This window comes from Dyadobacter flavalbus (genome assembly GCF_006149045.1).
GTDB lineage: Bacteria > Bacteroidota > Bacteroidia > Cytophagales > Spirosomataceae > Dyadobacter > Dyadobacter flavalbus.
Window position 1 is genome coordinate 57,672 of sequence record NZ_VBSN01000069.1, and the last position, 57,671, is coordinate 115,342.

Below are 57,671 nucleotides of genomic sequence, written 5' to 3' on the forward strand. Positions count from 1 at the left end.
GTAAAAGGTATTAACATTGTGGCTACCGAAGCTGAAATGGCTAAAAACTGGGATGTGCAGTTTACAAACTGGTGCCGGCCTCCTGCCATGATCCAATTGCTGGATGTATTTCACCAGGGAAAAAAACTTTCAAAATCCAGTACGGAATTCCTGATGAAAATCATGACGGAGACACCGACGGGCCTGAACCGTATCAAAGGATTGCTTCCGGAAAATACAAAAGTCGCTCATAAAACAGGTTCTTCCGGCACGAACGACAAAGGCATTAGCGCCGCCTTCAATGATGCGGGAATTGTTACCATGCCAAATGGAAAATCGATTGCCATTGTCGCCTTCGTTTCCAACACGCCTGCGGATGAGAAAACACGTGATATGGTCATTGCGCAGATCAGCCGGGCTGCATGGGATTATTATTCCAGATAACTCAGAAGTAATATATTTAAACGCCAACTTTTCCGAACAGCATTGCAGATCAGGGTTGAAAATATAGGGAAGAAATTTATCAGGGAATGGATTGTCCGCAATGCAAGTTTTGAGCTGGAAGCAGGACAGAAATATACTTTTGTCGGGCCGAATGGCAGCGGAAAATCTACTTTGCTTCAGTTGCTGACGGGCATGGTGCCGGTTACCGAAGGAAAAATACGTTACGTAAATGCGGATGGCAGGGAAATCGAGGAAGACAACTGGTATAAACAGCTGGTTATTGCCGCGCCTTACCTGGAACTGATCGAAGAATTTACGCTTCGTGAACTGCTCGATTTCCACAAAAAGTTCAAACCTTTTAAAAACGGCATTTCATCGGGCGATTTTGAGGATTTTATACAGCTTACACATGCAAGCAATAAAATAATCCGTCATTTTTCATCGGGTATGAAGCAAAGGGTAAAGCTGGGTCTTGCTTTTCTGTCGGATGTTCCGGTGATTTTTCTGGATGAGCCCACGACAAATCTGGACGTTCAGGGAATAAAATGGTATCTGGAACACGTAATAGAGCATACCCGCGATCAATTGGTTTTGCTGGGTTCCAATGTAGAACAGGAATACGAATTCTGTGAAAATATCATTTCAGTTTCTGCGTTCAAATAGAAATTACAAGTCGGGCTATGCAGAAAAATCTACTTTCAATCCTCTTTTTTTTTCTGATTTCTTTCCTGTCGTTGCAAAATACACTTGCCGGTGACATGCATTTCATTGAAAACCGCGGCCAGTGGGAGCCGGAGGTTTTGTACCGCGCCGAAATTCCGGGCGGGTTTCTTTTTCTGAAAAACAAATCGCTGGTTTATGTATTGTACGATGCCGCCAGGGTTTCGGCCATGCATGGAAAAAAAGCAACGGATTCCCAAAACATTCGCAACAATGCCGCAGCCGGCCATATTATTCCTGCGCACGGCGTGGAAGTGGCCTTTCAGAATGCTTCCGAAAACATCAGTTACAAACCGGAAAGAGAAACACGCATTCATTATAATTATTTTCTCGGAAAAGAGGAAAGCAAATGGGCAGGAAATGTAAAAGCCTTTGAAGAAGTAACTTACAAAAATGTTTATACCGGAATTGACCTGCGTATTTACATGCATCAGTTCAAGCTTAAATATGAATTCATCGTTCAGCCGAATGCCGATCCTGCTCAGATCAAGCTGAAATACAACGGAGCCGAACATATTTCGCTGAATGAAACCGGCCAGATTGTTGTGAAAACTTCAGTCGGCCAGTTTAAGGAAGCGGAGCCTTATACGTTCCAGACCAGTAACGGAAAACAAACGGAGGTGCCTTCCCATTTTGCGGTAACTCCAGATAAAAGCATTCACTTCGTGCTGCCCAAAGGTTATGATAAAACCAAAAAACTGACGATTGATCCCGAACTGATATTTTCAACATATTCCGGGTCCGTTGCCGACAACTGGGGCCATACTGCAACGTATGATGAGGAAGGTAACCTTTATTCCGGCGGAACCGTCTTTGGTACAAATTTCCCGGCAACGCTCGGCGCTTTTCAGGTAAAGTTCGAAGGTTTGGTGGATGTTTCCATTCTGAAATTTACGCCGGACGGAAGTCAGCTTGTTTATGCTACATTTCTGGGCGGAAACAGTACCGATATTCCAAGCAGCCTGATTGTCAACAGCAAAAACGAACTGCTTGTTTTAGGGCTTACTTCCTCAAATAACTTTCCCGTCCGCAGTTCCGCTTTTCAGGCAACATACGGCGGCGGCTCGTCGGTCGTACCTATTTCCGGCCTCGATCTGCCGAATGGAAGTGATATTTTTGTGTCCAAGCTCAGTGCAAGCGGAGCGCAGCTGGCGGCATCTACGTTTCTGGGCGGAAAAGGCAATGACGGCGTAAGCAACCCAACCAATTTCACGATCAGAAATTACGGCGACAGTTTCAGAGGTGAAATCGTGCTGGACAAATCGGACAATGTTCTGGTGGCATCGTCTACAAATTCGCAGGATTTTCCATTGAAAAACCCGGTACAGAACAAGCTGGCGGGAAATCAGGACGGCGTTGTTTTCAAGCTGTCACCTGAGCTGAACAATCTTTTATGGAGCACTTACATCGGAGGTGACAAGGAAGATGCCGCTTATTCAATCAAATCTGCCGTAAATGGTGATATCTACGTCACAGGAAATTCGCAAAGCAGCACGCTTCCGACCAGTTCCACTTCCTTTCAGCAGAAACTAAGCGGCACTGAAGACGCTTTCATTGCCAGATTTGCAAATGACAAGCTGGCTGGAATGACATATCTGGGAACGGCTAATGCAGATGCCGCTTATCTTATCGACCTGGATGCAAGCAGCAATGTTTATGTTTATGGTTTGACAAACGGAGCATATCCGGTGAGTCAGGGTGTTTACAGCAATGAAAAAAGCGGGCAGTTCATTCACGCGCTGGATGCGGCATTGTCCAAAACGGTTTTTTCAACCGTAATCGGGTCGGGTCGGGGTACGCCCGATATTTCCCCGACGGCATTTCTGGTGAGCGAATGCGGGAATATTTACATAGCCGGCTGGGGCGGAAACGTCAATTCGGATACGGATTTCAATCCGGCGAGCAGTACGAACAACCTTAAAGTAACGGACGACGCCATCAAATCCACAACCAACGGAAACAACTTTTACATTGCCATTCTGGAACAGGGCGCCAAGTCGCTTTTGTACGCCACTTATTTCGGAAGCTCCACGCGTACAGGTTTTATTCAGGGCGATCATGTGGACGGCGGTACGAGCCGGTTTGACAAAAACGGAACCATTTATCACGCAACCTGTGCCTGTGGCGGAACGCATTTTCCTGTAACGCCGCAAGCCTGGTCCAAAACGAACAACAGTGAAAACTGCAACAATGCAGCTTTTAAAATCGATATTGACAGGTTAAAAGCAGACTTTGACGTTTATTCAGGAAGTACCAAAGATGTTGTCCGCGGATGTGCACCGCTGGAACTTACGTTTATCAACACAAGCGAAGGCGGCGTGGATTATATCTGGGACGTCGGTGAAAGCACCATTTCCCGCGAAGAAGATCAGGCGGAATATACTTTTAAAAATCCGGGTGAATACACCGTTACTTTAAAAGCTTATAACCGTCTAAGCTGCAAGCGCATGGATGTAGCGCAGAAAAAAATCATTGTGGAAACGCTGAATACCAAAGTAATGGCGGACACAGCAGTTTGTGAAAATTCGTCGGTCAAGCTTTTTGCAGCCGGCGGAACGCAGTACAAATGGTCGCCTGCTGCCGGAATGGACAATGCGGCAAGCGCAACGCCGACCGTTAATGTGAAGGAAAATACCGAATTTTTGGTGGAAATCAGCAATGCAAGTGGCTGTAAGGTAACTGAAAAAGTGAAAGTGGCCGTGGAAAAGAAATCCGATTTTATGGATATGCCGGATACTGAAGTGTGTGCGGGCTCTACGGTGGTGTTAACCGTTTCCGGAGATGCAAAACAATATCGCTGGTTGCCAACCGAAGGTTTGCCGGAGACTATCGGGCAAACGGTAACGGTGAAGCCCGAAAAGACAACAACTTACACGATTGAGGGCATTTATGCAGACGGTTGCAGGCCATTGAGGGAAATTACTGTTAAAGTAGACAGAAGCTTTGAGCCCGCTTTTGAAATAGCGCAGTCGGGAGGTGCATGCAATGCGCCTTTTTCTTACTCCATGATCAATAATACCAAAAACGCACAAAAGTATGAATGGGATCTGGGCGCAGGCAATGTGTCGGGCGAAGCTGACATAAAGGAATATGTTTATGAGACACCGGGAGATTATACTGTTACCTTGACAGCTTACAATGCGGCCGGCTGTGCACTTTCGCTGTCAAAAACGGTGACGGCTGCTCCGGCATTCACGCTCAGCAATGTCATTACCCCAAACGGTGACGGCAAAAATGATTTCTTTATTGTTCCGGTTCCGGCTTCGTCGCTGGAAGTTTTTAACCGCTGGGGAAAATCCGTTTTCAAAGCGGCGGATTACAAAAATGACTGGGGAAAAGGCATTGCAAACGGTACTTATTTCTATATAGTGGACACGCCGCAGGGAAATCACTGCAAAGGCTGGGTTGAGGTTTTGGAATAAAAAATTTTTAACTTAAATTGGTCATTGTCAACATAATATTGATTCTATGAAAAAGCTGATCCTGTTTTTACTGGGAATAACCGCCATGTGTACGGCTCACGCGCAAAACGCAGGGCATTTTGGAAAAGAGATAAATGAGAGCAAAGCCATTGAAGCAAGTGCATTGCCTGAAAAAATGGGTAATAAAACAGAAATGGAAGCCAAAGTCAGCGGCACAGTGGAATCCGTATGTCAGGTAAAAGGCTGCTGGATGAAGGTCAAAATGGCCGATGGCGAAACCATGCGCGTGATGTTCAAGGATTATGCTTTTTTTGTTCCGAAAGATATAGCCGGCAAGACCGTTGTGTTTGAAGGCGAGGCACAAAAGAAAACCGTTCCTGTCGAACATTTGCAGCATTATGCAAAAGATGCAGGCAAAAGTCAGGAAGAAATTGCCAAAATCACTGAACCGAAAGAAGAACTCACATTTATTGCGGATGGCGTCATTGTGAAATAATCGGATTTTACAAAGTAAGAAGTAATCGGATGGGCACTTTTGTATAGCAAAAGTGTCCGTTTTTATTTATGAAATCTGCATTTACCTGTTTTCTGTTTGTCCTGCTTTTTACTTCCCGGTTATCGTTTGCCCAAACCGGCAAATTCAGATGGTGGAATCCGGAGACCGCGACTTTTCCCGTCATTGAAGGTCAGGCGTGGCCGGAAGAACTGAAAAGCCCTTATGACCGGCTTCCTGCACGCGCAGAAAAGCAGGTTCGGGAACCAGTTTGGGACCTTGCCGGAATGCCCTCAGGTTTAATGCTCCGCTTTCGTGCCAATTCAGCTGAAATCAGGGTCCGTTATGTGGTCAGCGGACAGCATGCTTTGCAGCACATGCCCGCCACCGGCGTCAGCGGCGTGGATCTTTATGCTTTGTCAAATGATGGCGACTGGCTTTGGTGTGCAGCAAAATATGCATTCGGCGATACGATTGCCTTTGATTTCAAAAATCTGAATCCCAACGATAACTATCATAAAAAAGGACGTGAGTACAGGCTTTTTCTGCCATTGTATAACAAGATAAAATGGCTGGAAATAGGAACGCCGGAAGGAACTGAATTTACGCCGCTGGCAGTAAGGCCTGACAAGCCGGTTGTTGTTTACGGAACTTCTATCGCGCAGGGCGCCTGTGCTTCCCGGCCGGGAATGGCCTGGACATCGATCCTTGGAAGAAAGCTGGATCGTCCGCTGATTAACCTTGCTTTTTCCGGAAACGGAATGCTTGAAAATGAATTGATCAGCATGATTTCGGAAATAGATGCCAAAATGTATGTACTCGATTGCCTTCCGAATATGACCATCCGTCCGAATGATCCGGATAGTGATCTGACGATTGAAGAAGTTTACAGACGGATTCTTGCTTCGGTGCGTACTTTGCGTGAAAAACGGCCGGGCGTTCCGATTGTCCTTGCCGCGCATGCCGGCTATACGGATGGAGATATCAATCCGCAGAGCAAACATTTTTACACAGAAGTAAACGAAACGCTGGAAAAGGCTTATGCCGCATTGAAGTCGGAAGGAATAAAGGAGCTTTACATGATCCCGAAAGAAGATTTTAAACAGGATACGGAAACGATGGTTGATGGAACGCACCCGAATGACCTTGGCATGATGCGTTATGCCGAAGGTTACGAAAAGCACATCCGTACCATTCTTCATGAACAAACCGACGCGTTTTCAACGACAAAGCCATTAACGCAAATGCGGGAACTGTATAATTATGACTGGGAAGCAAGGCACCGTGAAATCCTTGAACTGAATAAAAAATCTGCACCAACGAATATAATCATCGGCAATTCCATTACGCATTTCTGGGGCGGCATGCCCAAAGGTCCGCGTGCCGTAGGCGAAGATTCCTGGATGGATACGTTTGGCAAAAATGCAAGAAATCTGGGTTATGGCTGGGACCGGATTGAAAATGTTCTGTGGCGGGTTCATCATGGCGAGCTGGACGGCAATCCGATCAACCGGATTTTTGTCAATATCGGAACGAACAACCTTCATCTGAATACGGATAATGAAATTGTAGAAGGCTGGCGGTTGCTGATTGAGGCGATCAAATACCGGCAGCCCCAGGCGCAGATTACAATGCTGGGCATTTATCCGAGACGCGCGCAGGAAGCAAGAGTGGAAAACCTGAACAAAAAACTGGCATTGCTGACCGGTGAAACCAATGTGAATTATCTGGATCCCGGAAAAGTATTTTTGCAAAAAGACGGCAAGATTGACGAAACCCTGTTTTCAGACGGGCTGCATCCGAATGCAAAAGGCTATTCGGTTCTTGGAAAAGCAATCAAGCCGTTTGTAAAGTGAATTTTATAAAACAATCCCTAAACCGAAAAGAATCACAAACAGCAGCGTGGAAAGTGCCATTTGTTTTAAATAGGGATCCAGTTCGCTGGCTTTCTGCAGTCTGGAAACGGCAAGGCCATTTTTGATAAAAAGCGGAAAACTGAGCAGGAAAAACAGACTTGTATATCCTGAAAAGTTCTGGATTGTATAAATCAAAACACACAGCATACCGGTAATGAGAATGCACCAATGATAGCGGATTGCTTTTTCCCTGCCAAGTCTGACCGGAATGGAATTCTTGCCCGTGGCCCTGTCCGATTCTATGTCGCGAATGTTATTGATGTTCAGAACGCCAACTGCAAAAAGTCCGCAGCTCGTTGCGGGAAGCAGTAAACTCCAGTCCCAGACATGCGTATGCAAATAACTGCTGCCCAAAACGCCGACCCATCCGAAAAAGATCAGTACGGAAAGGTCGCCGAGTCCGACGTAGCCATACGGTCTTTTGCCTGCGGTGTAAGTAATGGCAGCAATAATACACGCAATCCCGATGCCCAGAAATACCCAGAATTCGTTTGCTGAGGCATCGCGTAAAGCAATTGTCAACAGCGAAATGCCCGAAATCAACGCAAGTACCGAAAAAACAATAATTGCTTTCAGCATAGCGGAAGCCGGAATGTGGCCGGAATGAACGGCCCGGCGCGGGCCTTCACGCAAGTCTGTATCCTTGCCGTTCACTGCATCGCCGTAATCATTGGCGAAGTTGGAAAGCACCTGAAGAAGAATGGTTGTCAGAATGCTTAAAGCTGCAACAGGCCAGCTGAAATTACCTTTGGAAGCTGCCAGAAAGCAACCCATTAATATGCAGGAAAGCGCAAGAGGCAAAGTGCGCGGGCGTGCCGCTTCAATCCAGGGATTCATTTTATATCAATTTGATTTACATCACGCCTGAGCTTTCATTTCTGCCCAGTCAATGATTTTTTCTGCAAGCTGCAAACCTTCTGAAGAAATGGCTGCACTCAGATTTCCATCATAACTCATGGAAAGATGCAGTGTGTCGTAAGCTGCCAGAAATGCAGATAATATTTTTTTGTCTACTGCAGAAAGTTCCTTCTGATACCATTCGACACTTTTCCTGCCTTTTTTCTTTTCTCCTAAAATACTGTCCAGTGCGACCAGGACGCCGGTATAAGCAGTATGTCCGGCCATTTTTACATATTTACGGTCCGTGTAATAGCCATCCTCTTTAAGCGCTTTGTCACGCAGGATTTCCCTGGCGTTGGAAAGGTATCTTTTGGCTTCTGCAATTTCATTGATTTTCATAGTGTGCTGTTATGTTTTCAGTTTTAAATATCTGAATTAGCGAAACCGGAACAAGTTGTTTATTCCGGCTTCGCTGAGTATTGAATTTCAAATCATCAGATTCCGACAGCTTTCAGAAATTCAGGATCGGTCGGTAAGATTTTGGATGCAAAGAAGTTTGTTAGCTCACCTTTTTCATTGACAACATACTTGCAGAAATTCCAGGTCGGAACTTTGTCGTTCCAGCCGTTCAGGTCTTTTGTTGTAAGCCATTTGTAAATAGGCGCCTGGTCTTCGCCAAGAACAGAAACTTTTTCAAACATCGGGAATGTAACGCCGTATGTTTTGGAGCAGAAAGTAGCGATTTCTTCACTTGTTCCCGGCTCCTGACCGCCAAAGTTGTTGGCCGGAAAACCCAGAACGACAACTTTGTCGCCATGTTCCTTGTTGAATTTTTCCCAGTCGGCGTACTGTTTGGTATAGCCGCATTTGGAAGCAACATTCAGGATAACCACTTTTTTTCCTTTGTATTTGCTCAAATCCACCGTTTCATCGCCAACAAGCGATTTTACTTTGAAGTCGTACAATGAAAGTTTCGCAGTTACATGTTCCGCAGGTCTTTTGGCAATTTCGGATTTGTCAGCAAAAATACCGCTGAATAAAGAGGCAATCATAATAAAAAGCGATTTTACGAGGTCCATGATAAGAATTGGTTATTGTTAGATTTTAATTGTTTGACTGTATAATATACGTAATTTTTAACAAAACGATTCATCCTTTTTTTACAAATAACCCTGCTTACCAACAGCTACATACGTTCCGGTACTTCTATGCCCAATAACCCCAAAGCTTTGCGAATCGTTTCCGAAACCACCTTTGATAATGCAACCCTGAATTGTACGGCTTCGGGATCAGGATCGGAGAAAATGGAAACCTCGGCATAAAACTGGTTGTAGACTTTCGCCAGTTCAAATGCATAAAGCGAAATGACCGAAGGAGCAAAATCATTTGCAGCGCTCAGCACCCTTGCAGGATATTGCGACAACATGAAAATCAGCTCTTTTTCAGCTTTGTGCATTTCATATTTTGATGACGGCAGCTTGCTTTCAATTCCCGACTGCTCCGCCTTTCGCATGATCGAACGGATCCGTGCATAAGTATACTGGATAAACGGCCCGGTATGGCCCTGAAAATCAATGGATTCTTCCGGGTTGAAAAGCATTCTTTTTTTAGGGTCCACTTTCAGCAGAAAGTACTTTAACGCGCCCAGTGCAAGCTGGTTGTAAAGCTGATTGGCTTCCTTGCTTTCAAAATCATCAATTTTTCCAAGTTCCTGCGTGCGGTCGGAAGCCGTTTGTATCATTTGAGAAATCAGGTCGTCGGCATCGACAACGGTTCCTTCGCGCGATTTCATTTTACCGGAAGGCAAATCGACCATTCCGTAACTGATATGATAACAGCCTTCGGCATACTGGCGGCCAAGCCGTTTCAGGATGGCAAAAAGTACCTTGAAATGATAATCCTGCTCATTGCCTACAACCCATAAATAGCGATTGTTATGGTAATCATTGTTTTTCAGTTCCGTAGTTCCGAGGTCCTGCGTAATGTAAACGGAAGTTCCGTCACCGCGCAGAACCAGTTTTTCATCCAGCCCTTCTTCTGCAAGGTCAATCCAGACCGAATTATCGCTTTTGCGGTAAAAAACATTTTTTTCAATGCCTTCTTCAATAATGTCTTTTCCTAACAAGTACGTATTGGATTCATAGTACGTTTTGTCAAACCCCACGCCGATCTTGTTGTACGTCTCACTGAAACCTTCATACACCCAGCTATTCATTTTTTGCCAAAGGGCAACCGTTTCCGGATCGCCGTTTTCCCATGAAAGCAACAGTTGCTGCGCTTCCAGCATCCACGGCGCTTTTTTGGCAGCTTCATCTTCGGGCATGCCCTGCGCAACAAGTTCACGGATCTGCGATTTGTACTCGATATCAAATTTTACATAATACTTTCCCGCAAGGTGATCGCCTTTGATGCCGCTGGATTCCGGCGTTTCGCCGTTGCCCAGCTCGCGGTAAGCCAGCATGGATTTGCAGATGTGAATGCCGCGGTCGTTGACCAGACAGGTTTTTACCACATCATAGCCGCTTGCTTCCAGTATTTTCGACAAGGAATCACCAAGGAAATTATTCCTCAAATGTCCCAGGTGCAGAGGTTTATTGGTGTTTGGAGAAGAAAATTCCACCATAACAGACTGGCCGTTAGCAGAAAATGTACCAAATGCCGTATCGCTGATGATCTGGTCAAACAGGTTCAGCCAGGTGCTGTCTTTGAGGTTAATGTTCAGAAAACCCTGGACAACATTGAAGTCATCTACAACTAAGCTGTTGTCTTTAAGGTAGTTGCCGATTATCTGCCCGATTTCTGCCGGTGCTTTGCGTGCGGATTTGGCTAGCGGAAAAGTAACAAAAGTATAAAATCCTTCAAATTCTTTTTTTGTAGGTTGTAAAATGATGTCTTCAGCGGAAATATCAAAATGCTGTTGGATTGCTTTTTGAATGTCTTGCTTTAAAATGGCTTCAATTGACATGAAAAATAGGGTCAAGCAGGAGAGCAGATTCTGTTAAAGAATGATATTTCTCCAGGTTTTTATTTGATTGAAATTATTTACAAAATAAATAGCAATGTTATTCTTTTTGATGCAAAATTAGAGTAATTATTGATCAGACTCACACCCCGGACAAAGAAGTTATGAATATCCACCCATTATATCCGACGCGGATTTACATGATCCTGCTGCTAGGCCTGATTCCGCTATGCGGCGCGTGGGCGCAGCTGCATCAATCGGACCGCCTGGAAATCAAAACAAGTTCTGCTACCCCCGAGGAATTTGAAGTATTCAGTCTGGGCGAGCGCGGAATATTATCCGTTGTGCGGGGAAATGAATATTCCAACAGCCGCAATGAACAATGGCAGTTTGTAAAGTATGATACCACGCTGAAAGTACTCTGGCGTACAACTTACAAGCTGGATTTCAGATATATACCGGTGATGGCCTACAAAGGTGCAGAAAGCGGTTACTGGCTGTTTGCCGAGCCGGATACAGATCGTTTTCTGTTTATGCAGCTCAATTTCAGCGATGGTTCCGTTGATACTTACAAAGGAAACCTGCTGGCCGGCGTAGATGTACAGCATTTTAAAGTGATGGGAAGCAAAGCGCTTGTTTCCGGTTATTACCGCTCACGCCCGATTGTGATTGTGCATTCCTTTTTTGATCATACCACGCGTGTTTTGCCTGGATTGTTTGAAAAAAATACAGAACTGAATAACGTAGATATCAATGAAGTGGACGGGTATATCAATGTAATTACGTATGCTTACCGTAAAAAAAACTGTGTTTTTGAGATCAAAACTTATAATTACGACGGAAAACTGCTTAAAAAGACGTCACTGAGCGATCCGCGGTATAGCTTTATTTCCGGTCAGATCGTTCCGCTGAACCCGGACGATTCTTATCTGATCGGCAATTATTCCGTTGGCTGCACGCAATACTCCCAAGGTCTTTTTGTAACGCATATTGAAGACGACGAACCTCAGGAACCGCAGTTTATAGAATTTTCCCAGCTTCAGAATTTCTTTAATTACATGAAACCGAAACGCAAGCAGAAAATGCTGGAACGGATTGGCAAAAGAGAAAGCCTGGGCAAAGAAAACCGTTTCAGGTACCGATTGCTTGTGCATGAACTGATCCAGACTGAAAATGAAATCGTGCTCGTTGCGGAAGTTTATTATCCGAATCAGCGGTCATCCAATCCGGTTATTGCAGGCGGACTTTCGCGGCCCTATTTTTCGCGCTCGCTCGAAGGTTACCGTTACACGCACGCCATTGTATGCGGTTTTGACCTGAACGGTAAACTGATCTGGGACAACTGCATCACCATCAAAGATCTTACCAGTTATGATCTTCAGGAAATGGTCCAGATCACACCCGTTGACGATTATTTTGTGCTTGCCTATCCGCAGGATGGTGAAATCCACACTGAAGTAATCAGCCGTAACACGGTAGTTGTGAAGAACGAAAAGTTCAAGATTGCGCCCAAGTCTGAAAAAGAAAAGGTTCTTAACAGCGAAGATGCTTATCTTTCTCCGTGGTACGGACAGTATTTTCTGGCTTACGGCATGCAGCGGCTGGGAACTTCATCCGTTGGTCAGGGAAGAGAAGTTTTCTATATTGACAAGCTTACGTACAAAACAGAAGACATCGGCAAAGCAACCAAAGCAGAAGCATCACGGCCGTAAGTTTCGGTTCAGTCAACCATCCAGATCTGGTCGGAATGGAAGCCCTGCTCTTTCCATTCCACCTGTACGCGCTGACTTTCAACCGTGCTTACATTCATGCCTACATAATCCGGATCAATAGGCAATTCCCGGTTATAGCGTCTGTCGATAAGCACCATGAGCTCAACCATTTTGGGGCGCCCGAATGCAGTCATGGCATCCAATGCAGCCCTGACCATTCGTCCGCTGGCCAGCACGTCGTCGATCAGGATTACTCTTTTGCCTTCAATCAGAAAAGGTACATTGGTCTTGTTCGGCAGCAGCGGCGATTCACGGCGGCGGAAATCGTCCCGGTAAAAAGTAGCGTCCAGATAACCAAGCGGAATATCTTTTCCTGTACGTTCACGTAATTCTGCAATGATCCTTTCTGCAAAATAAATTCCTCTCGGCTGCAGACCCATTACAACTGAATTGGAAAAATCCTGGTGATTTTCAATAAGTTGCTGACATAACCGGCTGGTCATGATTTCAAGTAATGGGCTGTTCAGTATTAATCGTTTTTGGGGCATGATATAATTTCCCTGAATTTTAGCCTAAATTAAGTGCTCAAAAATGAAATCAAAAACTTTTACCAAATGAAATATCTTATTGCCGGGTTGGGAAATATTGGTCCGGAATACGCATTTACCAGACATAATATCGGTTTTATGGTTCTGGACAGGCTGGCAGCACAGCATGATTTCAAGTTTTCCTTTGAACGTCTGGCTTTTGTCGCGGAATGGAAGCATAAAGGGCGGCAGATCTATTTTATAAAACCGACCACTTTCATGAACCTGAGCGGAAAAGCAATCCGCTATTACATGGATCAGTACAAAATACCGACTGAAAATTTGCTTGTTATTGTAGATGAACTGCAGCTACCGTTTGGAACACTGCGGATTAAACCCAAAGGAAGCCATGGCGGGCATAACGGTCTCAGGAATATCGAAGAATTGCTTTCAACCACAGAGTATCCGCGGCTGCGATTCGGAATCGGCAATAATTTTCCGCGCGGCAGGCAAGTAGATTATGTACTCAAACCATTTTCCAATGAAGAGATGCCGGAACTCCCGGTGTTTTTGGACAATGCGGGAGACATGGTTTTATCATTTTGTACTTTGGGGATACAGGCAACAATGAATAATTATAATCAATGATTGGATTATTTAAAGGAAATATAAATATTTCAAGATTGAGGTTTATTCTGCAAAATACTGGAATTGCCAAATATTAAATATTATCATAATTGTTAATGAGTATAATATTGTATATTTATAACTAATAAAAATATAATATTCCAAATAAAATTCTGTTGAAGCGATTTGAATGAATTTGTAATTTCAAAATTAATACGGACATTTGTATTGTAGTTGATGTAAATCGGAATTGAATAAATCCGGGAAGCGAACCGAATCAAACTAATGCTTGGTGAAAGTTAAAACTACAAAGCTGCGGAATGCAGTATTTACATTAAGTGATTAGAAGCGCCGACAGTAAATAATTAATGGCATACTTCTAATATATTTGACGTATTTATTCGTGCAGGTACGATTTTTTTGTAATATTGAAAATAAGGAGTATTATTGAGTAACAGGTTACTTTATAATATAAAATTCAGAAGTCAAGGGAAACTGAGATTTTCAGGTTCTGAATATGACAAACCGGAATTTTAAATTCAGAAGAAATTATAAAGAGTTGATTAATCTGAATTCGATTATTTGAAAACGAATTTATTTAACAACTTTTAGGTTATATAAAGATAAGAAAAGGTTAAGGGTTTAGGAATAGTCAGTATAAAGCCGTCTCAGTGAGATGGCTTTATCTTTTTACAGGCTCTGCCCAGACTTCCACGCGGCGGTTGGATTTTTTCTGAGTTTCTGACTGATTTACTCTGTTCGGCTGCGCCGGTCCGTAACCGGCTCCTTCAATCCGGTTTTCAGGAATTCCTTTTCCCGTCAGATATGTTTTAACCGTTTCAACACGTTTTCTGGATAAATCCAGATTCTTTTCGAAATTGCCGGTATTGTCTGTATGGCCTTTCAGAATGATCTTCAGGTCCGGCCTTCTTTGAAAGTAGGAGACAATGGAGTCAATTTCGGAAAGCGCTTCATCTTCCAGAACTTCCGTACTTTGTGTAAAATATAAAGTTCTCAGTGGAGCGTCATAGGTTTCGGCGGAAAGGCTGATCAGCGATTTCACTTCTTCGTAGCGGTTGGTCGTTTTAACCGCAATGCTCCGGGACTGGAAACCGTCTGCCTGTGCCGATATTTTATAAGACTCAAATGGCGTAAGTTCGAATTTGTAAATACCGTTTACCGTTTTAGCCAGTGCCACCAGCGAATCGTTTACACTTTTTCTGACAGTTACCTCGGCATCATTAACCGGTTTCAGGTTTTTGCCGTCGTAAACACGGCCGGTGACATTCACAAGATTGCTGTTGCTTCTGACAGGTTTTTCCGGTGCGGATGTGACTACTTCCGGCTTTTCATTTTCCGATTTTGCAGTTTCCCTGTAATCTTTACTGATCGTCTGATAACTTTTCCGGATAAAAACCGGCGTCATTACGCGGTCATAAACACGGATGAGCGCAATGGAGCCGGCACTCGATTCATGGTTTGCGACCAGATCATCCTGAAAAAAGTTGAGCACCTGATCATTGTCCAGCATTCCTTCGGTACCCGGGTCCTTGAATTCCAGCTTGGACTGGCCGTTAATATACATTTTAATGATCTTGGTTTCAAAATCACGCGAATAGACGTAATGTACATACTGATTCGCTTTTACCGGCGCTTTTTCACCAATTGCAAAATCGTAAAAGTTCAGTTTTCCATCATATATATAACTGCCATAATCGCTTTTTCTGTTCTTGAAGTCCAGAACACGTTTCCAGCTGTCGAGCTCGTCCAGCTTGAAATAAATCTCAACCGTAAATGATTTGTTCAGAAATCCTTTTGCTTCGGAGTTGTTGAACTGAAGGCCGCTGTTTTTTTCAAACCGGTAAGTGGTCCGGCTCAGGTCTTCTGAACCCGGGATTTTTTCTTTTATAAACTGGCCTGCCTGCCCGAGCGGTTTCAGCGCCGGTCCGGCATTTTCAATGGGAAGAAGGGCATTGTTAAAATCATATGTCCACTGACTTTGGGAAAAAGAAGGAAAATACAATCCTGTAAAAAGAATCGTCAGGATGTAAGTTGCATTTTTTTTGCTAATCATGCCCAAAAATATAAAAAGTGAAGGCGGAAGCCGAAATGCATCACGTATTTTTGGCGCATAATAATTAGAAGTGTGAAAAATATTGCAACCGGAATTCTATTTTCCATATTATGGTCTTCTGCTTCTGTGGCTACCAAATTTGGTGTACAATCTGCTGCTCCGCTGATCCTGGCCAACATCCGGTTTTTTATAGCCGGCATTCTGCTGCTTTCCTTTTCCTATTTGTTCGGAAAAGACAAATCCTATCGTTTGCCCGACAAAAATGAATGGAAACAGCTGGCACTTTTCGGATTTTTAAATACAACGCTTTATCTGGGCCTCTACGTGTATGCCATGAAATATACCGCAGCCGGAATCGGCAGCCTTGCCGTCTCGGTAAACCCGCTGATTATCGTTTTATTATCTGCCTGGTGGCTGAAAAGACGGCCGGGAACCAATGAATGGCTCGGAATTATCCTTGGAATGGCTGGTGTCGGCATTGCCACTTACCCGCTTCTGGCGGATAGCTACACGACGTTGGGCGGCATTGCGTTGCTTCTGGTCAGTATGGTTGCCGTTTCTGCGGCAAGTGTTTATTATGCGACTGTAAAGTGGACACTGCCCAATCTGCTCATTAACGGATGGCAGGTTTTTCTGGGCGGAATTTTCCTGCTTCCGGCCACACTTTTATTCACTGACTTTTCAGCAACTGCATGGGATCAGCGCTTCTGGTTTTCTGTGTTATGGCTTAGCCTTGCCGTTTCAATTGTTGGTTTGATATGCTGGTTTTACTTGTTGCGAATTGATACGGTCCGTGCTTCTTTATGGCTGTTTCTATGTCCGCTGTTCGGATTCTTTTTTGCATGGTGGCTGATGTCCGAACCCGTAACGATTTATACAATAGCAGGAACAGTGCTCGTGATAGCCGGCCTGTATGCAGGACAACGGACCAAATTAATGCGCAATAAGGAAAGCTGATCAGGAATTTCAGTCAACCAGGATTTCGCCCCGCAGGTAAAGTTTTGCCTGGCCGCCGATGAGGACGCGTTCTCCGTCCAGCTCGCACTTAAGGTATCCGCCGCGTTTGGAAAGCTGTTTGGCAGTCAGTCTGTGCTTCGAAAGTTTTTCCGCCCAGTACGGAATCAGCGTTGTGTGCGCCGAGCCTGTTACGGGATCTTCGTCAATTCCGGATTGCGGCGCAAAAAATCTTGATACGAAATCGACATCGTTGCCGGCGGCAGTAACAATGATTCCTCTCGCCGGAATGGTGGAAAGAACAATAATATCAAAATCCAGATTACGCACAGCTTCTTCAGATTCCAAAACAACCAGATAATCACTTTTTCCTTTGTAAACTTCCAGCATGGTGGTCGAATTAAGACTTTCCATCAGAGCAGGAGGCGGAACGGCAATCTGGAAATGATCTACGGGAAAGTTCAGCGTGAGCCAGTCCTCTTTGCATTCAACGATCAGTTCGCCGGACCGTGAGCTGAAACGGATAACCTGTCCTTCGTAGCCTTGTATATTAAAAATCACATAAGCAGTTGCAAGCGTGGCATGGCCGCAAAGATCGACTTCTACGGCCGGTGTAAACCAGCGGATATGGAATCCCGTTTCTGTCGGTACATAGAAGGCCGTTTCGGCCAGATTATTCTCGGCAGCAATATGAAGCATTGATTCATCCGATAGCCATTCGGTTAATGGAACAACTGCTGCGGGGTTTCCACAAAAAAGCTTGTCAGTAAAGGCGTCAATCTGATATATTGGAAGTTTCATGTAAATCTCAAATCGGGGTTAGCAATACCAAGGTATTAAAAATATTTTCTATTAAATTAAGTTGTCTATGGAAAATTCCAATATTCCTGTTCAAATCAGAACAAACTAGGTGCATTTTGGTAATTCATAGAAACAGATTATTCTCTGTTTTACGAACGGTATTCAATTTCTTTCAAACTGGTGAAAATCATTTGCAATGCTATATGCTTCTGTTTATAAAGTTATAAATGTAAGAATATCTTTGTAAAATATATTTACATTTCAAGATTCACTAATTTTATAAATGACTACTTTACTTCTGTGAACTTCAGTTTCCGGAACTTCATGGCATTTTCAATAAGCCTGATCTGAACGGCAAGTATGCCGGCTTCTGCTTCAGTATCAATCTTTTCCGGATCATCGGTAGGCTTGTGATAGTCGTCATGGCCGCCGGTATGAAAAAATAGAACAGGAATTTGTTTTGCATAAAAAGATCCGTGGTCGGAGCCTCCGCTTCCGGCACGATCTGTAAAAAATTTGACATTGCCTGTTACGTCCTTGAAAACAGCCGGCCATTCTTCGCTTGTGCCATAGCCTCCGATGCCCACACCGCGGTTCGGGTCGTACCGACCGATCATATCCATATTGGACATAAAGTTGATTTTATCCAGTGGAATCGTAGGATTGTTTACAAAATGCCGTGAACCCAGCAAACCAAGTTCTTCGGCTCCAAAGGCGATAAACAGGAAATTACACGATTCCTTCACATCATTTCTAGAAAAATGCCTGGCCAGTTCGAGCAGGCCGGCCACACCGGAAGCATTGTCATCGGCACCATTATGGATTTGTCCTTCTGGGTTTTCCGCTTTCGAGCTTCCCTGTCTGCCCAGTCCGAGATGGTCAAAATGTGCACCGATGACAATGGTATATTCAGCTCCGTTGTCCAGAAAACCGATAATATTTCTTGTTTGCCGGATGCTGTCCGGAACCGTCACACGCCTTACTTTTGCTATAAAAGGCTGATAAAACCCGTTGGTGCCCTTTGGCTGAAGTCCGTACTTTTTGAACTGGTTTTTTACGTATTCCGATGCTTTGTCATTTTCCCGGCTGCCTGTTCCCCGGCCTTTCATTTTGTCGGAAGCAAGTTTTTGAATATGCCGGGCTATGTTTTCAGGAGAAGGTTCTGTGCTTTGGGAAAGAGAAATGTGGGCAATAAACAACAGAAGAAATACAATCGGATAATTTTTCATTGAAACCTGGAATCGTTGGCCGGCAAAGATAAAAAGCTCAGTTTTGGTTCAAAATAGTAATTGCGCTTTTATTTGCATTTTCAGGCACCGGCACTTAATATTGCACCATCAAGTCAATTGCTTCACTTTTATCAGCGGTTGATTTATAAAGAAGAGGCGAGAGAATGGGCTCAACGAACCTCTGGCAACCTGCTACCATTTTGGAGAAAGGTGCTAATTCCCACCTAAGTTATTAGGAGATATAAACTCAATTCGTGTGAACTTACTGTTAGAAATTTCCGTAAGCCGGATGGCTTTATTCTCGCATCTACAATTGAAAATCAATTTTTCAGTTGCTCAGGCTGCTTTTCATGCCATTTATGGAACGCAGCACATTTAATTTTGAATTAACCTTTGTGCTTTGGCACTTATGCAAGCGGAACAAAAGATCTTTAAATATCCATATCCCTATTTTCTGGAAATAGGAGGCGAATTGCCAGGCTTTGAACTGACTTATACAACTTACGGCGAAAGAAATGCAGACGACAGCAATATTGTATGGGTTTGTCATGCACTGACAGGAAGCTCCAACGTTGCCGAATGGTGGGACGGGCTGGTAGGAGAGGACAAATACTTTGATCCTGCAAAATACTTTATCATCTGCGTCAACGTAATCGGGTCTGCATATGGCTCAACGGGGCCGCTTTCCATCAATCCGAAAACGCGTGAACCTTACTACCGCAATTTCCCGACTGTTACCGTTCGCGATGTGGTCGGTGCGATGGAATTGCTGAGGCAGGAACTGGAAATTCGTAAGATCAAAATCTGCATCGGCGGTTCGCTGGGCGGCCAGCAGGCGCTGGAATGGGCCGTGGAAGTGCCGGACCTTTGTGAAGAACTGATCCTGATTGCCTCCAATGCGCTGCATTCTCCGTGGGGAATTGCTTTTAATGAATCGCAGCGGATGGCCATTGCCGCCGATCCTACTTACGCAGAAGATCATGAAGATGCGGGCAGTATGGGCATGCGCGCTGCAAGGTCCATTGCATTGTTGTCTTACCGGAATTACGACACGTATAATTTTACCCAGGCACGCGACAATCCGGACCAGATTGATGATTTCCGGGCATCTTCGTATCAGCAGTATCAGGGAGATAAATTTGTGAAACGCTTCAATGCATTTTCCTACTGGGTGCTTTCCAAAATTATGGATTCGCATAATGTAGGCCGAAACCGCGGCGGAATCGTGCATGCACTGGGTCTGGTAAAAGCCAAAACGCTGGTTCTGGGAATCAAATCCGATCTTCTTTTTCCATTGTCCGAACAGCAGTTCCTTGCAAGACATATTCCCGATGCCGTTTTTCAGGAAATAGATTCTTTGTACGGGCACGACGGATTCCTGATTGAATACAAGCAGCTCACACAGGTTATCCGCGCATGGCAGGAAACAAACGGGCAGCTTCAGACAGCAAGAATCGGATAAAAATACAAGGTTATACGTTTGGTATGCGTTTTGTAGAAAAACACAAAATTTCACTTAATGCATACTGTAAATGTTCAAGTTCGGAGCCAGATTGATCTTTGCCCTTATCGTCGTTCTGATAACCTTATTTAATTATTTCAGCAAAACGCAGGTGAATCCTGTTACGGGTAAAAAGCAGCGCGTGAGCATGTCACCGGCAGAAGAAGTGCAGCTTGGCCTGCAATCCGCGCCGCAGATGGCAGCTGAATTTGGCGGGCTTTACAATGACCCCGAAGTGCAGAACAGTGTAAAAGCAATCGGGCAGAAACTCGTTCTGGCAACCGATGCCGGCAAATCTCCTTATAAATTTGATTTTCACGTTCTGGCTGACCCCAATACCGTGAATGCTTTTGCCGTTCCCGGCGGACAGATTTTCATTACAATGGGCCTGCTTAAAAAGCTGAAATCCGAAGATCAGGTCGCCGGTGTTCTGGGCCACGAAATGGGACATGTTATCGGCAGGCATTCTGCCGAGCAAATGGCAAAAACGGATCTTTTACGCGGACTGGCCGGTGCAGCAGGCGTTGCAGGCGGCGATTATACCACGGCCCAGACCGCACAATATGTAGCCAATCTTGTTAATCTGAGTTACGGACGCGATGATGAACTGGAATCCGACGATTTTGGCGTAAAGTACATGATGGATGCCGGCTACAATCCCGAAGCATTGCTGGATGTAATGAAGGTTCTGGAAGAAGCGTCAGGCGGAAACCGCTCTGCTGAATTCATGAGCACGCACCCGAGCCCGGCCAACAGAGCCGGGCGCATCAAGGCCGCTATTGAAAAATACAGGCAGAATAATAACTAAGTAAGGGTTTAGGAATATTCAGTCCGAAATCTTAATTCTGCTTTGTCAGGCCAAGCAGCAGTTCAGGCTCGTTGGTGGTGATAAAATCAACGTCTTTTTCCAGAAACCATTTCATAGTCGCTTCGTCGTTTACAGTCCACACATTTGTGATCAGTTTTTGCTGGCGCATGGCAGCAATGTAATCTTCTTTTCTTTTGTAAACACTGAAATGATAATCAATTCCGTCCAGGCCGGCGGCAGCAATTTCCTCAGGCGTTTTGTCACCGTTCAGGTATTCCACATGCGCTTTGGGCGCAAGTTCTTTTACTTTTTTGCAAACGTCGAAGTCAAAGGCAATGTAGTCTGTTATTTTCTCCACTTTAAGCTTTTTTACCATTTCGACGCATTTTGTCGCCAGCGCAAGTGAACGCTCTTTGCCAAGCGAAGAAGTTTTAATTTCCAGAATAAGTCTCGTCTTTTTCTGTTTGGAACCGGCTTTCAGATAGGCTTCAAGCGTCGGAAGACTTTCGCCGTTTTCCAGTTTGATCTTGGAAAGCTCGGCAGAAGTGGTTTTTTCAAGATGCGTCCCTTTGATCTCATGATCGTGCAATACATAAAGAACTGAATCCGCCGACATATGCACGTCAAATTCACTGCCGTAACATCCGAGCTTGATGGCATGTTCCAGCGCAGCAATGGAGTTTTCCGTGGCTCCGGTATTTTTCCATGCACCGCGGTGCGCAATGACTTTGTTTTTATTCTGAGACATACTTTCAAAATTGATCAGGCAAAGTAAGCCAACTGCAAGCGTTAAAATATAGTTCTTCATTTTAGAATGATTGGATTTTTATAAAAAGACAGTTTACGCCGGTTTTTACCGCATGCTGTCTTTTCCATTGAAAGCCGGAAATTACAGCAAGTTTGAGTAAACGGTATTAGCCGAATGTTAAATTTTCAAGAAACGGGTTTTTCATTTTTAAAGCCGGCTGAGAACCGTACGCTGTGCAATTCTGCATTTTAAATGCTAACTTCCTGCTATGGAACAGGGTGATGTCAAGATTTTAAAGAAAAAACCGATTTATCCGGTCAGTGTGGAATTAAGAAAATACCTGCGTTTTTATCAGCGGGACGCCAAGTTGCCGGTCGGTTATCAGGATCTGCTTGGCTTTTACGAATCGTTTCCGGTGATGGATAAAAACGGGAAAGATACGTTGTGGGAAAGCCCGATGTATCCGCCGCATGAAATGGAACGGCTGCATAATGGTTTGAAAAAAGCGTATGCCATGCTGAAGGCTTCGGGCAATCTGCGCATTGTCGAGCATAAATATATTGACCGCATTGATTACTGCAAGTTTGGCAATTCCAACCCTTTCCGGATCAAGATTGTAAACAGGCTGAATGATATTTACGATTATTTCTACGTGAAAAGAGCCGATGCTTCGCGCATTTACGGTCTTGAACTCGAAGAGATTTTTTCGCCCAATCAGGTTAATTACCTTGTTGACGGCGACAGCCTGATCGAAGAACATATTGCCGGCATTCCGGGTGATGAATTTGCCAAATCACGTCTGCGACATACCGATTACAATCCGATCCGCATTGCAAAAGAATTTGTAAAGTTCAACGAACGCTGCATGATTACGCTGCTGGGTGATATGCGAGCGTATAATTTCGTGATGCAGATCACGCCCGATTTCGACGATTTCCAGTTCCGTCTACGCGCCATTGATTTTGACCAGCAGTTTTACGAGGGAAACTTGAAAGTGTACATGCCGCAGTTTTTCAAGGAAAATCGTCCGTATGTGGAACTGGCTATGGAATATCTGACGGACAAAACGGTTCTGCAGTATCAGCAGGAAGAACAGTCGTCGATTATGTATCAGGCAAGAAGCGAGAAGCACCGTTTGAAGGAATTGCGTGATGTTTCCAAAAAAGACAATATTTCCACAATGGAAAATATTCATCAGCTTCGGGAAGGGCTTTTCAGGCATTATGCTGATAGCCATTACCATACGTGTGAAAGCATGACGGACATTATCGAACTCAATATCAAAAACGTGATCCGTCAGGTGAATGCGTGAAAATTGGACTTTCCTGAAAGATTAATCCTACCTTTGCAGAACCATTCAGCGGACAAAAGCTGTTACTTCTTTAATTTAAATCAATCAAATCGGAAGGCATTCAACCTTCGCAGATTACAGAAATGAGCAAACACGGACGAATTCTCGTCGCCATGAGTGGCGGCATCGACAGCTCGCTGGCAGCTGTTATGTTACATGAACAAGGTTATGAAGTCATTGGCATGACGATGAAAACCTGGGATTACGCCAGCAGCGGAGGTACCAAAAAAGAAACCGGCTGCTGCTCGCTTGATTCGATCAACGATGCCCGGAACATTGCCGTTGAACTGGGGTTTCCACATTACATTCTGGATATCAGAACCGAGTTCGGTGATTATGTCATTGATCATTTTACAGGCGAATACCTCGAAGGACGTACGCCGAATCCGTGTGTGCTGTGCAACACGCACATTAAATGGGACGCGCTCCTGAAACGTGCGGACCGGCTGGACTGTGAATTTATCGCAACCGGACATTATGCCAATATGCAGTTTAACGACGGCCGTTATTATGTTTCAAAAGGAATTGACAGCTGGAAAGACCAGAGCTATGTGCTTTGGGGCGTTTCACAGGAAAGCCTTTCAAGAACCAAATTGCCGTTAGGTTATCTGCATAAATCGGAAATCAGGGAAATGGCGCGGGAAAGAGGGTTTATTGATCTGGTCAACAAGTCGGAAAGCTATGAAATCTGCTTTGTGCCGGATAACGATTACCGCGGGTTTCTAAAAAGAAGAATTCCCGGTCTTGAACAGGAAGTTGCAGGCGGCAATTTCGTTTTTGAGGACGGAACGGTTGTAGGCAAGCATGAAGGTTACCCGTTTTATACAGTCGGTCAGCGCAAAGGACTTGGCATTGCGTTGGGAAAACCGGCTTTTGTTACCGAAATCCGTAAAGAAACAAATGAAGTGGTTCTGGGCGATTTGCCGGACTTGTTCCGCGACGGCATGTACGTAAGCAAGCTGAATTTGCAAAAATACGCATCCATTGAAAAACCGCTTGAAACAATAACCAAAGTAAGATACAAACACGACGGAACGCCGGCTTTAATTGAACAAACAGAGCCGGACAGAATTGTAGCGCGTTTTCATGACGGCGTAAACGGCATTGCACCCGGCCAGGCAGCCGTATTTTATGAAGGCGACGATGTAGTCGGCGGAGGCTGGATTATGAAGAGTTTCCGGCAGTAAAGCCGTAAAACAATATTAAAAATTAAAGTTCCGGAACAGTGAGTATTGCTCAGCTGTTTCGGAGCTTTTTGTTCTTCTTAAATAAAAAAACACCTGACGTGCTTGGATGAGTTGCAATCCAAGCACGTCAGGTGTTATGTACAAAATTATAAAATCTACTTGATTCTTTGCCTTACTGCTTCATAGAGTACGATTGAACTGGCCACGGAAACATTCAGCGATTCCACTTGCCCGATTAACGGGATTCTTGCGCCGCTGTCGGCAAGCTGTATAAATTCCTTTGAAATCCCGTCTTCTTCAGAACCCATGATGATGACAGTCGGAATGGAAAAATCAATATCGTAAAGGGATTTATCTGTTTTTTCGGTACAGGCGATAATCTGCAGACCGCTGTTTCTTAAATACATCAAAGTTTCGTACAGGTTCGGCTCACGGCAAACGGGCAGAAAGTTTAAGGCACCGGAAGACGTTTTCATCGCATCCGCATTGATCTGTGCGCCGCCTTTCATCGGAACAATAAGCGCCTGTACGCCCGCACATTCGGCTGTTCGCGCAATGGCTCCGAAGTTTCTTACATCCGTTACCCTGTCAAGCAGCAGCAAAAGCGGTGTTTTTCCATCTTCGTAAACCTGCGTCAACACGTTATGCAGCGGCATGTACTGAATAGGCGATACAAACGCAATGACGCCCTGATGATTTTTACGCGTTACACGATTCAGTTTTTCGACCGGCACGCGCTGAAAAGGAACGCCCATTTCCTTGGCCAGTTTCTCGATTTCAGCTAATCCGAATTCGCGCTGAATGAACAGGCGTTCTATTTCCTTGCCCGAACGCAGGGTTTCAAGTACAGATTGCGTACCAAAAACCATATCGGCCTGGGACTGTCTTGGGGCGGGTTTTCTTACCGTATACTTCCGTTTCTCCATGCTTCTACTACTGGATACCAAATAGGCTGGTATTCGGCATAGCGAACCAGTTCATAATGATCATCCACAAATTGATTGTTTTTGCGATTAAATGTAAAATTGACGTTCTGGGCATTTCCCCGCTGGTCATACGTCCAGACTTCCCGGTCTTTACTGCGCTGAACTTTGTCAGGCGATCCCAGAACAATGTAAATCATTCCCTTATCTGTTTTCCAGCCCTCTTTATAAGTTGTAAAAAGCTGATTGGCTTCTTCCACGCGCCTGTAAAATGACCGGATGGACTGTTGTGCAAGCGGCGCATTTCCATTCATCAGTGTAAGCCAGTATTTATCCAGCGCTTTTTTGTAATCTTCCGCCTTCTTAATTTCATTGATTTCATTGTTGGTGCTCATGTAGAGCAGCGGGCCAAGCAGCAGTTGCGGCTGTGTCAGTTTAGGAAACCGCTCATTTACAACCAGCAGGCCAAGTCCTTCCGATTGCGTCGTGTCGGAAAAGATATTGTAAAGTCCTTCTTTGGAAAATTGCAGCGTTTCGTTGGAGTTGATCGTGAAAGTACTGTCGACTTCCAGCGATCTGCTGACGTTCTTTGGCGCCACGTTCATGGGCGAACCGGCCGCTTCGAAATCGTGGTTATAATAATATACATGCAGCTTTTCGCCATTGCCTTCTGCTTTCTTCAATGTAAAAGGCTCATTGATGTTCACATAATGGCGTTGCAATGGCTGCTGACTTGCAGCCGTATAAACACCATATGTAACATTTACATCCTGCTTTTTGAAACGGATCGTAAGGTCGTTCAATACTTTTTTCAGTGTTCCGGCCTGACTGATTTCGCTCAGCAGAACGCCGTAATCCTTGTTCGGGCTTTTGATATCGTAAGCAATTACAATCTTGTCGCCCACTCGGGAAACATTGGATGAATCAAGCTTTACGTTTCCATAACCCAGGCGTTCTCTTGTTCCGTAATCGGAATAGATTACGTAGTTCAGGTTGTATAATTTTGTGAATTCCTCCGCAGCCATCGGGTTTTTTCCCTTATAGGCATCCACATACAAGAAAACTTTGGTCTGCGTTGTATCCTTTAAAAGATATTTGCTCTGAATGGAAATAAGCGAAAGTTCTTCATTTACCGGGGCAGACTGCTGCGACGGCCGTACCTGTGCTTCGGGCAGTTGCTTCGCAGTCTTGTTCGACGAAGCGCACCCGGCCATGACCATAACCGTCAATATATAAATGCAAAGGCTAAATCTGGTTCTCATATACGTGTTTTCATCATTTGAGAAATAACGAATGAACAGGTAAAATTACCCAATAAAACGGTAAGAAAATTTTTATTCCGGATTCTTGCTGTCCCGACCTGCACTTTTTGTCTGAGATTCAATGGCATCCATTGATCGTCAGTTACTTCTTTCAAAAAATTGAATTGGCCTGCAGAAAGGATTTCGCCTCCATCCAGCGTAATGACTTCTCCCGTCATGTATGCCGAATAATCCGACATCAGATAGGCAGCCAGATTGGCAAGTTCCTGATGATTACCGACACGTTGAAGCGGAATGCGGTTTTCAAAAGAGAATTTTTTGGCAAGTTCTTCCGGAAAAAGCCGGTCCCAGGCGCCTTTCGTCGGAAATGGCCCCGGTGCGATGGCGTTAAGACGGATGCCGTGCGATGCCCATTCAAAAGCCAGCGATTTCGTCATGGCAAGTACGCCGGCCTTTGCCATGGCCGATGGAACGACCCAGCCTGAACCTGTCCAGGCATAAGTCGTGGAAATATTTAGTACGGTTCCTTTGATATTATTTTCGATCCAGTATTTGCCAAGTGCCAGCGTAAAATAGTAAGTCCCGCGCAAAACAATATCCACAACCGTATCCACTGCTTTGTAGGAAAGCTTTTCCGTCGGACTTATAAAATTCCCGGCTGAATTATTGACCAGCCCGTCCACACGGCCGAATTTTTCAATGGATTTTGCTATGACATTTTCAATCTGTCCGGTCTCGCGAACATCGCACGCAATGGCAAGCACATTTCCGCCGATGGTTTCAATCAGTTCGTTCGCAGTTTTTTCAAGCACTTCCAGGCGCCGGCTGCATATCACAATGTTTGCACCGAGTTTCAGGAAATAAGCAGCCATGGATCTGCCCAGTCCCGTTCCGCCGCCGGTTACAACAATCGTTTTGTTTTCCAATGCTCCGTCGCGAAGCATTCCGTCGGTAAAAGCCATTGGATTGGGTTTTAATGGATACAGTATTGCAGTAAAGATAAAATTTTATTGCAATTGTTATATTTCTGATTCGGCTTAATTGCAGGTTGTCCGTTTTTCATCCGGCAAATACATGCAAATCGGAAGCAGTAAAAACCGGTTTATTGCTGTGCAAGCAAGTAAAGTACAGCCATACGAACGGCGACTCCGTTTTCCACCTGATCCAGAATAATGGAATGCTGTGAGTCGGCTGCATCCGAAGACAGTTCCACGCCGCGGTTGATCGGGCCGGGGTGCATCAGCACAATTTCCTTGTTCAGGTCGTCCAGCATGGCTTTGTTTATTCCGTAATAAAGCGAATACTCGCGCAGCGAAGGAAAATACTTGATCTGCTGCCTTTCAAGCTGAATGCGAAGCACATTGGCCACATCGCACCAGGCCAGCGCTTCTTTTACATTGTGGCTGATTTTTACACCCAGTTCGCCCAAATGCTTCGGGATCAGCGTGGAAGGTCCGCAAACCATAATTTCCGCTCCGAGTTTCTGAAGGCAGAAAATATTGGACAATGCAACTCTGGAATGCGTGATATCGCCGATGATGGCAATTTTTTTTCCGGTCAGATCGCCCAGTTTTTCACGCATGGAAAATGCATCCAGCAATGCCTGCGTCGGGTGCTCGTGCGTACCGTCACCGGCGTTCACCACATTGGCAGGAATCCGGGTGGAAAGATAATGCGGTGCACCCGGACTGCTGTGGCGCATCACGATCATGTCCACTTTCATCGCCAAAATGTTATTGACGGTATCGAGCAGCGTTTCGCCTTTGGTAACGGAGCTGCCGGAAGCTGAAAAATTGACGACATCTGCCGAAAGTCTTTTCTCCGCCAGCTCGAAAGAAAGCCGTGTACGGGTCGAATTTTCAAAAAAAACGTTGGCAATCGTAATGTCTCTGAGTGAAGGAACTTTCTTGATAGGCCGGTTGATGACTTCCTTAAACTGAGTCGCTGTATCTAGTATGGTTTGAATGTCATTCTCGTTCAGGTTTTTAATTCCAAGTAAGTGCCGGACCGAAAGTTTTGTCATTGCTGGTGTTCTGGAAAGTTTGGCAAAGATAACAAGGAAGGCGTCATTGGGAACAGGAAATTGAATTTTTGTTGCTGAATATGGTGACGCGCCTTTAACTTTACCGTCAAAAGCCGTTTCAGAATGGCCGCCGTTCTGTAACCTTTATCTGGATTTTATGAATAAAACCGCACTTGTTGCTTATTTGAAAACCTTGCTGGAAGAACGTATGATGGTGGCATGGAATGCCATGCAGGCAGCGCAGGATTCAGCGAATGATCAGGGAAAAAGCTCGATGGGTGACAAATATGAAACTTCGCGTTCCATGGGCCAGCTCGACCGCAACATGCATGCTCGCCAGTACGAACAGGTCAGGCAGGAAAGGCTGCTGCTGGAAAAAATCGGTGAGTCTGAAACTTCTCAGCGCAGTTCAGTCGGTTCGCTGCTGGAAACTTCCGCAGGTTGGTTTTTTATTGCAGTCAGTCTCGGTGCCGTTAAAATAGAAGATGAGACCGTGATTGCAGTCTCATCTTCGTCGCCTGTCGGCGCTTCTCTTTTAGGAAAAGAAGCCGGCAGCCCATTTGATTTTATGAAAAAACAGCATCAGATTCTGGCTATTTACTAGTCAGGATCAGGCCATGTTGTGATAAACGCGCTGAACGTCGTCGTCTTCTTCGATTTTTTCGATCAGTTTTTCAACCTCGGCGGCTTCTTCTTCGCTCAGCGTTTTGGTGTCGCTCGGAATACGCTCAAAATCTGCTTCCACGATTTCATATCCGTTGTCTTCCAGAAAATGCTGTAACGCGCCGAATGCAGTAAATTCACCGTAAATGTTGATCAGATTGGTTTCTTCATCCAGGAAAACCTCTTCTCCGCCAACGTCGATCAGTTCAAATTCAAGTTCTTCCAGATCCTTGTTTCCAGTATTTTTTACCTTGAAAATGCATTTTCTGTCGAATATGAAATCCAGCATGCCCATGGTTCCGAGGCTACCGCCCAGTTTGTTGAAATAGCTTCTTACATTGGCAACTGTACGCGTAGGATTGTCCGTAGTGCTTTCCACCAGAATGGCCACGCCGTGCGGTCCGTATCCTTCGTACACCATTTCCTTATAATCTTCCTGATCTTTGGACGAAGCTCTTTTGATAGCTCTTTCAATGGTTTCCTTTGGCATGTTTGCCGCCCGTGCATTCTGAAGAAGTACGCGGAGCCGGGCATTGGTATCCGGGTCGGCCGTTCCGCTTTTTACGGCAAGGACGATATCTTTTCCGATCCGGGTAAACGTTTTGGCCATTTTATCCCAGCGCTTGAACATCCGCGCCTTTCTATATTCATAAGCTCTTCCCATGCTTATTGTTTATTTGTAGTTAAGTTTGAATTACGTATACCTTGCTTATTGCCAAGTATGCTGCAAATTTATAAAAGACAATTAAAATCAGGTAAAATATATTTCTTACCGAACACAGCTTAAAATGAATTTGAAACTGGACTGGCGTTTCCAAACGTTTGATGAACTTACCAATGAAGAATTGTATCAGATTCTCCGGCTTCGCAGCGAAGTATTTGTCGTGGAGCAAAGATGTACCTTTCTGGATGCAGACAATAAAGATCAAAAGTGCCGTCATCTGTCGGGTTACCTTGACGGAAAACTGATGGCTTTCTCGCGTATTGTGCCGCCCGGCATTTCTTATGAGTATCCGTCCATCGGCCGGATTGTCGTTTCCGCACAGGGGCGGAAGAGCGGTTTCGGTGCAGAACTTCTGAATGTTTCCATCGAGAAAGTCGAACAGCTTTACGGCAAAAGCACTATACGTATAGGGGCACAGTTATATCTTAAAAAATTCTATGAATCGTTCTATTTTGTCCAGTCCGGAGCCATTTATCTGGAAGATGAAATCGAGCATATTGAAATGACAAGACCTGCTTTGTAGTACATGATTGGAAGTGTCGTTTTTTGGGGAATGAATTCCCGTAATTGACGAATAATGAAACAATCCTGATTCAGAGCGTCTTGAAGTTAAAAATTTTCATTTGGATGATTCAGCCTAAATTGTAGTACAGTAACTACAAAAAATAGAAAAAAAGTTTATATAAATTGCTCTGTAACGCTTTGTTTCCTAATTTGGCACAGAATTTTAGTTATTAGTATTCAGTCAAGCAAATTGTTGCTTTGGAACTGACGCCCTGTCAGCTTCCATTAACATTTTTGACGAACACTGATAGAGGAGGGTTTACGTGGAATGGCCTACTGTAATGCGGTAGGCCATTTTTTTGTGCTTTCAATTGGTTTGCATGGTTAAAACGTGTTCATTTGCATACTTTTAGAACACACCAAATCCCTACATGACCAAAGTAACAGAGTTCATTGAACAGGCCGCAGGCAAAACACTATTCTCCATCGAGATTATCCCTCCTTTAAAAGGTCAGAATATTAACGAGTTGCTGAATTCCATTGAACCGCTGATGGAATTCAAACCTCCATTTGTGGACGTTACATATCACCGCGAGGAACTGATCGACAGAGTAGGGCCGAACGGGCTGATCGAAAGAATTCCCATTCGCAAACGTCCGGGAACAGTCGGGATTTGTGCAAGGTTAATGGAACGATTTCATGTGGATGCGGTTCCGCATGTCATTTGCGGCGGGTTTACAAAAGATGAAACCGAAGACGTACTTATAGACCTGCATTATCTCGGCATTGATAATGTACTTGTGCTGCGCGGCGATCCTGAAAAGTCTGCGGGCGTTTTCAAGGCCAAAACCGGCGGCCATACGTATGCCTCGGAACTTGTAAAGCAGGTCAGTAATATGAACCAGGGCATTTTGCTGAATGCAGAAACGGAAATGTCACCGACGAACTTCTGCATCGGCGTGGCCGGATATCCTGAAAAACATATTGATGCGGCCAGCATGGATATGGATTACGAACATCTCCGCAAGAAAGTGGAGCTGGGCGCAAATTACATCGTAACCCAGATGTTTTTCGACAATCAGAAGTATTTTCAGTTTGTGGAAAGATGCCGGGCAGAAGGCATTACGGTTCCGATCATTCCGGGGCTGAAACCCATTGCTACCAAAAAACAACTGACGGTACTTGCCCAGATTTTCCATCTGGAATTTCCCGCAGAACTGGCCAGTGAAGTGGAAAAGTGCGCTTCCGACAAGGAAGTTCGTCAGGTCGGGATTGAATGGGGAATCCAACAGTGCAAGGAATTAATGGATTACGGCGTTCCGGTCCTGCATTTTTATACGATGGGCAAGTCGGACAACGTAGCGCAGATTGCAAAGCAGGTTTTCTGAAAAATATCATTCATAACAGACAGCGGTTCCGTTTGCACTCACCATCAGCATGGAGCCGTTGCCGCCGATGGTTTCGAAGTCAAGGTCCACACCGATGATGGCGTTGGCACCCAGCCGCTGCGCCTGGTCCATCATTTCCCTGATTGCAATACTTTTGGCTTCACGAAGTCCCTGTTCGTAAGCGCCGGAACGGCCGCCCACAACATCGCGGATGCCGGCAAGAAAATCGCGGACAAAATTTGCCCCGATAATGGCTTCACCATTTACCAAACCAATGTATTTGACAATTTTTTTACTTTCAATGTTGGGAGTAGTCGTAACAAGCATAGGATATAAGTTGGATGAAAGTGAAAATCTCTGGCCGAATTTAGTTTATTTCATTTTTCCCGGATCAAAAAAAAATGTTCAGTGGCAAAGTTGCACAGGATGTTGGTAAAATTATCTTACGACCTGAATATTTATGTATTTTAATACGCAGCAGGCGTGATCATCACAATTGGAAACAATAATTCTTAGCTTTGTTTTCAAACATTACAGCAGTAAAAACAAAATTCAAGATGGAGCAGACTATTGAAGCGGTAAATAATGTAATCAGAAGCAGACGCAGTATTCAACCTCAGAACTATATACAAAAAGAAATTCCGGACGATATCATCAGAACGATTCTTGAAAATGCCAACTACGCACCGACACATAAATTGACGGAACCGTGGCGTTTCATCGTGTTCAAAGGGGAAAGCCTGAAACGGCTCGCAAGTTTTTTTTCGGAAAGATACCGTACGATAACGCCTCCCGAATCTTTTTCCCAGGCCAAATATGAAGCCGCAGGTGAAAAAGTGCTCAGATCGGGCTGCGTGATTGTGATCAGTGCGGAACTTCATCCGGAAAAGCTGCCCGAATGGGAAGAAGTGGCTGCCGTCGCATGCGCCGTTCAGAATATGTGGCTTACGGCAACTGCCTACGGAATCGGTTCGTACTGGAGCAGCCCGGGCATCCTGAAAGAGCTTTCACAATTCCTGAACATCAACGAAAACCAGAAATGCCTCGGATTGTACTTCATGGGTTATCATGATGCCGCAGCAGCTCCTGCGCGCCGTACGCCTATTGAAAACAAAATAACGTGGGCTGAATAATGATGGCTGAAAAATCCATTCTGAAGGCGGAGGCGGTATCAAAAGGTTTCGGCGGAAATCCGGTGCTTTCTGGCATTGACCTGGAACTTCATGCCGGAGAATGGCTTGGCATTCTGGGCGAAAGCGGGTCCGGAAAAAGTACTTTGCTCCGCATCATGGGACGTTTCCTGGATGCGGAGCAGGGAAAAGTTTTTTTCAGGAAAAGTGAGCTGAAACCTGTAAGCGGCGAACTGATTCCCGGGCATCCTTCCATCCGGCTTATTCATCAGGAATTTGAGCTTTTTCCCAATCAGACCGTCGAGGAAAACATTGCTTACTCGCTCCGGTTTTATGAAGCGCAGTACCGGAAAGGCAAAGTTTCGGAACTGATTGCTACGGCCGGTCTGGAAAATGTCAGAAATCAGAAAGCCAAACTGCTGTCCGGAGGAGAAAAACAGCGTACGGCCATCGCGCGTGCCATTGCAGAACAGCCGGATGTACTTCTACTGGATGAACCCTTTGCTCATCTGGATAACCATAACCGCCGGGTGCTTGCCAATGCCATTGAAATTATGCGTAAAAGGCATCATATGGCCTGCATTTTCGTGACGCATGAAGCGGCGGATGCCCTTGCGTGGTCGGACCGGATTGCGGTTCTGAAAAATGGCCGTATGGTTCAGACCGGCTCTCCTTCTGAAATTTACAACAATCCGCTGAACAGTTATGTCGCTGAACTGACCGGAGATATCAATTGGCTGGCGGATCAGAAAGACCGTAAAGCCTGTTTTATCCGGCCTGAAAAATTGAAACTCACAAAGCATCCGGAAAAAAGCAAATGGCAGGGCAGGGTAGAAAACATCCGCTTTCACGGAAATTACTGGGAAGTAAGGTGCGGGAATGAAACTGAAAAACTGTCATTTTACCGCAGCCGCATGGATATGGAAGTCGGACAAGATATTTTTCTGACCTATTCTTCCAAAGATCTGAAATGTGTTTAGTTACAAATTAAAGCGGAAAGAAATCTTTACTGCAAACGGCGTGACGTCAGGATTGCTGAGGTAAGTAAGCCGATGAATAAAGTCAATCCGTCCCGATTTGAAAAAGTTGTCAATACCGTAACCAAGTTCCAAATATGGCTTGTCTTTCAGCCGGCTGAAAGTCTGTATTTCATTTCCCGATTCATCCAGTGTTGTTGTAAGTGCAAGATTGGCGTTACTTACGCCGCCGTAAAATATTCTCCCGGTTGCCAGCATTCTCAGTTTAAGCCTGCGTATGGCCGGTATGCGGTTTAAGAAAAGACCCTCAAAATTATGCTCCATGCGCAGCGCAATGTAGCGGTCGCTGATAAATTCAAAGTATCGCATGAGGTTATACGCATTGTCGACATAGAAAAACGATTCATTCCCCAGCGGCGTATAAAGCAAAGGATAAGGAAGTGTTGTCGGGATATAACCCAATGTAAGATTATAGAAAGTACGTCCGATTACGCCGGCACGAAAACTCTGTCTTATATTCAGCGATAATTTGTTGTAATTGAAATCGCCGCCCAGAAAATTCCTGATCCCTAGCGTGTAACGCAGCGTAAAAGCAGGCGCATTTCCGTTTCCCATGCTGATCCTTTCATTGTCATTCTGCAGAAATGTTTCCTTGCCCGCCAGCCTTGCTTCCAGATTGATCTCGGTTATATCAAATGTACTTTTTAACGGCGATTCGTTTCCGGCAACAGGGTTTGTCCTGTAAGCAAAAGGAAACAACGGCCGGAAATCACGGTGCCTGATCTGGACGCTTGCGGTAAGCCCTTTTACCATTTCCCGCTTGAAGTAAGCCGAAATATCTTCCTGCCAATAAGGCCGGCGAAAAGCGCCATAACGGGAAAATGCACCGAAAATCGTATTCGGGCCAATGGTTTCGGCTGAAACACCAAGCCGTTCAAGGTCTCTGGAATAAGCGATTCCGGCCATTGTCCATGGTTTGCGGTCCACAATGTAGTCCAGTCCGGCACCGTACTTGAACGCCTGATCGCGTGTTCCATAGGCTCCGTAACCGCTGAAAATCCACTTTTTGCTAAAACCCGGATCGGTCTTGAAGCCCATGCGAAATCGGTGCCCTTCCACTGCGTTATAGGCATAAAGATAAAGATATGGCCCGATGTCAATGTTCCATTTGTCAATCCTTTTGTACCCGTTGACAAGCACATTCAGGATTTCAGAATACGTTTTTACAACCGGAAGTACTTTCAGCGAATCCACAAGCTGAAATGAAAGCTGTTCACTCGGGCTCAGCGTTTCAGGACGGCTTTTCTGCCAGAAAGTAGAATCATATTCATCGTAATCTTCTTTAAGCTCAACGGCAGTGTCATAAAACTTTACATCGCGCGCCGCAGTGATTTTGAAGCCGGAATTGGCCGAATAAAACTTCAAGAGCATGCCGGCTGTTTTTTTTGTCGGTTCGTCCACATCGATCAGCACGCGGGTTTTGGAAGTTACCCAGTTTTTTTCGTCCTCCGAAAGTTCATAGGATTGCTGAATCTTGATCTTTTCGATGAAATTCAGGTTTGCTTTCCTGCCGGTTGCTGCATCCATTTGAGTCAGTGCAAACGAATTTCCGTCCACCCAGAAAGATCCGGTAAAAGCCAGATCCTGCTGTTGACGAGGCTCAAAATCAATCTGATAATCATAAGTTTTTCCGTTGAAACTGCTGTCGGCAAGATAATATTCGTAATAAAGCTTCCAGTTTTCACTCACCGGAGACACAAAATCCTTTTCCAGAATATTCAGCCAGTTGTTGTAAAAATTGTATTGCTGAAACGACGAGCCGATCAGTTGCGAAACAAAGCTGCCGTCAGTCAGTCCTACGCCGGATACCTTTGTTTTGTTGATGACTTCTTTTTTCTTTTTTGGATTGTTCCGGTAATAAACATTTGAAACAGACTCGGAAATAAAAATCGGAATGATCGTTTCACCGTTTTCACCTTTCAGCTGATCGTACTGATCCACAATGTGCGTCATTTTCTTTACCGATTTCCTGCTTCTGAACCTGTCGGAAAGGTTGTCTATATCAATCTGGATTTTGTTATAGCTTTCGTATTCGTACGCATTCAGGTTGTCGGAATTGTTCTGCTTTTTGTTAGCAATGATTTTTCTCAGGATGGCATATGCCGGATTTTCGCCTGCAAAAATTTTTACTTCCCGAAGCTGCAAAGAACCGGGCGCCAGCTGAATGTCAATGGTTTGTTCCGGCAGGTCCGGTGCAATGGCCTTGCTTCTGCTTTCATAACCAACATAAGTAATGAGAATGGAATCCGCAGGCGGCGTGTAGGCAAGCTGGTAATAACCGTCAAAATTGGTTGTCGTTCCGGACGAGGAAGCTTTGACGGCAAGGTTTGCAAACGGAACGGGATCGCCCGTCGTGGCATCGGTAACCCGTCCTTTTATGATAAAGGATGTTTGGGAAAAGGCATTTTTACAACAAATTGTCAGCAGTAAAGCAATGCACAGCAGTAAACCAAATGAGCTGAAATTCCGGACTGGCCTGTATAAAATGTATTTTTTCCCATTCCGGTTTTTCATTTTTTCCTGATCTCGTTATTTGAAGTAACGTCTGCAGGCGGCCGCAGGATATGAACGTCCAGAACGGCTTTCGGCCGTGCAAGGTATTCACGTATCAGCGTCCGTACCGAATAGCCGTCGGGTACATCCTGAGCTGCAAATGAAATGGCATTGATGCCTTCGCTGTGCGCAATGTAAAGTGCCCTTGCATTATGAAAGTTCTGCGAAATAATCGTAAAGTCATCCTGATTAAAAACTTCCTTGCAGCGGATCACGGAATCAAAAGTCCGGAAACCGGCATAATCCAGCGTCATCACATTTTCAGGAATCCCGAGGTTGAGCAATGCCCGCTGCATGTCGAGCGGTTCGTTGTAATATTGCGAATCGTTGTTTCCGCTCAGGATGATGTATTTGATTTTCCCTTCTTTAAAAAGCCTTGCTGTGGCTTCCATTCTATACTTGAAGAACAGGTTTTCTTTTCCATTTTCCGAATTCCTGCTTGTTCCCAAAACCAGCGCAACGTCATTAGAAGGAAGATTATCTATAGAAAAGTAATTGTACTGCCGCGTACAGTACACGACCCATAAGTTACAAAGCAAGATGAAAACCATGCAGACGAATAACAGAACCAATATGGTTTTTAAAAATTTTTTCACCTGTATACTTAAAGTTACACTTTAAATCTACCAACTCTTTGTAAAATTCCATCCTGTTGTACATCATTTCACAGCTAAAAATCTGTACGCACAGTCCGATGTATTCTGTTGAGAATTTTTTTCAGGGTTTTAGAAAGATTTCAAAACCCTGAAATCTTTCTAAAACAAACCAAGCTGACTTTTAGGAGAACGCGCTCCTTTTTTGGTTTTCTTTTTAACCTTAACGTCACCATCGAGATCTTCTTCTGCCATTTCAACAACTTCGGGTTCAGCTGAAATGTCAGCTATCGTTTCTGCAGGAACCTCCGTTTCAGCTACTTCGGGAACCTGTACAGCTCCGGGCTCTTCATTGGTGCTGTTTTCATTGTCATCGTCATCCGGTTCTTCGGCGTTGTTGCCGGCGTTACTTTCTGCAAGTACTTCTTCTTCCGCTGATTCCGTTGCTTCTTCCACCGGATCGGGCAGGGAAGGAAGCCAGCTTACTTCCTTGAACTTTTCCGTAGGCAACTTGAATCCCATGGCGCGCCAGCCGCGGATATCCACCAGTTCTTCCACGTTGTATTCTTCATGCGTTTGTTCCCTTTGTGCCGTTTTGGCCAGGACAATCCGAAGCTGCGGACGTTTGTCTGTGCTTGCCAGGAGCAATTTGCTGTTTTTGGAATCGCTGATAAACAGGAATTTCTTGTCACGCGATGAAGTCTCAATGTTAAAGCGTTTGATAAAATGCTGTTTCTGGCTGCCGTCATAATACAAAGCAGTTATCGGAAGCAACGGATCAAACTTCTTCACAAGCAGCACTTCATTGGACATGTAATGGTTTGTAAGGTCATAATTGGTAAGCTCGTAAGTGCCGTCCTTGTAAATGACCAGAATGCTGTCCGCAGCGTCGAAGTTTCCGAGGTATTCGCCTCTTTCGTCCCGGTTCAGTCTTCCTACAATCGGATCAAACCACATATCCACACCGCCGAGCGTTGACCTTCCGGCTTGTTTGAGCGTGAGCTTCCTGACCGGATAACGCGTAAGGATATTTCCCATCGCACTGCGGTTCTTGATCAGCAGATCGGCAAAGTTGAAGTCGAACTGTTTTACTTTCGCTTTGCTCTGCGCCGTTAAGTTAACGGTTATAATCTCGGCTTCCCCGTTTTCATTGGCTGTAAAATACGTGATCTTCGACTTGGGTGTTCCTTGGGTAAGATCATATTCCCGGTCGCGGGTAACGGCTGTGATCTGGCATCGTTTGATATAAGACATGCCGCTTTTCCCGTCGAGGTAAACGAGGTTATAAACCATGCGTTCATCGTTTTTCACGAAGACGGCACAATGAATAATATCTTTTCCGACGAACACTTTTTCCTGTATTTTGGTAACCAGGCATTTGCCGTCTGCACGGAAAACAATAATATCGTCAATATCCGAACAATCCGTTACGTATTCATCTTTTTTAAGTCCGTATCCAATAAATCCTTCTGCGCGGTTGACATACAGTTTCTGGTTATTCGCCGCTACAATATTGGCTGCAATCTGATTAAATGCCCGGATCTCCGTTCTTCGCTGGCGTCCTTTCCCGTACTTTTTAAGCAAATCCTTGAAGTAATCGATTGCAAACCGGGTGATATGGGCCAGATTGTCTTCCGTTTCGGCAAGTTCTTCCTGCCATTTACGCATCAGTTCATCCGCTTTGAAACCGTCGTATTTTGAAATACGCTTGATCCTGATCTCGGTCAGCGAAACAATATCGTCTTCAGTAATTTCCCGGTAGAACTGTTTTTTATAGGGTTTTAGTCCTTTGTCAATGGTTTGGATAACCGCTTCAAAAGTTTCGCATTCTTCAATGTTGCGGTAAATGCGTTTTTCTATGAATATCTTTTCAAGCGAACCGTAAAGGATTTTTTCCAGCAAAGCCAGCCTTTTGATTTCGAGCTCACGCTGCAGCAAATGGACGGTCTGATGCGTGTTGTATTTCAGAATATCCGTTACGCCTACGAAATGCGGCTTGTCGGCAATGATAATACAGGCATTGGGAGAAATGGAAACTTCACATTCCGTAAAGGCGTATAAAGCGTCCATCGTAATGTCCGGTGAAACGCCCGGCGCAAGATGTACCTGAATTTCCACCTCGGCGGCCGTATTGTCCACAACCTTCTTGATCTTGATTTTACCGGCGTCATTGGCTTTTACAATGGAATCGATTAAAGATGTCGTTGTGGTTCCGAACGGAATGTCGCGGATCACCAGCATCTTTTTGTCTTCTTCCTCAATCCTTGCGCGTACGCGTACTTTTCCTCCGCGCTGCCCGTCATTGTAATTGGAAATGTCGATTTGTCCGCCGGTAAGGAAATCGGGATAAATCGTTGCATCTTTTCCCTGCAGTACGGCAATGGAAGCTTCGATCAGCTCACAGAAGTTATGCGGCATGATCTTCGTCGACAGACCGACTGCAATCCCTTCCACGCCGAGTGAAAGCAGCAAAGGGAATTTTACAGGAAGCGTTACCGGCTCGCGCTTGCGACCGTCGTACGACAACTGCCATTCGGTCGTGTCATCGTTGAAAACAATTTCCTTTGCAAAACGCGAAAGCCGTACTTCAATGTAACGTGCCGCAGCCGCACTGTCGCCCGTGCGGATATCGCCCCAGTTTCCCTGCGTGTCAAAAAGCAGTTCTTTCTGGCCGATGTTTACAATCGCATCGTAAATGGAAGCATCGCCGTGCGGGTGATACTGCATCGACGAGCCGACCACATTGGCTACTTTGTTGAACCGTCCGTCGTCCATTTCATTCAGCGCATGCATGATCCGCCGCTGAACGGGTTTAAGGCCGTCTTCCACTGCAGGGACGGCGCGTTCCAGAATTACATAGGATGCATAATCAAGAAACCAACTTTCATATAAACCCGAAATGGGCAATTTATCGTGTAATCCACTATCTTCTACGTCAGGCGTAGTTCCGTTTTCGTCCATAAATAAAGGAGGAACCAGGTTTTAAGTATTCAGTAAAAAATGAAATAAGACAAATTTTCCTTACCGGCTTTCACTGCAGAACCGGTACATTCAATAGAACGAAGCTGAGTGAAGATTGCCGTAAGAATCCTTTGATTTACCTGCTAATATAGCAAAAAAATGCGATATTTCTTAGTTTTCGGGGTCACTAATATCTGCATTGAGCACGGTAAGAAGCTCACTGATCATCATGGCGGTTGCACCCCAAATTTTATAACCCTGCACCATATAATGCGGAGCATGAACCTGTTCGCCGCGGATCTGAATATCGCTGGAACCAATGATATTGACGTCGGAAATTTCTTCCAGTTTTATCTCGAAAATATCTTCCACTTCGCGCGGGTCAGGATAAAAATCCGGCCGGTAAGGCATGGTCGCAATCACCGGCAAAACATAAAAATTACTGGCAGGAATAAAAAGCTCGGTCAGGATGCCAAGTACTTTCACGTCCGTAAGCCGGAGCCCGATTTCTTCCTGCGCTTCGCGCAAGGCAGTGCGCATCAGATCTTCATCTGTGGGCTCGTAACGCCCGCCGGGAAACGCAACCTGCCCGGAATGAACGCCGTCATAAGCCGGACGCAGTATCAGCGGAAAATAAATTTCATCCTTGTGCGGATAAAATAAAACCAGAACAGCGCTTTTTCTGGTCCGTGCATTGGGTTTGAAGTACAGCCTGAGTTTGCTTGATGCCTGCATGATCCGGTGCGCTGACTCACCGGGAAGCGGATATTTCAGTTTTTTGGTAAGTTGAGAAGTAAATAAGGAAAAAGATCCTAATGTGGCCATAGAGGCTTTCCGTTGAATATGTATCCGTTATTAGCTTTGGTATAAATTCCAGGTTTTGGCATATTAGCCTGAAAACCTGTTTACGCAAATATAATAATAACGATAAAAGATATAATAAGTATTTATTGCTGCGTATTTGCATACAATTTAACCAGTTGTTCCGCGCATCGTTCTCCGTCCATGGCAGCCGACATAATCCCGCCGGCATAGCCTGCGCCTTCTCCGCACGGAAACAATCCTTTTATTTCAGGGTGTTCACAGCTGTCGCGTTCCCTCGGAATCCGTACGGGTGAAGAAGTTCTGCTTTCAACACCGATCAGTTGTGCCTGCGGAGAAATATAGCCTTTCATTTTTTGTCCGAAATCTGAAAGTGCGTCTTTTAACGGAAATGCAATATTCGGCGGAAGTACATCGCGCAGGTCAACGGCATGCAGGCCCAGCTGATACGACGTTTCTCTCAGCTCCGAAGAAACTCTTCCCCGGATAAAATCGGTGGCAAGCTGCGCAGGGGCAGTTTGTGTTGCGCCGGCAGCCGTACATGCAGTTTGTTCCAGTTCTTTCTGAAACTGCAGACCCGCCAGCGGACCGAATTCACGATACGGCAAAAGATCCTCGTCTTCAATGGAAACTACAATTCCGGAATTGGCAAAAGGCGAATCCCGCCTCGAAGGCGACATGCCGTTTACGACCACTTCGCCCGAAGCCGTAGCAGCCGGTACGATAAATCCGCCCGGGCACATGCAAAAAGAAAACACGCCGCGCTGCACACCTTTGTAGCGGGTTTGGGTCACAAGGCTGTACGACGCTGCCGGAAGATATGGCCCGCGGTCTGTTTCGCAGTGATACTGAATCTTGTCAATAACGCGCTGCGGATGTTCAATGCGGACGCCCATTGCAAACGACTTGCTTTCAATCAGGATATTTTTGGCATGGAGCATTTCATAAATATCACGCGCGGAATGCCCGGTTGCCAGGATTACGCCAATGCCCGTATGTTCCTGACTTGAATCCGTTACAATGCCTTTGATGCTGTTCTGCTCAATAATCAGGTCCGTTACTTTCGTGTCAAAATGGATTTCACCGCCTGCTTTCAAAATACTTTCGCGCATTTCCGAAACGACAAGCGGCAGTTTATTGGTGCCGATGTGCGGATGCGTGTCAACAAGGATTTGTTCATTGGCCCCGTGCCCCACAAAAATTTCAAGCACTCTGCGGATGTCGCCGCGTTTATTGGAGCGCGTGTAAAGTTTTCCGTCCGAGTAAGTTCCGGCACCGCCTTCTCCGAAGCAATAGTTGGATTCTGAATTTACAACATGTTCCTTGTTGATGGCGGCCAGGTCGCGGCGGCGGGCGCGCACGTCTTTTCCTCTTTCAAAAAGAACCGGTTTTACACCCAGTTCAATCAGCCGCAATGCGGCAAACATACCCGCAGGCCCGCATCCGATAATAATGGCTTGCGGCCGGTTGCTTACATCCGGGTAATTCAGTTGCGGGATTAAAGACGGCGGGATCTCATTGACATAAACCTCCGCCTGAACATTGACTTTTACCTGTCTGCTCCGGGCGTCAATAGACTGGCGCACTTTGCGGATCACAGGCTGTTCTTCCGGGCGAAGCCTTAGTTTTTTTGTAATATGCTGACGTAAATTGTCATCGTCCAGCGCTATTTCCGGCGCCAGCGTAAGTTGAAGTGTATATTGCATATTGAAAGGGATTTATCCTTTAATGCTGCAAAGATATGAAATTTCAATGTTTTTTCTCTTATCCGGATTTCAGGAATAGTTGTAAAATACAGGATCAAGATCCGGATTAAAGCTGTAAAATCCTCATTGGAAAATTCAATTGATCATTCTTTTCAAAGCCTTTCTCAGTTCTTCGTTTTTATGCTTTTTCTGGAGAATGACGGGCGCTGCGATGCGTTCCTTGCAGTCGAACAATGAACAGCGTTCGCAGGTCTGGTTTACTTCCCTGGCAACCAGGTTCGGGTCGTTCAGAAATGCCAGCTTTTCACGCGTTTGTTCATCCAGGTAAATTCCCATCGAAACGCTTACGTTCAGGTTTGGAGTCGGTGACATGACCTGCGCAAAACTGATAACCAGATATTCGTCACGCGTGTCGATGTATGTGGATTTCTGCGCTTTACAGAGAATGCGCGGAGTTTCTTTATTCTGGATTTTATCACCGAGATCATTAAGAATGGTCAGTGCGACCCAGCGGCGGCAGTAGTGCTCATCTTTGACCGTGTGCGGGTAATGCTTTCTGGAAATGTGCATTTCCTTGGTCATATCAAAAATATTCTGGCCTACGAAGTTGTTAAAGCGGGAAAAAAAGATCTGGTTTATACCAAAATAGCGAGGCAGAATATTGCTCAATCTGTAACAGAACGACTCAGGCGTCGTATTGAACTGATGGATAAGTCCGATAAACTTTTCCGGCTGCCATGTTTGCTGCTGAAATACTTCTGCAATAGCCGGAACAAGCAGGTTTCTTTTGATAATAATGGCGCTGGAAAAGTAAGATGCCTTGAAATTGCTCAGCAATTGTTCAAAAGACTCGGCTTCCACGAGCGCGGTCGTATGCAGTCGGTTTTTTAAATTCAAAACGATATAACCGATTTCCCTTCCGAATATGAATGCCCGCTGAACGGAAGTCAGATGCATGTTCATGAGCAGGCGGTTGCTGTTCACGCCGGTTATCGTCAGCGAACGGACACTGGCAAATTCGGGATTAATCCTTTCATTGATGTTTTCAATGACATAATTGTACCGGTTTGTAAGGATTTCGGCAAGGTAATTTTCGTCCAGAAGCTTTTCCGGTTCAACGCCGTGGCTTTCCAGAAAGTGTTCTGCTTCCTGCTCGATGTCCTCAAAATAATTGTCATGCATTTCCTGATAAGTGCGCAGTGCAGAGAAATAGAATTTCTCGATCGACATATTGTAGTTCCGGGCAATTTCGATCAGCGTTCCCACAAATGCACTGATTTTGGTAGGCGCATCCGAAAGTATTTCCAGCAGGTTTGCAGGATCAATGCCGAAAAGTTCGAGCGGAAGTTCGGTCAGGACGTTGGAGCTCAGCAGATCTGAAATCGGTTCGAGCCTTTTGCTGAGTTTCAGGGAAACAAGCATGTCATAATCAACGTCCATTGCATTTGCCAGCGCAATAATCTTGTCGGATTTCGGATATTTTTTCCCTTTTTCAATTTCATTGATATAGGAAATCGACAGTCCGGACTTCTGGGAAAGCTCACTGAGTGACATTCCCTTGTCGAGCCGGAGCTGTTTGAGCTTCAATCCGAAAACCAGTCTTACATTATCGGTGTTTATTGCCACGGTATAAAAAGGTAATGACCTGAACGGCAACGAAAATGCTTACAGGAAATTTAAACAGGAATTACAAAATTAGAAATACGCGCCATATTCACAGAATTCATTTCAAAACAAAAAGCGGAATCCGTCCATGACCGATTCCGCTTTTCAGCTTTCAGCAATGCTTTATCAGAAAATGGCATACCCAAGCGTAGCCTGGAACAAATTGCTTTTCTTGCCAAACTGAGAAGCTGTAGTGGCATTGTCAAAATTGATTTTAGCTACATCTGTAAAGTTTCCTTCATAGCGGACATCTACACTCAGCCTTCCAAAATCAACGCCAACACCTGCCTGATAACCGTATGCAACCCTGTTTCTGAACTCGGCATTTGCATTATCTCCAGTTATGTCGTTAAAAGAATCACCGATTTTCCCATTGCTTGACAATCTCAGGGAAGCCACCGGACCAACATTGATACGAAGGAATCTGACAAGGCGAACACCAAACATAACCGGTACATCGAAGTTGGAGAAACGTACATCAACCTTTCCGTCTGAGTTCTGAACACCATTTTCAAACACATTGAACTGACCGCCTTTCTGGGAAAGCAGGAATTCGGGCTGAATATAGAATTTCTTGCCATAACGGAAATAAACACCGCCTACGAAGCCCAGAGAGCGATTGTCGTTATCTTTAAAGTTGAATGCCGTGCTGGTTTGTGAAAGGGATAAATCGTTGCTGCCGTTGATGTTCGACAAGTTTGCACCCGCTTTGATGCCAAATCTGAAAGCCGGATCATACTGTGCAGATGCAGTATAGCTGATCAGCATGGCGCATAGCGCAATCATAATGTTTTTCATAGTAGTAATAATTTAAATGAATTGTACTTTAGCAACATGCTAAAAACCTGTGCCCGTTATATAGTACCTTTAAATAAAGGAAACTGTGCATTTGTTTCTACAAAGCCGGATTATGCCCGCAGGAGAAAATGAATTGAGCCGGAAATGCCTGAATATGATCAAAAAAGCTAATTTTGCGGTCGCTTTTACAAACAGGCAGCAGCCCTTGTTTTCTTCCGAAGCAATTTGAATGAAGACGGGATTCATGGCGGGGCCGTTCAGGAACAGGGATAAATGTTAAATATATGAGTGAATACAGTCATCGGGAAATAGAAAAAAAATGGCAGGCTTACTGGGAGAGCCAGGGAACATTCAGCGTTGAAAACCAGTCTGATCGTCCTAAATATTACGTTCTGGATATGTTTCCGTATCCATCCGGCGCAGGTTTGCACGTGGGCCATCCGCTGGGCTACATTGCATCGGATATTTATTCCCGTTACAAAAGACAGAAAGGGTTCAATGTGCTCCATCCGATGGGTTTTGACAGCTTCGGGCTTCCTGCTGAACAATATGCCATCCAGACCGGACAGCATCCGGCCATTACCACCGAGCAGAATATATCCCGTTATATCGAACAGATGAAAAACCTGGGTTTCAGCTACGACTGGAACCGGGAAGTGCGCACGTCTGATCCGGGTTATTACAAATGGACGCAGTGGATTTTCATGGAGCTTTTCAAAAGCTGGTATAACAATGAAACACAGCGTGCGGAACCCATCGAAACGTTAATTTCGATTTTTAAGGAAAGCGGAAATACAAAGGTTAATGCGCCTTGCGATGAAGATACGCCTGCTTTCTCGGCAGAAGAATGGAATGCCTGGACGGAAGAAGACCAGTATAAAATGACGCTTAAATACCGGCTTACATATGTTGCGGATGCAACCGTAAACTGGTGCCCGGGACTGGGTTCCGTGCTTTCAAATGACGAAGTAAAAGATGGTGTTTCGGAACGAGGCGGTTTTCCGGTCATACAGAAGCTGATGCGGCAATGGATGATGCGCATTACAGCTTATGCACAGCGTTTGCTGGACGGACTGGATTCCATTGACTGGACGGAATCGCTGAAAGAACAGCAGCGCAACTGGATCGGGCGGTCTGTCGGGGCTTTGGTGAAGTTTGAGGTTTCGGGAGAAGGGATTAAAGGAGAAAAGGAAGAAAGGGACGATGATTCTCTGGATTCAACTTCTTCGGATTCACGCGTTATTGAAGTTTTTACGACTCGTGTGGATACGATTTATGGTGTTACATTTATTGTGCTTGCGCCGGAGCATGAACTGGTGGATGCTATTACAACGCCGGAACAGCGCGGAGAAATTGATGCATACATTGCTTCTACGCAGAAGAAATCCGAACGTGACCGGATGACGGATGTTAAAACGGTTTCAGGTGCTTTTACGGGTGCCTATGCGATCAATCCTTTTGATGGTGAAAAATTGCCGGTATACATTGCGGATTACGTTTTGGCAGGTTACGGAACCGGCGCGGTCATGGGCGTTCCTTCCGGCGACCAGCGCGACTGGAATTTTGCCACGCATTTCGGGTTATCCATTGTTCAGATTCTGGATGCGCAGAAAGGCATTGAAACGCAGGCGGATGCTACGAAAGAAGGGCATTACATCAATTCAGGAATGATCAACGGACTTACTTTTCACGAAGCCAATAAAGTTCTGATCAGTTACCTTGAAGAAAAAGGCATTGGAAAAGGAAAAGTCAACTACCGTCTGAGAGATGCTGTTTTCAGCCGTCAGCGTTACTGGGGCGAGCCGGTTCCGGTTTTTTACAAAAATGATTCTTCAGGAAACCCGCTGCCGTATTTGCTGGAAGAAAACGAACTTCCTCTGAACCTGCCGGAAGTTGACAAATATCTGCCGACTGAAAACGGAGAGCCGCCATTGGGACGTGCACAGGACTGGTCGCATGGTTCCGGGAATTATTACGAACTGAGTACAATGCCGGGATGGGCGGGAAGCAGCTGGTACTGGTACCGTTACGTGGACCCGAAAAATCAGGAGGAATTTGCTTCTAAAGATGCGATCCATTACTGGCGGGATGTGGATTTGTATATTGGCGGAACAGAGCATGCAACGGGACATTTGCTTTACAGCCGTTTCTGGAACAAGTTTCTGAAAGACAGAGGATTTGTTCCGGAGGAGGAGCCGTTCAAAAAGCTGATCAATCAGGGAATGATCCAGGGAAGGAGCAACTTTGTTTACAGGATTAAAAGTGAGGATTACAGCAAACCTGTTTTTGTAAGTGCCGGTTTAAGATCGCAATATGAGGTTTCTGCCCTCCATGTGGATGTAAATATTGTAGAAAATGACGTGCTGGATGTTGAAAAATTCCGGAAAACACGTCAGGATATTGCAGGCGAAGCTGCGGAATTCATTCTGGAAGACGGAAAGTATCACTGTGGTGTGGAGATTGAGAAAATGTCAAAATCCAAGTTCAATGTAGTCAACCCGGATGACATTGTGGAACGCTACGGCGCGGACACCTTGCGCTTGTACGAAATGTTTTTGGGACCGCTTGAACAGGCAAAGCCGTGGAACACAAACGGTATCGACGGAACATTCCGATTTATCCGGAAATTCTGGCGGCTTTTTTACAACGATGCCGGACAATGGATGGTGAAAGACGTAGCGGCGAAGCCGGAAGAACTTAAAATCCTGCACAAGACCATCAAGAAAATTGAAGAGGATACCGAGAATTTCTCGTTCAATACGGCGGTAAGTACATTTATGGTTTGTGTAAACGAACTGGGAAGCCTCAAATGCCAGAGCAGGGAAATTCTGCAGGAACTTGTTGTGCTGCTTTCGCCTTACGTGCCACATATTACCGAGGAATTGTGGGCTTTGCTGGGCAACGAAGCAGGAACGCTTACAAAGGCAAGTTTTCCAAAGTGGGAACAGAAGTTCATGATTGATGCCGTTTTTGAATATCCGATCCAGATCAACGGGAAAGTCCGGATTTCACTTCCTTTTGCGCTGGATACACCGGCTTCTGATATTGAAAAAGAGGTACTTGCCAATGAAACCGTTCAGAAATGGATGGAAGGCAACAAGCCTAAGAAAGTCATAATCGTGCCGAAGCGTATCGTGAATGTAGTGATCTGATCCTGCTGTATTTATAAGTTAAAAGGTGGCGCTGCCGATTGGCAACGTCACCTTTTTTTATGCTGCGCAACCGTTCGGTTATTCAAAACTGATTTTTCTTTCGGCAGGTTTTTCGCTCAGTTCAAAATGGTGGGAGTGTTTTTCACCGTTGCCATAAACTTCAATATGGTAATTTCCATCGGGCAATTCGCTTACGTCCAGTGATTTTCTGTATTTGTCCATATTCTTGCCAATGATTTCTTTATACATCGTATTTCCACGCTGGTCTGTCAGGACAATAACGGTTTTGCCGGCGGTAAATTTGTCCACACAAACCTGAATTTTGCCGCTTCTTGAAGCGTAAATACTGGTTCCGAAGCTGCTTGTCTTTTTGGCCTCTTTGTCTGATGCAAAAGAACTAAAAGCGAAAGTGGCAGAAAATGCTACGGCTAATGCGATTGTTTTAAGTGAATTTTTCATGGCTGTATATTTTTAAGTTGGCTAATGTTGTTCTGAATGAACATGACAAAGGTAAGGGCTATAACAGGTACTATGTAATACAAAGTACATGAGCGGCAAACTGGTAAAATGAACGGCCGCAAGCCCGTCACAATCTTGAACGATCCTGATTTCCGTTGCCGATCTTTTGTACTTTTGCACATATGGCAAAGAAGAAAGTGCAAATTCCTGCGGATGACCCGGAATATATAAGACCGCTTCCTGCAAAAGGCTGGGCAATTATTGCAGCAATTGTTTTACTGATTGGCGGGCTGGTCTGGTGGCTCGACAGAAAGGATGAAAACCAGTGGGAATTTGTCAGTAAATTCGGCATCAAGCTGCCGTTACGATATGCCATTCACGGAATTGATGTTTCGCATCACAACGCAAAAATCAACTGGGACAAACTAAAAAATACGCATTCAGGAAACGTCAGAATTGATTTTGTCTATATCAAAGCCACCGAAGGCGCCACGCATCTCGACAGGCAGTTTCAAAGAAACTGGCGTGAAGCAAAAAGGGTAGGGATGAGGCGCGGCGCCTATCATTTTTACAATCCGAGGGTGATGTCCGGCCGCCAGGTGCAGAACTTCATCGGTCAGGTGAGAATGGAACCCGGCGACCTGCCGCCTGTTCTGGATCTGGAAACGCATGCGCACAAGCCGGACGATATCATCATTCGCGGCGTTCGGAACTGGCTGGAACAAATTGAAAAACATTACGGAATGCGGCCGGTGATTTATGTAAACGAACATTTTTACAAAAAATACATAGCCGGCAATTTTGACGATTACCCGCTCTGGCTGGCCGGCTATTCACGCACGCATGTCAATGACCTCGCAACCGATTCGCAGGTTTTGTTCTGGCAGCATAGCGAAAAAGGCTGGGCCGACGGAATTCATGGTTTTGTGGATTACAATGTATTCCTTCACGAGCCGGAAGACTGGAAAACACTTGCGGGGCGTTAGCTGGATCCATTGCCGGAACCGAATAATAAAGCAGGTATTTATACGCTGAAATACAGTGGCTTATAATGATAGATTTGATAAACAATCAAACGCTCATATGCCATGAAATTACTTTCCAACTGTCTACTTCTGCTTATGGTCTGCCTTTCCGCAGTTTCATGCACTACAACGGCCATTCTTTCGTCCAAATTTGAAAGCTATACGGCTGAAACCTTGCCCGCACACAACATTCCCGGTGATCCTGCCGGCGACGAAATAACCTATGTTACCGAACTTCAGCCCCGAATCCGGATCGTCAATTCTGCAAGTGCCGGTCAGAAGGCATTGCGTTTCAGCCAGGTTTCAGCTTCGGGCCTTACTGCGCATAATCAATGGCTCGGATTCAAGGGAATTTCAACAAATCTTACGCAGCCGCTGTGGTTTTATTTTACGGCTACGCATTCCGGAACGGGCGGAAGGCTGACGATTGATGTTTCAGACGGCGTTGCCAATCTGTTTGCAAGAATGATGATCAATCCAAATGGCGATGTAATTGTCGTGCGCAGCTTTCCTTCCAATGAGGAAATGGTCGGGAACATTCCGCCGGGTATGCCGCATACCATCATTTTCACACTGAACCTGAATAACGGCAAGTACAATTTGTCTGTTTTAAAGTCGGGCGGAAATATTCTGGTCAATGACATTCCGGTCCTGGTGGAAAACATATTGTCCTATGCCAATCCGTCCCGGCCGGCGATCGGTTTCCGATTTGAAGACGGCAGTTCGGATACAAGGCAATATGTGCTGGAAGAAATTTTTATCAGTAAAAAGCAGCCTTAAACTATACTTTTAAAACTGCATTCCTCAGACTGGACAGCGCAGAAACTGTCGTCTGAGGAATTTTTTATATCAGCGGTTCCTGCTGGCTGAGGCAATGGAAACTTCCTTGTCCCCAGATGATTTCAGTTGCTTCCAACGGGATAATTTTACGGTCTGGAAATGCTTTTTCCAGAATGTCAATGGCAGTCTGATCATTCGGATTATTAAAAACAGGAACGATCACGCCCGCATTGCAGATCAGGAAATTGGCATAAGAACCCGGCGTACGGAAATCGTCAATGACAACGGCTTTCGGCATCGGGATTTCCACGATATTCAATTGCTTGCCATTTACAAGCCGCATTCTTTTCAGCATTTCAAGATTGGTATGAAGAATATCGTAATTTTCATCATTCCTGTCATTTTCCACGCATGCTACAACGGTATCTTCATTGATAAAACGCGTTGTGTCGTCGATATGCCCGTCGGTGTCGTCACCGACGATGCCGCCTTCTACCCACAGAACCTGCTCAATACCGTAATATGCACTCAGTTTTTCTTCAATCTGGCTCTGATTCAGGTGCGGGTTGCGGTTCAGGTTCAGCAGGCAGGATTTGCTTGTCAGCAAGCTTCCGGCACCGTTGAATTCCACTGCGCCGCCTTCCATGATAATGCCCGGATTCACAACCGGAATGTTCAGGTATTTTGCTACGGCTTCCGGTGTGCGGTTGTCGTCGTCATAAGGAGGATATTTGCCGCCCCACGCATTATGGCCCCAGTTAACGATCATTTTTTCCGACGTTTCCTTATTGATCAGAAAAGCAGGCCCGTGATCGCGGCACCAGGCGTCGTTCGTCGGTTTTACAATAAATTCAATTCTGGAAAGGTCAACGGCTGTTTTGTCCAGCTCTTCAATAATATAGTTTTTCAGATTTTCGTCATTCGCAATGATTCCGACATTTTCGCCTTGGCTGATTGCTTTTATAAATGCAAGATACTGCGGGCGCATCCTGGCGAGCCTGTCGCCTTGCCAGGAAGAATCATTATGCGGAAATGTAAGCCAGGTGGCACGATGCGGAAACCATTCGGCTGGAAATGAAAACCCGAGTTCTCTCGGAGTCAGTTGGTCGGTAAATTCAGGCACAACGGATGATTTGTAAGTGTAAAATAAAAGCGGCAAATAGCAGGAACAGCTTCGGGCCAGCATTGCCGTTACCCGCAATTTCCTGATCTTTTTAACGGCCGTTACAATGATTTACCTTCTTAAGAAAAAAATGGTTCCCGTTACAGGAACCATTTGAACGATGTAATTGAGTAAATAATGCGTTTCAGTTATTTGCAACCACTACATTTCCGACCAGAAAAGTGCCGTCGGCTGTTTCAAGATTGTATGCCTTGCTGATTTTTCTTGCGTTTTCCTGCACAGCGCCTACTTTCCAGGATGACACCACGCCGGTTAAAGGTTCATAGCGGTAAAGAATATCGTTTTTCGAAAGTTTGCTCATTCTTTTTTTGCCGTGACGTGTCTGCACGTAATGCTGCGGGGCGGCTTCCAGCAATATGGCCGGAACCATCGTTTTCTGATCCGCTTTTTTACCAGCAGGTTTAAGATACACGGCTGTCAGCGCGGAAGCGGGTTTATCATAAACATCAATGTGTTTCACCTCCGTAATCATGTTCCTGCCGTTTTTAAAGGTTTGGACATGTTCGCCTACTTTTACATCTGCAATGCGTTTGATGCTTCCGTCGGCCATTGTAACGGCTGCATTGGCGGAGAAGAAACGACTGTTTTTGTGTTTTCTTAAAAAATGAAAAGGTTTGGTTTTGATCCCGGCTGCCAGACTTTCGGACGGTGCAAACAGGCTTGAAAAAGAAATAACAAGTAAAGTTGTGAAAACGGCGACCTTTCGCATAAAAATATATCAGTTCAGGAAATTCAGGCTTTGGATACTTTTACAAATACTTTGCTCAGCGCATTCGGCAGCGCGCCAAGTGCAATCAGTACAAGCCCGGAAGTGAGAAGGGTAGACGTATGCGCAAAGAATGAGCCCGACGACAAAATGGCAAGAATCAGGATGGTTGAAAAAGGCAGTGAAAAGGCAAGCAGCAGAACGGCCAGTTCGAGGTCAAAAGTCCTTTTTTCCTTCGGCATCGACTTGGCCTCTTCCCGCAGGTTGAATGCGGAAATATGCGCAAGCGGCCAGAAACTTGCCGCGCTCAGCGGAATGACAATGGCCAGCAGGATCATGGAAAGATCCGTAATGTTGAGAACGTAAATCATTCCTGCGCTGATAATCATCGTGATCCCGGCACGGAAAAACAGGATGCTCGCCACAATTCTTTTCTTTCCTTCTTTCAGCTGAACGGCCAGCCCGATGAACAAAAGCACAAGCGGCGTCATCATGGCGCTGGTTTTGTCAAAAATCTCGGTAATGACAGACGGCAAAGTATTATAAGTTATCCCGAAACTCAGGAGAATGATCGCAAGGAAAATCAGGATATTGATCGGTTCCTGGAACATGCTTGCAAAAAGGCTTTTCAGCTTGCCGCCCATTTTGGTTTCCTTGTCGTCGCTGTTTTTCAGGAACATGTTCATGGCCAGAATATACAGCGAAATCAGTACAAAAAATTTATTTCCTACATCGGCCAAAGCAGCAATAGCAAGGCTTTTTTCACCCAGAAATTCCGCAATGAACGGAAAGCAGGACAAGCCGGGTGCAAGCGAAGGAATCAGCATCATCAGCGTTCTGCCCGTCGGGCTGTTTTTTTCAATACCGAAAAGCGTAAAAGCAAGCGGAGCGGAAAAGAACATCAGAAAGTTGAAAACCAGTGTGACCACCGGAATTATGATCATGGAAGAACTGATTTCGATCTTCATCAGTGATATAAAGATCGTGGATGGCAATGCAACGGATAAAATAATTTCTTTGATGCCGTTCGTCTGGTCTTTGTTCCTGAACTTGCTTTTGAGCAAAAGCCCCAAAGCAATCAGTAATAGGAGTGTTATGGTTTTTTGCAATGCATCACTCATGATCAAAAAGAATTTGTGTGGTCAATTTGTTACTTATGAAGATGAATTAAGGAAGGATTTTGATGTAAATATCTTGGAAACCTACTTCATGCCTGGAATGAAAAGTCATTTTTGGTCATGAATTGTTTGGAATGTCGTTTTTGGTTTGGAACTGTCATATTGAGCAAAGCTGGAATCATGAATGTAAATGATTATACATCTGCTATTCCGAGCAGTGGACAATCCGGTTTGCCCAATATGACAGGTTACTAACAAGCAGAAGGATCAGCTCAGCTGGCCGAGGGCGCCTACAAATGCTTTCATTTCGTCCATGGTTCCAATACTTACACGGCACCAAGGTTTGTTCTGAATGTCGAATGACCTTACAGAAATACCTTTTGCAGTCATCTTCGTCAGCAGTTCCTTGCCGGGCATGCTGATCGGGAACAGTACGAAATTCGTGTAGGACGGAATGTATTTGTATCCCATTTTATCCAGATTCTCGTACAGGTAGGTTTTGGCTTCGTGGTTCAGCTTGCGTGTATTTCCCTGAAAATCCTTATCGTCCAGACTGGCAGAAGCTGCAAAAATGGAAGTATAGGAAATTCCCATTCCGCCGCGCGTGATTTTATTGATCTGTTCCAGGAACGAAGGCAGTGCAGCCATGTAACCGACACGGATACCGGCCATTCCCATGATTTTGGAGAACGTACGGGCCACGATTACATTTTTCTTCTGCGAAAGCAAAGAAACCATACTTTGCGTGTCGGCACCAACAGCAAGTTCGATATATGCTTCATCCACAAATACAGGCACTTTCTCGGAAACGCGTGAACAGAAATCCAGCAGATCCTGTCCTTTTGTGATGGCTCCGGTCGGATTGTTCGGGTTGCAGACGTAAACCAGTTTGGTATCTTTGTCAACGGCCGCTTCCATGGCTTTCAGGTCATGCGACCAGTCGGCAGTACAGGGAATTGCTTTCCACGTTGCGCCTACTGATTCGGCTACTTTTATAAGCGACATATAGCAGGGATCAGCCGAAACCACGTTCCCGCCGTTCATGAACAATACAAGCGCCACTTTTTCCAGAAGATCGGATGATCCCGGGCCCATCATGATGTGGTCGGCAGGAACGCCTTCTTTCTTGGCAATTTTATCAACGAGATCATACATTTCTTTCCATGCGTAACGGTTCCCGTATTTCACAGAATCCGCAACGGCTTTCTGTGCCGACATGGGCGGTCCGTAAGGATTTTCATTGGATGACAAGCGTGCAATGATTTTCGGAGCTTTGAAGTCAGCTGGTAAAAAATGCTCTCTTACCATTGGGCTACGGTAAATTCTGCTCTCAGGGTCAAGAGGTAAAGGTGTATTTGCGAATGCTCCCATGCTTAAATGCGGAGCCAAAGTCATACCTCCGATTGCCATTAAACCGGATTTCAACAGATTCCGACGGTCCATTTTCTGATTCATTGTATTCTTGTTTAGTAGTAAATGTGACGATAATAATAATATATTGTATAAATTGAAAAGCGCAGAATAAGATTTCTTATAACTTCCTAAATTTAAAATTATTTAGTCTGAAATTGTAGTATATCAGACTTTCTTTGATAAAATTAATTTTTGGTCACTGCCATTCTTGAGGTTCTTGTAAAAGCAATTCCCTTGTAAGTTCCGCTCCAAGTCAGATTGATGATATCATCTTTTCTCTGGATCCGGTTTCCTGTCAGTCCCAGTGCTGCGTAGGAGGTTTTGATGGTTACAACGCCGTTTGCATCCGAAGAAACTTCACCAAGCTGGCCGCTTGCTTTAAATGTTTCCGGGTTGAAAGTGTATGTGGCGCCATTGTATTTCAGCGTTTCGGTTTTCACCACTTTGGTAAGGTCATAGCTTATTTTGATGGCAAGATTGGAAACCGGAATGGAGTCGATGCCTTTGGTATGATCCAGAATGTTCGTTTTGTCCAGTTCAAATAATCTGGAAGTCAGCGTAAGTTCTTTCATGGAACTGTCGTAGGAAACGGAAGGCGTGCTTGCAAGGGGCGCACCAAATGCGGCACCGACAATATCCACCAGTACCGGCGCTACATCCCTGTCCAGAAACGGGTCTTCTTCCTTACACGACGTGATGCCGCCGGTTACTGCCATAGCGAGGCAAATGGTTGCAAAGTATGTTTTGATATTTTTCATAATGCTTAGTTCTTGATTAAGTATGGAAGAGCCTGCGGACGGTTATTTTTCTGCCCACCATAATTTGGTTTTCATATCATTCGGGCCGCCGTTCAGCGCTTCGCCCGCTTTTACTGCTTCGGCGTTCAGTGAATATTCGGAGTTCGGGTATGGAAAGCGTGTCGGAAGGATTCCGCCGTTTTGCAGAACGGCACGCGGGTCCGGCAATGGGAAAACAGGAAATCCGGTTCTGCGCCATTCGATCCATGCTTCAACGCCTTGTCCGAAAAGGGATACCCATTTCTGTTCCAGTACCTTTTCACGCGTAACAGGCCCTACATTTGCAAGAAAAGTGGCCGGCGTGGTCAGTCCGTACTGGCTGAAAGATGCATTGATACCATTTTCAAAATACGTTTTGGCAGTTCCGGCGGTGATGTCTCCGTCAAGCGCAGCCTCGGCCAGAATGAAGTTGAGTTCGGAAAAAGTCATGATCACTTCCGGTGCCTCGGCTTTGGTAAATGCGCTTCCGATTGTGGAACTGGTGGCCAGGTAAGAAGTGGCAATGGCATCCGGAAGCCCGTTCGCATGTCCCTGATAATTGCCCTGTTTGTTTGGATTGGCATAAACGGTAATCCGTGTATCACCGAGCGAGTTCATTTTGTCGGCCAGCGTTTTGCTGATATTCCAGTCGGTCCGTCCGTCCTGAAGAAGAATCTGGTTCCATTCGTTATTGCTTGGAAGTACGGCAGTTCCTTTCAGCTGCGCATTGTCATCGTTGCTGGTGAAAACAGGGAACGTAGTCGGATTGGCCAGTATTTCCTTCATAATGGCGCGCGACTCAGCCGGTTTTTTGGCAGCCTGGCGGTTTGCGAGACGCAGGCGAAGGGAGTTCGCAAACTTTTTCCATTTCAGAATATCGCCGCCGTACAGAATATCGCCGGCCACGGCAGGGCCTCCGACCGTCAGCTTTTCATTTGCCATTTTAAGGTCATTCAGCATGCCTGCATACACCGCCTCCATGGCATCGTACTTGGGCGTATAAATCGGTTCGTCGGCGGTTCCTTTTACGGCGTCCGTGTAAGGAATGGCACCGTACATATCGGTCAGCAATGAGAAAACCCACGTGCGCATCACCAGTGCAACGCCTTCATAATTGGGATTCGGATTGGCCGAGCCTTCGCCGGTCAGCAGAATGATGCGCTGAAAATTGAGCTGTGAGTCGTTGTAAAAACCTTTCCAGTTATTGGCAACCAAAGCAGGTGAAACCGTGTAATCGTCGCCTTCATTGGAGTAAATGTTTCGGGTCAGGTGCTGTACGTACAATTCCGCCGCGTCGATATTGATCCGTTCGAAACGGTTGCGGTGCCCCCAGTAACGGTCGATGGCTGTTTCGATTCCGGTCGGGAGCAGGTATTGCGGTCCTATTGCCGTAGGGTTGTTAGGACTCGTGTTCATTTCATCAAAATCTTTGGTACAGCTTGTCGCAGTCAGCATTCCTGCAAGTGCCGCCATCCAGATGGTTTTGTGATTCAGTATATTTTTCATCTTTTAAGATCTTTTTTTGGGTTGATGTGATCAGAATGACAAGGACAGGTTCATGCCGACACTGCGTGAGCTTGGAAGTTCGCCGTATCCGAAACCCTGCTGGTTTCCTCCTTTTCCATCAATTTCCGGGTCAATATGCGGTGTATTCTTGAAAATCATCCAGACATTGCGTCCTACAAGAGAGAGTTTTGCATTTTGTATTTTGATTCTTTTGAGGAACGACGGGCTGAAATTGTAACCCAGTGATACTTCACGGAGTTTTACAAAGCTGGCATCGAAAATAGCCGACTCATGGTAATTTCTCGGATTGCTGTAACCGTACAACTGATTGGCCGTTACGATAATGTCATTTGGAATGTAGGATTTGCTGCCGTCAGGACTTGTAACTTCACGCACCCCTTTCCCGATTACGCCTTCTTCGCGTCCGAGTGCCGTTTCGGCATACTGGCCTGTCCAGCGGGCTGTTCCGGTTCCTTCGTCGTAAATGTCCCCGCCGATGCGTACAT

Annotated in this window: 49 protein-coding genes, 1 pseudogene and 1 riboswitch (2 of these 51 cut by a window edge); of the genes and pseudogenes, 20 read left to right on the plus strand and 30 right to left on the minus strand. The window is 45.3% G+C overall.

Features of this window, described 5'->3' with window-relative positions; translation table 11 throughout:
• From bla to FEM33_RS22145, 5 genes are all read left to right on the plus strand, one after another.
• Window positions 1-423, plus strand: the 3' end of a protein-coding gene (bla, locus tag FEM33_RS22125) for a class A beta-lactamase, subclass A2 (RefSeq protein WP_139014159.1). It extends 483 nt beyond the left edge of the window; 423 of the gene's 906 nt are visible here — the last part of the coding sequence; its start codon lies off the left edge, out of view; it ends in the stop codon at window positions 421-423.
• Between the two features lie 42 nt (window positions 424-465).
• A complete protein-coding gene (locus tag FEM33_RS22130; protein ID WP_139014160.1) occupies window positions 466-1,086 on the plus strand; it encodes an ABC transporter ATP-binding protein in 621 nt (206 codons plus the stop codon).
• 17 nt (window positions 1,087-1,103) lie between these two features.
• Window positions 1,104-4,565, plus strand: a complete 3,462-nt coding sequence (locus FEM33_RS22135) for a DUF7948 domain-containing protein (protein ID WP_139014161.1) — start codon at window positions 1,104-1,106, stop codon at window positions 4,563-4,565.
• Between the two features lie 46 nt (window positions 4,566-4,611).
• Window positions 4,612-5,061 carry a DUF4920 domain-containing protein gene (locus FEM33_RS22140; RefSeq protein WP_139014162.1) on the plus strand — a complete coding sequence of 150 codons (450 nt, stop codon included), beginning with the start codon at window positions 4,612-4,614 and terminating at the stop codon, window positions 5,059-5,061.
• A 68-nt stretch (window positions 5,062-5,129) separates the two neighbouring features.
• The gene (locus FEM33_RS22145) at window positions 5,130-6,914 is read left to right on the plus strand and encodes an SGNH/GDSL hydrolase family protein (protein ID WP_139014163.1); all 1,785 of its coding nucleotides are present in this window, start codon (window positions 5,130-5,132) and stop codon (window positions 6,912-6,914) included.
• A 3-nt stretch (window positions 6,915-6,917) separates the two neighbouring features.
• Here FEM33_RS22145 and FEM33_RS22150 read toward each other — a convergent pair whose 3' ends face one another.
• From FEM33_RS22150 to argS, 4 genes are all read right to left on the minus strand, one after another.
• Window positions 6,918-7,811, minus strand: coding sequence for a 1,4-dihydroxy-2-naphthoate polyprenyltransferase (locus FEM33_RS22150; protein WP_139014164.1), 894 nt, complete (start codon window positions 7,809-7,811; stop codon window positions 6,918-6,920).
• Window positions 7,812-7,832: 21 nt separating this feature from the next.
• Window positions 7,833-8,213, minus strand: coding sequence for a DUF5618 family protein (locus FEM33_RS22155; RefSeq protein ID WP_139014165.1), 381 nt, complete (start codon window positions 8,211-8,213; stop codon window positions 7,833-7,835).
• Between the two features lie 95 nt (window positions 8,214-8,308).
• Window positions 8,309-8,893: a glutathione peroxidase gene (locus FEM33_RS22160; RefSeq protein WP_139014166.1), complete on the minus strand. Its 585-nt coding sequence runs from the start codon at window positions 8,891-8,893 to the stop codon at window positions 8,309-8,311.
• Window positions 8,894-9,000: 107 nt separating this feature from the next.
• A complete protein-coding gene (argS, locus tag FEM33_RS22165) occupies window positions 9,001-10,779 on the minus strand; it encodes an arginine--tRNA ligase (RefSeq protein WP_139014167.1) in 1,779 nt (592 codons plus the stop codon).
• Window positions 10,780-10,940: 161 nt separating this feature from the next.
• Between argS and FEM33_RS22170 the strand changes: the two genes are divergently transcribed.
• Window positions 10,941-12,488 (plus strand): hypothetical protein, encoded by a 1,548-nt coding sequence (locus FEM33_RS22170; protein ID WP_229214364.1) that lies wholly within the window; start codon window positions 10,941-10,943, stop codon window positions 12,486-12,488.
• A gap of 8 nt (window positions 12,489-12,496) precedes the next feature.
• On the opposite strand, the gene pyrR is transcribed toward FEM33_RS22170, so the two are convergent.
• Window positions 12,497-13,036: a bifunctional pyr operon transcriptional regulator/uracil phosphoribosyltransferase PyrR gene (gene pyrR, locus FEM33_RS22175; protein ID WP_139014168.1), complete on the minus strand. Its 540-nt coding sequence runs from the start codon at window positions 13,034-13,036 to the stop codon at window positions 12,497-12,499.
• A gap of 66 nt (window positions 13,037-13,102) precedes the next feature.
• On the opposite strand from pyrR, the gene pth reads away from it, so the two are divergent.
• Window positions 13,103-13,663 (plus strand): aminoacyl-tRNA hydrolase, encoded by a 561-nt coding sequence (pth, locus tag FEM33_RS22180; protein WP_139014169.1) that lies wholly within the window; start codon window positions 13,103-13,105, stop codon window positions 13,661-13,663.
• Between the two features lie 661 nt (window positions 13,664-14,324).
• On the opposite strand, the gene FEM33_RS22185 is transcribed toward pth, so the two are convergent.
• Window positions 14,325-15,716, minus strand: a complete 1,392-nt coding sequence (locus FEM33_RS22185; protein ID WP_139014170.1) for an OmpA family protein — start codon at window positions 15,714-15,716, stop codon at window positions 14,325-14,327.
• Window positions 15,717-15,788: 72 nt separating this feature from the next.
• Here FEM33_RS22185 and FEM33_RS22190 point away from each other — a divergent pair, with 72 nt between their 5' ends.
• Window positions 15,789-16,673, plus strand: a complete 885-nt coding sequence (locus FEM33_RS22190) for a DMT family transporter (protein ID WP_139014171.1) — start codon at window positions 15,789-15,791, stop codon at window positions 16,671-16,673.
• Between the two features lie 9 nt (window positions 16,674-16,682).
• Here FEM33_RS22190 and FEM33_RS22195 read toward each other — a convergent pair whose 3' ends face one another.
• Both FEM33_RS22195 and FEM33_RS22200 read right to left on the minus strand, forming a co-directional pair.
• The gene (locus FEM33_RS22195; RefSeq protein WP_139014172.1) at window positions 16,683-17,471 is read right to left on the minus strand and encodes a PhzF family protein; all 789 of its coding nucleotides are present in this window, start codon (window positions 17,469-17,471) and stop codon (window positions 16,683-16,685) included.
• A 287-nt stretch (window positions 17,472-17,758) separates the two neighbouring features.
• Window positions 17,759-18,700, minus strand: a complete 942-nt coding sequence (locus FEM33_RS22200) for a M20/M25/M40 family metallo-hydrolase (RefSeq protein WP_139014173.1) — start codon at window positions 18,698-18,700, stop codon at window positions 17,759-17,761.
• A gap of 140 nt (window positions 18,701-18,840) precedes the next feature.
• A riboswitch (SAM riboswitch) is annotated at window positions 18,841-18,948 on the plus strand.
• 161 nt (window positions 18,949-19,109) lie between these two features.
• Here FEM33_RS22200 and FEM33_RS22205 point away from each other — a divergent pair.
• Both FEM33_RS22205 and FEM33_RS22210 read left to right on the plus strand, forming a co-directional pair.
• On the plus strand, window positions 19,110-20,162 hold the full coding sequence (locus tag FEM33_RS22205; RefSeq protein ID WP_139014338.1) for a homoserine O-acetyltransferase family protein: 1,053 nt from the start codon (window positions 19,110-19,112) through the stop codon (window positions 20,160-20,162).
• Window positions 20,163-20,232: 70 nt separating this feature from the next.
• A complete protein-coding gene (locus FEM33_RS22210; protein WP_139014174.1) occupies window positions 20,233-21,009 on the plus strand; it encodes a M48 family metallopeptidase in 777 nt (258 codons plus the stop codon).
• A 31-nt stretch (window positions 21,010-21,040) separates the two neighbouring features.
• Here the strand turns inward: FEM33_RS22210 and FEM33_RS22215 are convergent, their stop codons facing one another.
• Entirely contained in the window at window positions 21,041-21,817 is a 777-nt protein-coding gene (locus tag FEM33_RS22215) for a glycerophosphodiester phosphodiesterase (protein ID WP_139014175.1), read from the minus strand.
• Window positions 21,818-22,025: 208 nt separating this feature from the next.
• Between FEM33_RS22215 and FEM33_RS22220 the strand changes: the two genes are divergently transcribed.
• Complete coding sequence (locus FEM33_RS22220) at window positions 22,026-23,069, plus strand: hypothetical protein (protein ID WP_139014176.1); 1,044 nt, start codon at window positions 22,026-22,028, stop codon at window positions 23,067-23,069.
• Between the two features lie 122 nt (window positions 23,070-23,191).
• Window positions 23,192-24,295, plus strand: a complete 1,104-nt coding sequence (mnmA, locus tag FEM33_RS22225) for a tRNA 2-thiouridine(34) synthase MnmA (RefSeq protein WP_139014177.1) — start codon at window positions 23,192-23,194, stop codon at window positions 24,293-24,295.
• 155 nt (window positions 24,296-24,450) lie between these two features.
• Here mnmA and rlmB read toward each other — a convergent pair whose 3' ends face one another.
• The 4 genes and pseudogenes from rlmB to FEM33_RS22245 all read right to left on the minus strand — a co-directional run bounded on the left by rlmB (window position 24,451) and on the right by FEM33_RS22245 (window position 28,503).
• Window positions 24,451-25,221: a 23S rRNA (guanosine(2251)-2'-O)-methyltransferase RlmB gene (rlmB, locus tag FEM33_RS22230; protein ID WP_139014178.1), complete on the minus strand. Its 771-nt coding sequence runs from the start codon at window positions 25,219-25,221 to the stop codon at window positions 24,451-24,453.
• Window positions 25,197-26,432, minus strand: a complete 1,236-nt coding sequence (locus FEM33_RS22235) for a GWxTD domain-containing protein (protein WP_139014339.1) — start codon at window positions 26,430-26,432, stop codon at window positions 25,197-25,199. Before FEM33_RS22235 ends, rlmB begins: the two co-directional genes overlap by 25 nt.
• Before the next feature lie 120 nt (window positions 26,433-26,552).
• Window positions 26,553-27,442, minus strand: a pseudogene (locus FEM33_RS22240) (SDR family oxidoreductase).
• Between the two features lie 140 nt (window positions 27,443-27,582).
• Entirely contained in the window at window positions 27,583-28,503 is a 921-nt protein-coding gene (locus FEM33_RS22245) for an aspartate carbamoyltransferase catalytic subunit (protein ID WP_139014179.1), read from the minus strand.
• A gap of 157 nt (window positions 28,504-28,660) precedes the next feature.
• Between FEM33_RS22245 and FEM33_RS22250 the strand changes: the two genes are divergently transcribed.
• The gene (locus FEM33_RS22250) at window positions 28,661-29,107 is read left to right on the plus strand and encodes a transcription elongation factor (protein WP_139014180.1); all 447 of its coding nucleotides are present in this window, start codon (window positions 28,661-28,663) and stop codon (window positions 29,105-29,107) included.
• A 6-nt stretch (window positions 29,108-29,113) separates the two neighbouring features.
• Here FEM33_RS22250 and FEM33_RS22255 read toward each other — a convergent pair whose 3' ends face one another.
• Complete coding sequence (locus FEM33_RS22255) at window positions 29,114-29,830, minus strand: YebC/PmpR family DNA-binding transcriptional regulator (protein WP_139014181.1); 717 nt, start codon at window positions 29,828-29,830, stop codon at window positions 29,114-29,116.
• A 124-nt stretch (window positions 29,831-29,954) separates the two neighbouring features.
• Here FEM33_RS22255 and FEM33_RS22260 point away from each other — a divergent pair, with 124 nt between their 5' ends.
• Together FEM33_RS22260 and metF are read left to right on the plus strand one after the other, a co-directional pair.
• Window positions 29,955-30,413, plus strand: coding sequence for a GNAT family N-acetyltransferase (locus FEM33_RS22260; RefSeq protein ID WP_139014182.1), 459 nt, complete (start codon window positions 29,955-29,957; stop codon window positions 30,411-30,413).
• A gap of 412 nt (window positions 30,414-30,825) precedes the next feature.
• On the plus strand, window positions 30,826-31,782 hold the full coding sequence (gene metF / locus FEM33_RS22265) for a methylenetetrahydrofolate reductase [NAD(P)H] (RefSeq protein WP_139014183.1): 957 nt from the start codon (window positions 30,826-30,828) through the stop codon (window positions 31,780-31,782).
• Window positions 31,783-31,788: 6 nt separating this feature from the next.
• On the opposite strand, the gene FEM33_RS22270 is transcribed toward metF, so the two are convergent.
• Window positions 31,789-32,109, minus strand: a complete 321-nt coding sequence (locus tag FEM33_RS22270; RefSeq protein WP_139014184.1) for a heavy metal-binding domain-containing protein — start codon at window positions 32,107-32,109, stop codon at window positions 31,789-31,791.
• Window positions 32,110-32,339: 230 nt separating this feature from the next.
• On the opposite strand from FEM33_RS22270, the gene FEM33_RS22275 reads away from it, so the two are divergent.
• Entirely contained in the window at window positions 32,340-32,915 is a 576-nt protein-coding gene (locus FEM33_RS22275) for a nitroreductase family protein (protein ID WP_139014185.1), read from the plus strand.
• On the plus strand, window positions 32,915-33,892 hold the full coding sequence (locus FEM33_RS22280; RefSeq protein ID WP_139014186.1) for an ABC transporter ATP-binding protein: 978 nt from the start codon (window positions 32,915-32,917) through the stop codon (window positions 33,890-33,892). Before FEM33_RS22275 ends, FEM33_RS22280 begins: the two co-directional genes overlap by 1 nt.
• Here FEM33_RS22280 and FEM33_RS22285 read toward each other — a convergent pair whose 3' ends face one another.
• From FEM33_RS22285 to FEM33_RS22315, 7 genes are all read right to left on the minus strand, one after another.
• Window positions 33,893-36,463, minus strand: coding sequence for a DUF5686 and carboxypeptidase-like regulatory domain-containing protein (locus FEM33_RS22285; RefSeq protein ID WP_139014187.1), 2,571 nt, complete (start codon window positions 36,461-36,463; stop codon window positions 33,893-33,895).
• The gene (locus FEM33_RS22290; RefSeq protein WP_310588834.1) at window positions 36,460-37,020 is read right to left on the minus strand and encodes a SanA/YdcF family protein; all 561 of its coding nucleotides are present in this window, start codon (window positions 37,018-37,020) and stop codon (window positions 36,460-36,462) included. The genes FEM33_RS22285 and FEM33_RS22290 overlap by 4 nt, the downstream gene beginning before the upstream one ends.
• 237 nt (window positions 37,021-37,257) lie before the next feature.
• Window positions 37,258-40,056 carry a DNA gyrase/topoisomerase IV subunit A gene (locus tag FEM33_RS22295; RefSeq protein ID WP_139014188.1) on the minus strand — a complete coding sequence of 933 codons (2,799 nt, stop codon included), beginning with the start codon at window positions 40,054-40,056 and terminating at the stop codon, window positions 37,258-37,260.
• 171 nt (window positions 40,057-40,227) lie between these two features.
• Window positions 40,228-40,881, minus strand: coding sequence for an NUDIX hydrolase (locus FEM33_RS22300; protein WP_139014189.1), 654 nt, complete (start codon window positions 40,879-40,881; stop codon window positions 40,228-40,230).
• A 122-nt stretch (window positions 40,882-41,003) separates the two neighbouring features.
• Entirely contained in the window at window positions 41,004-42,584 is a 1,581-nt protein-coding gene (locus FEM33_RS22305; protein WP_139014190.1) for an NAD(P)/FAD-dependent oxidoreductase, read from the minus strand.
• A gap of 135 nt (window positions 42,585-42,719) precedes the next feature.
• Entirely contained in the window at window positions 42,720-44,210 is a 1,491-nt protein-coding gene (locus FEM33_RS22310; protein ID WP_139014191.1) for a helix-turn-helix domain-containing protein, read from the minus strand.
• Between the two features lie 165 nt (window positions 44,211-44,375).
• Window positions 44,376-45,047 carry a porin family protein gene (locus FEM33_RS22315; RefSeq protein ID WP_139014192.1) on the minus strand — a complete coding sequence of 224 codons (672 nt, stop codon included), beginning with the start codon at window positions 45,045-45,047 and terminating at the stop codon, window positions 44,376-44,378.
• A 284-nt stretch (window positions 45,048-45,331) separates the two neighbouring features.
• Between FEM33_RS22315 and leuS the strand changes: the two genes are divergently transcribed.
• A complete protein-coding gene (leuS, locus tag FEM33_RS22320) occupies window positions 45,332-48,199 on the plus strand; it encodes a leucine--tRNA ligase (RefSeq protein ID WP_139014193.1) in 2,868 nt (955 codons plus the stop codon).
• Between the two features lie 78 nt (window positions 48,200-48,277).
• Here leuS and FEM33_RS22325 read toward each other — a convergent pair whose 3' ends face one another.
• Window positions 48,278-48,658, minus strand: a complete 381-nt coding sequence (locus FEM33_RS22325) for a hypothetical protein (RefSeq protein WP_139014194.1) — start codon at window positions 48,656-48,658, stop codon at window positions 48,278-48,280.
• Between the two features lie 182 nt (window positions 48,659-48,840).
• Between FEM33_RS22325 and FEM33_RS22330 the strand changes: the two genes are divergently transcribed.
• Together FEM33_RS22330 and FEM33_RS22335 are read left to right on the plus strand one after the other, a co-directional pair.
• Window positions 48,841-49,644 (plus strand): glycoside hydrolase family 25 protein, encoded by an 804-nt coding sequence (locus FEM33_RS22330; protein ID WP_139014195.1) that lies wholly within the window; start codon window positions 48,841-48,843, stop codon window positions 49,642-49,644.
• 102 nt (window positions 49,645-49,746) lie between these two features.
• Window positions 49,747-50,463 (plus strand): hypothetical protein, encoded by a 717-nt coding sequence (locus tag FEM33_RS22335; RefSeq protein WP_139014196.1) that lies wholly within the window; start codon window positions 49,747-49,749, stop codon window positions 50,461-50,463.
• Between the two features lie 64 nt (window positions 50,464-50,527).
• On the opposite strand, the gene FEM33_RS22340 is transcribed toward FEM33_RS22335, so the two are convergent.
• From FEM33_RS22340 to FEM33_RS22370, 7 genes are all read right to left on the minus strand, one after another.
• Complete coding sequence (locus tag FEM33_RS22340; protein ID WP_139014197.1) at window positions 50,528-51,649, minus strand: agmatine deiminase family protein; 1,122 nt, start codon at window positions 51,647-51,649, stop codon at window positions 50,528-50,530.
• Window positions 51,650-51,770: 121 nt separating this feature from the next.
• Window positions 51,771-52,355, minus strand: coding sequence for a Hint domain-containing protein (locus FEM33_RS22345; protein WP_139014198.1), 585 nt, complete (start codon window positions 52,353-52,355; stop codon window positions 51,771-51,773).
• 23 nt (window positions 52,356-52,378) lie between these two features.
• Window positions 52,379-53,473, minus strand: coding sequence for an AEC family transporter (locus FEM33_RS22350; RefSeq protein WP_139014199.1), 1,095 nt, complete (start codon window positions 53,471-53,473; stop codon window positions 52,379-52,381).
• Between the two features lie 264 nt (window positions 53,474-53,737).
• A complete protein-coding gene (locus FEM33_RS22355; protein WP_139014200.1) occupies window positions 53,738-54,925 on the minus strand; it encodes a pyridoxal phosphate-dependent aminotransferase in 1,188 nt (395 codons plus the stop codon).
• A 143-nt stretch (window positions 54,926-55,068) separates the two neighbouring features.
• Window positions 55,069-55,641: a hypothetical protein gene (locus FEM33_RS22360; RefSeq protein ID WP_139014201.1), complete on the minus strand. Its 573-nt coding sequence runs from the start codon at window positions 55,639-55,641 to the stop codon at window positions 55,069-55,071.
• A 42-nt stretch (window positions 55,642-55,683) separates the two neighbouring features.
• The gene (locus FEM33_RS22365) at window positions 55,684-57,165 is read right to left on the minus strand and encodes a SusD/RagB family nutrient-binding outer membrane lipoprotein (RefSeq protein ID WP_139014202.1); all 1,482 of its coding nucleotides are present in this window, start codon (window positions 57,163-57,165) and stop codon (window positions 55,684-55,686) included.
• 30 nt (window positions 57,166-57,195) lie between these two features.
• Window positions 57,196-57,671: the 3' portion of a SusC/RagA family TonB-linked outer membrane protein gene (locus FEM33_RS22370; protein ID WP_139014203.1), read on the minus strand. Its footprint extends 2,683 nt past the window's final position; only the last 476 of its 3,159 coding nucleotides appear in the window; its start codon lies off the right edge, out of view; it ends in the stop codon at window positions 57,196-57,198.

Excerpts from the sequence above, each read along its gene's own strand:
- FEM33_RS22135 (WP_139014161.1), top strand. The coding sequence starts at position 1,104 with ATGCAGAAAAATCTACTTTCAATCCTCTTTTTTTTTCTGATTTCTTTC.
- FEM33_RS22140 (WP_139014162.1), top strand. The coding sequence starts at position 4,612 with ATGAAAAAGCTGATCCTGTTTTTACTGGGAATAACCGCCATGTGTACG.
- FEM33_RS22145 (WP_139014163.1), top strand. The coding sequence starts at position 5,130 with ATGAAATCTGCATTTACCTGTTTTCTGTTTGTCCTGCTTTTTACTTCC.
- FEM33_RS22150 (WP_139014164.1), bottom strand. The coding sequence starts at position 7,811 with ATGAATCCCTGGATTGAAGCGGCACGCCCGCGCACTTTGCCTCTTGCG.
- FEM33_RS22155 (WP_139014165.1), bottom strand. The coding sequence starts at position 8,213 with ATGAAAATCAATGAAATTGCAGAAGCCAAAAGATACCTTTCCAACGCC.
- FEM33_RS22160 (WP_139014166.1), bottom strand. The coding sequence starts at position 8,893 with ATGGACCTCGTAAAATCGCTTTTTATTATGATTGCCTCTTTATTCAGC.
- argS (WP_139014167.1), bottom strand. The coding sequence starts at position 10,779 with ATGTCAATTGAAGCCATTTTAAAGCAAGACATTCAAAAAGCAATCCAA.
- FEM33_RS22170 (WP_229214364.1), top strand. The coding sequence starts at position 10,941 with ATGAATATCCACCCATTATATCCGACGCGGATTTACATGATCCTGCTG.
- pyrR (WP_139014168.1), bottom strand. The coding sequence starts at position 13,036 with ATGCCCCAAAAACGATTAATACTGAACAGCCCATTACTTGAAATCATG.
- pth (WP_139014169.1), top strand. The coding sequence starts at position 13,103 with ATGAAATATCTTATTGCCGGGTTGGGAAATATTGGTCCGGAATACGCA.
- FEM33_RS22185 (WP_139014170.1), bottom strand. The coding sequence starts at position 15,716 with ATGATTAGCAAAAAAAATGCAACTTACATCCTGACGATTCTTTTTACA.
- FEM33_RS22195 (WP_139014172.1), bottom strand. The coding sequence starts at position 17,471 with ATGAAACTTCCAATATATCAGATTGACGCCTTTACTGACAAGCTTTTT.
- FEM33_RS22200 (WP_139014173.1), bottom strand. The coding sequence starts at position 18,700 with ATGAAAAATTATCCGATTGTATTTCTTCTGTTGTTTATTGCCCACATT.
- FEM33_RS22205 (WP_139014338.1), top strand. The coding sequence starts at position 19,110 with ATGCAAGCGGAACAAAAGATCTTTAAATATCCATATCCCTATTTTCTG.
- FEM33_RS22210 (WP_139014174.1), top strand. The coding sequence starts at position 20,233 with ATGTTCAAGTTCGGAGCCAGATTGATCTTTGCCCTTATCGTCGTTCTG.
- FEM33_RS22215 (WP_139014175.1), bottom strand. The coding sequence starts at position 21,817 with ATGAAGAACTATATTTTAACGCTTGCAGTTGGCTTACTTTGCCTGATC.
- FEM33_RS22220 (WP_139014176.1), top strand. The coding sequence starts at position 22,026 with ATGGAACAGGGTGATGTCAAGATTTTAAAGAAAAAACCGATTTATCCG.
- mnmA (WP_139014177.1), top strand. The coding sequence starts at position 23,192 with ATGAGCAAACACGGACGAATTCTCGTCGCCATGAGTGGCGGCATCGAC.
- rlmB (WP_139014178.1), bottom strand. The coding sequence starts at position 25,221 with ATGGAGAAACGGAAGTATACGGTAAGAAAACCCGCCCCAAGACAGTCC.
- FEM33_RS22235 (WP_139014339.1), bottom strand. The coding sequence starts at position 26,432 with ATGGCCGGGTGCGCTTCGTCGAACAAGACTGCGAAGCAACTGCCCGAA.
- FEM33_RS22245 (WP_139014179.1), bottom strand. The coding sequence starts at position 28,503 with ATGACAAAACTTTCGGTCCGGCACTTACTTGGAATTAAAAACCTGAAC.
- FEM33_RS22250 (WP_139014180.1), top strand. The coding sequence starts at position 28,661 with ATGAATAAAACCGCACTTGTTGCTTATTTGAAAACCTTGCTGGAAGAA.
- FEM33_RS22255 (WP_139014181.1), bottom strand. The coding sequence starts at position 29,830 with ATGGGAAGAGCTTATGAATATAGAAAGGCGCGGATGTTCAAGCGCTGG.
- FEM33_RS22260 (WP_139014182.1), top strand. The coding sequence starts at position 29,955 with ATGAATTTGAAACTGGACTGGCGTTTCCAAACGTTTGATGAACTTACC.
- metF (WP_139014183.1), top strand. The coding sequence starts at position 30,826 with ATGACCAAAGTAACAGAGTTCATTGAACAGGCCGCAGGCAAAACACTA.
- FEM33_RS22270 (WP_139014184.1), bottom strand. The coding sequence starts at position 32,109 with ATGCTTGTTACGACTACTCCCAACATTGAAAGTAAAAAAATTGTCAAA.
- FEM33_RS22275 (WP_139014185.1), top strand. The coding sequence starts at position 32,340 with ATGGAGCAGACTATTGAAGCGGTAAATAATGTAATCAGAAGCAGACGC.
- FEM33_RS22280 (WP_139014186.1), top strand. The coding sequence starts at position 32,915 with ATGATGGCTGAAAAATCCATTCTGAAGGCGGAGGCGGTATCAAAAGGT.
- FEM33_RS22285 (WP_139014187.1), bottom strand. The coding sequence starts at position 36,463 with ATGAAAAACCGGAATGGGAAAAAATACATTTTATACAGGCCAGTCCGG.
- FEM33_RS22295 (WP_139014188.1), bottom strand. The coding sequence starts at position 40,056 with ATGGACGAAAACGGAACTACGCCTGACGTAGAAGATAGTGGATTACAC.
- FEM33_RS22300 (WP_139014189.1), bottom strand. The coding sequence starts at position 40,881 with ATGGCCACATTAGGATCTTTTTCCTTATTTACTTCTCAACTTACCAAA.
- FEM33_RS22305 (WP_139014190.1), bottom strand. The coding sequence starts at position 42,584 with ATGCAATATACACTTCAACTTACGCTGGCGCCGGAAATAGCGCTGGAC.
- FEM33_RS22315 (WP_139014192.1), bottom strand. The coding sequence starts at position 45,047 with ATGAAAAACATTATGATTGCGCTATGCGCCATGCTGATCAGCTATACT.
- leuS (WP_139014193.1), top strand. The coding sequence starts at position 45,332 with ATGAGTGAATACAGTCATCGGGAAATAGAAAAAAAATGGCAGGCTTAC.
- FEM33_RS22325 (WP_139014194.1), bottom strand. The coding sequence starts at position 48,658 with ATGAAAAATTCACTTAAAACAATCGCATTAGCCGTAGCATTTTCTGCC.
- FEM33_RS22330 (WP_139014195.1), top strand. The coding sequence starts at position 48,841 with ATGGCAAAGAAGAAAGTGCAAATTCCTGCGGATGACCCGGAATATATA.
- FEM33_RS22335 (WP_139014196.1), top strand. The coding sequence starts at position 49,747 with ATGAAATTACTTTCCAACTGTCTACTTCTGCTTATGGTCTGCCTTTCC.
- FEM33_RS22340 (WP_139014197.1), bottom strand. The coding sequence starts at position 51,649 with ATGCTGGCCCGAAGCTGTTCCTGCTATTTGCCGCTTTTATTTTACACT.
- FEM33_RS22345 (WP_139014198.1), bottom strand. The coding sequence starts at position 52,355 with ATGCGAAAGGTCGCCGTTTTCACAACTTTACTTGTTATTTCTTTTTCA.
- FEM33_RS22350 (WP_139014199.1), bottom strand. The coding sequence starts at position 53,473 with ATGAGTGATGCATTGCAAAAAACCATAACACTCCTATTACTGATTGCT.
- FEM33_RS22355 (WP_139014200.1), bottom strand. The coding sequence starts at position 54,925 with ATGAATCAGAAAATGGACCGTCGGAATCTGTTGAAATCCGGTTTAATG.
- FEM33_RS22360 (WP_139014201.1), bottom strand. The coding sequence starts at position 55,641 with ATGAAAAATATCAAAACATACTTTGCAACCATTTGCCTCGCTATGGCA.
- FEM33_RS22365 (WP_139014202.1), bottom strand. The coding sequence starts at position 57,165 with ATGAAAAATATACTGAATCACAAAACCATCTGGATGGCGGCACTTGCA.